At 61.2% G+C, this 55,766-nt stretch carries 53 protein-coding genes, 1 tRNA gene and 1 pseudogene (2 of these 55 only partly in view); 35 read left to right on the forward strand and 20 right to left on the reverse strand.

Annotation, left to right across the window (positions count from 1 at the left end; genetic code table 11):
- The 3 genes from CD58_RS00535 to prlC all read right to left on the reverse strand — a co-directional run.
- Nucleotides 1-1,516, reverse strand: partial view of a M3 family metallopeptidase gene (locus CD58_RS00535; RefSeq protein ID WP_025211154.1) — the 5' portion only. Its footprint begins 536 nt before the window's first position; the window shows 1,516 of its 2,052 coding nt (coding positions 1-1,516); the start codon lies at nt 1,514-1,516; its stop codon lies beyond the left edge, outside the window.
- Nucleotides 1,517-1,630: 114 nt separating this feature from the next.
- Complete coding sequence (locus CD58_RS00540; RefSeq protein WP_018600854.1) at nt 1,631-1,909, reverse strand: YheV family putative zinc ribbon protein; 279 nt, start codon at nt 1,907-1,909, stop codon at nt 1,631-1,633.
- Complete coding sequence (prlC, locus tag CD58_RS00545; protein ID WP_025211155.1) at nt 1,906-3,957, reverse strand: oligopeptidase A; 2,052 nt, start codon at nt 3,955-3,957, stop codon at nt 1,906-1,908. The genes CD58_RS00540 and prlC overlap by 4 nt, the downstream gene beginning before the upstream one ends.
- 99 nt (nt 3,958-4,056) lie before the next feature.
- Here prlC and CD58_RS00550 point away from each other — a divergent pair, with 99 nt between their 5' ends.
- Both CD58_RS00550 and CD58_RS00555 read left to right on the forward strand, forming a co-directional pair.
- On the forward strand, nt 4,057-4,602 hold the full coding sequence (locus CD58_RS00550; RefSeq protein ID WP_025211156.1) for a gamma carbonic anhydrase family protein: 546 nt from the start codon (nt 4,057-4,059) through the stop codon (nt 4,600-4,602).
- Nucleotides 4,603-4,766: 164 nt separating this feature from the next.
- A complete protein-coding gene (locus CD58_RS00555) occupies nt 4,767-5,417 on the forward strand; it encodes an HAD family hydrolase (RefSeq protein ID WP_025211157.1) in 651 nt (216 codons plus the stop codon).
- 235 nt (nt 5,418-5,652) lie between these two features.
- Here the strand turns inward: CD58_RS00555 and CD58_RS00560 are convergent, their stop codons facing one another.
- A complete protein-coding gene (locus CD58_RS00560) occupies nt 5,653-6,744 on the reverse strand; it encodes an aminopeptidase (protein ID WP_025211158.1) in 1,092 nt (363 codons plus the stop codon).
- A gap of 59 nt (nt 6,745-6,803) precedes the next feature.
- On the opposite strand from CD58_RS00560, the gene CD58_RS00565 reads away from it, so the two are divergent.
- Complete coding sequence (locus tag CD58_RS00565) at nt 6,804-7,217, forward strand: hypothetical protein (RefSeq protein WP_025211159.1); 414 nt, start codon at nt 6,804-6,806, stop codon at nt 7,215-7,217.
- 39 nt (nt 7,218-7,256) lie between these two features.
- Nucleotides 7,257-7,682, forward strand: a complete 426-nt coding sequence (locus CD58_RS00570; protein ID WP_025211160.1) for a hypothetical protein — start codon at nt 7,257-7,259, stop codon at nt 7,680-7,682.
- Between the two features lie 6 nt (nt 7,683-7,688).
- Here CD58_RS00570 and CD58_RS00575 read toward each other — a convergent pair whose 3' ends face one another.
- Both CD58_RS00575 and CD58_RS00580 read right to left on the reverse strand, forming a co-directional pair.
- A complete protein-coding gene (locus CD58_RS00575; protein WP_025211161.1) occupies nt 7,689-7,922 on the reverse strand; it encodes a DUF1161 domain-containing protein in 234 nt (77 codons plus the stop codon).
- A 152-nt stretch (nt 7,923-8,074) separates the two neighbouring features.
- Nucleotides 8,075-8,506, reverse strand: a complete 432-nt coding sequence (locus CD58_RS00580) for an OsmC family protein (protein ID WP_025211162.1) — start codon at nt 8,504-8,506, stop codon at nt 8,075-8,077.
- A gap of 237 nt (nt 8,507-8,743) precedes the next feature.
- Here CD58_RS00580 and CD58_RS00585 point away from each other — a divergent pair, with 237 nt between their 5' ends.
- Nucleotides 8,744-9,745, forward strand: coding sequence for an LLM class flavin-dependent oxidoreductase (locus CD58_RS00585; RefSeq protein WP_025211163.1), 1,002 nt, complete (start codon nt 8,744-8,746; stop codon nt 9,743-9,745).
- A 54-nt stretch (nt 9,746-9,799) separates the two neighbouring features.
- Here the strand turns inward: CD58_RS00585 and CD58_RS00590 are convergent, their stop codons facing one another.
- Both CD58_RS00590 and CD58_RS00595 read right to left on the reverse strand, forming a co-directional pair.
- Entirely contained in the window at nt 9,800-10,021 is a 222-nt protein-coding gene (locus CD58_RS00590) for a DUF1161 domain-containing protein (RefSeq protein WP_025211164.1), read from the reverse strand.
- A gap of 113 nt (nt 10,022-10,134) precedes the next feature.
- Nucleotides 10,135-10,350, reverse strand: coding sequence for a dodecin (locus tag CD58_RS00595; protein WP_003196424.1), 216 nt, complete (start codon nt 10,348-10,350; stop codon nt 10,135-10,137).
- A 155-nt stretch (nt 10,351-10,505) separates the two neighbouring features.
- Between CD58_RS00595 and CD58_RS00600 the strand changes: the two genes are divergently transcribed.
- Nucleotides 10,506-10,832 carry a DUF883 family protein gene (locus CD58_RS00600; RefSeq protein ID WP_025211165.1) on the forward strand — a complete coding sequence of 109 codons (327 nt, stop codon included), beginning with the start codon at nt 10,506-10,508 and terminating at the stop codon, nt 10,830-10,832.
- Here CD58_RS00600 and CD58_RS00605 read toward each other — a convergent pair.
- A complete protein-coding gene (locus tag CD58_RS00605; RefSeq protein WP_025211166.1) occupies nt 10,805-11,722 on the reverse strand; it encodes a LysR family transcriptional regulator in 918 nt (305 codons plus the stop codon). The genes CD58_RS00600 and CD58_RS00605 overlap by 28 nt on opposite strands.
- A 113-nt stretch (nt 11,723-11,835) precedes the next feature.
- Between CD58_RS00605 and trpB the strand changes: the two genes are divergently transcribed.
- The 6 genes from trpB to pgaD all read left to right on the forward strand — a co-directional run bounded on the left by trpB (nt 11,836) and on the right by pgaD (nt 20,480).
- Complete coding sequence (gene trpB, locus CD58_RS00610; RefSeq protein ID WP_025211167.1) at nt 11,836-13,068, forward strand: tryptophan synthase subunit beta; 1,233 nt, start codon at nt 11,836-11,838, stop codon at nt 13,066-13,068.
- Nucleotides 13,068-13,880 carry a tryptophan synthase subunit alpha gene (gene trpA / locus CD58_RS00615; protein WP_025211168.1) on the forward strand — a complete coding sequence of 271 codons (813 nt, stop codon included), beginning with the start codon at nt 13,068-13,070 and terminating at the stop codon, nt 13,878-13,880. The genes trpB and trpA overlap by 1 nt, the downstream gene beginning before the upstream one ends.
- A 249-nt stretch (nt 13,881-14,129) precedes the next feature.
- Nucleotides 14,130-16,610 (forward strand): poly-beta-1,6 N-acetyl-D-glucosamine export porin PgaA, encoded by a 2,481-nt coding sequence (gene pgaA, locus CD58_RS00620; protein ID WP_025211169.1) that lies wholly within the window; start codon nt 14,130-14,132, stop codon nt 16,608-16,610.
- A 12-nt stretch (nt 16,611-16,622) separates the two neighbouring features.
- Nucleotides 16,623-18,620 carry a poly-beta-1,6-N-acetyl-D-glucosamine N-deacetylase PgaB gene (gene pgaB / locus CD58_RS00625; RefSeq protein ID WP_025211170.1) on the forward strand — a complete coding sequence of 666 codons (1,998 nt, stop codon included), beginning with the start codon at nt 16,623-16,625 and terminating at the stop codon, nt 18,618-18,620.
- A gap of 1 nt (nt 18,621) precedes the next feature.
- Nucleotides 18,622-19,977, forward strand: coding sequence for a poly-beta-1,6-N-acetyl-D-glucosamine synthase (pgaC, locus tag CD58_RS00630; protein ID WP_025211171.1), 1,356 nt, complete (start codon nt 18,622-18,624; stop codon nt 19,975-19,977).
- Complete coding sequence (pgaD, locus tag CD58_RS00635; RefSeq protein WP_025211172.1) at nt 19,974-20,480, forward strand: poly-beta-1,6-N-acetyl-D-glucosamine biosynthesis protein PgaD; 507 nt, start codon at nt 19,974-19,976, stop codon at nt 20,478-20,480. Before pgaC ends, pgaD begins: the two co-directional genes overlap by 4 nt.
- Before the next feature lie 184 nt (nt 20,481-20,664).
- On the opposite strand, the gene CD58_RS00640 is transcribed toward pgaD, so the two are convergent.
- Nucleotides 20,665-22,197, reverse strand: a complete 1,533-nt coding sequence (locus CD58_RS00640; protein WP_025211173.1) for an FAD-dependent oxidoreductase — start codon at nt 22,195-22,197, stop codon at nt 20,665-20,667.
- Nucleotides 22,198-22,335: 138 nt separating this feature from the next.
- Between CD58_RS00640 and CD58_RS00645 the strand changes: the two genes are divergently transcribed.
- The 3 genes and pseudogenes from CD58_RS00645 (at nt 22,336) to CD58_RS00650 (ending at nt 24,535) form a co-directional block, all read left to right on the forward strand.
- Nucleotides 22,336-22,896, forward strand: coding sequence for a YbhB/YbcL family Raf kinase inhibitor-like protein (locus CD58_RS00645; RefSeq protein WP_025211174.1), 561 nt, complete (start codon nt 22,336-22,338; stop codon nt 22,894-22,896).
- 113 nt (nt 22,897-23,009) lie between these two features.
- Complete coding sequence (locus tag CD58_RS31175) at nt 23,010-23,183, forward strand: hypothetical protein (RefSeq protein WP_185045960.1); 174 nt, start codon at nt 23,010-23,012, stop codon at nt 23,181-23,183.
- A 39-nt stretch (nt 23,184-23,222) separates the two neighbouring features.
- Nucleotides 23,223-24,535 (forward strand): annotated as a pseudogene (locus CD58_RS00650) (MFS transporter).
- Nucleotides 24,536-24,544: 9 nt separating this feature from the next.
- Here CD58_RS00650 and CD58_RS00655 read toward each other — a convergent pair.
- Nucleotides 24,545-25,423: a LysR family transcriptional regulator gene (locus CD58_RS00655; protein ID WP_025211175.1), complete on the reverse strand. Its 879-nt coding sequence runs from the start codon at nt 25,421-25,423 to the stop codon at nt 24,545-24,547.
- 107 nt (nt 25,424-25,530) lie between these two features.
- On the opposite strand from CD58_RS00655, the gene CD58_RS00660 reads away from it, so the two are divergent.
- Complete coding sequence (locus tag CD58_RS00660) at nt 25,531-26,532, forward strand: zinc-dependent alcohol dehydrogenase family protein (protein WP_025211176.1); 1,002 nt, start codon at nt 25,531-25,533, stop codon at nt 26,530-26,532.
- A 94-nt stretch (nt 26,533-26,626) separates the two neighbouring features.
- On the opposite strand, the gene CD58_RS00665 is transcribed toward CD58_RS00660, so the two are convergent.
- Both CD58_RS00665 and CD58_RS00670 read right to left on the reverse strand, forming a co-directional pair.
- Complete coding sequence (locus CD58_RS00665) at nt 26,627-27,214, reverse strand: hypothetical protein (RefSeq protein WP_025211177.1); 588 nt, start codon at nt 27,212-27,214, stop codon at nt 26,627-26,629.
- Nucleotides 27,215-27,230: 16 nt separating this feature from the next.
- Entirely contained in the window at nt 27,231-27,842 is a 612-nt protein-coding gene (locus CD58_RS00670) for a hypothetical protein (RefSeq protein ID WP_025211178.1), read from the reverse strand.
- A gap of 220 nt (nt 27,843-28,062) precedes the next feature.
- Here CD58_RS00670 and CD58_RS00675 point away from each other — a divergent pair, with 220 nt between their 5' ends.
- The 4 genes from CD58_RS00675 (at nt 28,063) to CD58_RS00690 (ending at nt 31,569) form a co-directional block, all read left to right on the forward strand.
- Nucleotides 28,063-29,736 (forward strand): vWA domain-containing protein, encoded by a 1,674-nt coding sequence (locus tag CD58_RS00675; protein ID WP_025211179.1) that lies wholly within the window; start codon nt 28,063-28,065, stop codon nt 29,734-29,736.
- A 174-nt stretch (nt 29,737-29,910) separates the two neighbouring features.
- Nucleotides 29,911-30,483 carry an RNA polymerase sigma factor gene (locus tag CD58_RS00680; RefSeq protein WP_025211180.1) on the forward strand — a complete coding sequence of 191 codons (573 nt, stop codon included), beginning with the start codon at nt 29,911-29,913 and terminating at the stop codon, nt 30,481-30,483.
- Nucleotides 30,480-31,097 (forward strand): hypothetical protein, encoded by a 618-nt coding sequence (locus CD58_RS00685; RefSeq protein ID WP_025211181.1) that lies wholly within the window; start codon nt 30,480-30,482, stop codon nt 31,095-31,097. Before CD58_RS00680 ends, CD58_RS00685 begins: the two co-directional genes overlap by 4 nt.
- Nucleotides 31,098-31,209: 112 nt before the next feature.
- A complete protein-coding gene (locus tag CD58_RS00690) occupies nt 31,210-31,569 on the forward strand; it encodes a hypothetical protein (RefSeq protein ID WP_025211182.1) in 360 nt (119 codons plus the stop codon).
- Nucleotides 31,570-31,879: 310 nt separating this feature from the next.
- On the opposite strand, the gene CD58_RS00695 is transcribed toward CD58_RS00690, so the two are convergent.
- Together CD58_RS00695 and CD58_RS00700 are read right to left on the reverse strand one after the other, a co-directional pair.
- Nucleotides 31,880-32,494 carry an Abi family protein gene (locus CD58_RS00695; RefSeq protein ID WP_235195288.1) on the reverse strand — a complete coding sequence of 205 codons (615 nt, stop codon included), beginning with the start codon at nt 32,492-32,494 and terminating at the stop codon, nt 31,880-31,882.
- Between the two features lie 399 nt (nt 32,495-32,893).
- Nucleotides 32,894-32,970 (reverse strand) — tRNA-Arg (locus tag CD58_RS00700).
- A gap of 349 nt (nt 32,971-33,319) precedes the next feature.
- Here CD58_RS00700 and gabD point away from each other — a divergent pair.
- From gabD to CD58_RS00715, 3 genes are all read left to right on the forward strand, one after another.
- Complete coding sequence (gene gabD / locus CD58_RS00705) at nt 33,320-34,762, forward strand: NADP-dependent succinate-semialdehyde dehydrogenase (protein ID WP_025211183.1); 1,443 nt, start codon at nt 33,320-33,322, stop codon at nt 34,760-34,762.
- 172 nt (nt 34,763-34,934) lie between these two features.
- On the forward strand, nt 34,935-36,212 hold the full coding sequence (gabT, locus tag CD58_RS00710; protein WP_025211184.1) for a 4-aminobutyrate--2-oxoglutarate transaminase: 1,278 nt from the start codon (nt 34,935-34,937) through the stop codon (nt 36,210-36,212).
- Between the two features lie 138 nt (nt 36,213-36,350).
- Nucleotides 36,351-37,565 (forward strand): HDOD domain-containing protein, encoded by a 1,215-nt coding sequence (locus tag CD58_RS00715; RefSeq protein ID WP_025211185.1) that lies wholly within the window; start codon nt 36,351-36,353, stop codon nt 37,563-37,565.
- Between the two features lie 132 nt (nt 37,566-37,697).
- On the opposite strand, the gene CD58_RS00720 is transcribed toward CD58_RS00715, so the two are convergent.
- Together CD58_RS00720 and desA are read right to left on the reverse strand one after the other, a co-directional pair.
- Nucleotides 37,698-38,687, reverse strand: a complete 990-nt coding sequence (locus tag CD58_RS00720) for a GGDEF domain-containing protein (protein ID WP_025211186.1) — start codon at nt 38,685-38,687, stop codon at nt 37,698-37,700.
- Between the two features lie 291 nt (nt 38,688-38,978).
- Nucleotides 38,979-40,163 carry a delta-9 fatty acid desaturase DesA gene (desA, locus tag CD58_RS00725; protein WP_025211187.1) on the reverse strand — a complete coding sequence of 395 codons (1,185 nt, stop codon included), beginning with the start codon at nt 40,161-40,163 and terminating at the stop codon, nt 38,979-38,981.
- Between the two features lie 146 nt (nt 40,164-40,309).
- On the opposite strand from desA, the gene dibA reads away from it, so the two are divergent.
- Nucleotides 40,310-42,217 (forward strand): phosphodiesterase DibA, encoded by a 1,908-nt coding sequence (gene dibA / locus CD58_RS00730; RefSeq protein WP_025211188.1) that lies wholly within the window; start codon nt 40,310-40,312, stop codon nt 42,215-42,217.
- Between the two features lie 158 nt (nt 42,218-42,375).
- On the opposite strand, the gene CD58_RS00735 is transcribed toward dibA, so the two are convergent.
- Entirely contained in the window at nt 42,376-42,759 is a 384-nt protein-coding gene (locus CD58_RS00735; RefSeq protein ID WP_025211189.1) for a DUF6124 family protein, read from the reverse strand.
- A 479-nt stretch (nt 42,760-43,238) separates the two neighbouring features.
- Between CD58_RS00735 and oscA the strand changes: the two genes are divergently transcribed.
- From oscA to CD58_RS00775, 8 genes are all read left to right on the forward strand, one after another.
- On the forward strand, nt 43,239-43,421 hold the full coding sequence (gene oscA / locus CD58_RS00740) for a sulfur starvation response protein OscA (RefSeq protein ID WP_003186967.1): 183 nt from the start codon (nt 43,239-43,241) through the stop codon (nt 43,419-43,421).
- 137 nt (nt 43,422-43,558) lie between these two features.
- Complete coding sequence (locus tag CD58_RS00745) at nt 43,559-44,572, forward strand: sulfate ABC transporter substrate-binding protein (RefSeq protein WP_025211190.1); 1,014 nt, start codon at nt 43,559-43,561, stop codon at nt 44,570-44,572.
- 230 nt (nt 44,573-44,802) lie between these two features.
- A complete protein-coding gene (gene cysT / locus CD58_RS00750; protein ID WP_013692011.1) occupies nt 44,803-45,621 on the forward strand; it encodes a sulfate ABC transporter permease subunit CysT in 819 nt (272 codons plus the stop codon).
- A 12-nt stretch (nt 45,622-45,633) separates the two neighbouring features.
- Nucleotides 45,634-46,503 (forward strand): sulfate ABC transporter permease subunit CysW, encoded by an 870-nt coding sequence (gene cysW / locus CD58_RS00755; RefSeq protein WP_025211191.1) that lies wholly within the window; start codon nt 45,634-45,636, stop codon nt 46,501-46,503.
- A 3-nt stretch (nt 46,504-46,506) separates the two neighbouring features.
- The gene (locus tag CD58_RS00760) at nt 46,507-47,496 is read left to right on the forward strand and encodes a sulfate/molybdate ABC transporter ATP-binding protein (RefSeq protein WP_025211192.1); all 990 of its coding nucleotides are present in this window, start codon (nt 46,507-46,509) and stop codon (nt 47,494-47,496) included.
- A gap of 270 nt (nt 47,497-47,766) precedes the next feature.
- On the forward strand, nt 47,767-49,128 hold the full coding sequence (locus CD58_RS00765) for a hypothetical protein (protein WP_025211193.1): 1,362 nt from the start codon (nt 47,767-47,769) through the stop codon (nt 49,126-49,128).
- The gene (locus tag CD58_RS00770) at nt 49,125-49,634 is read left to right on the forward strand and encodes a sorbitol dehydrogenase (protein ID WP_025211194.1); all 510 of its coding nucleotides are present in this window, start codon (nt 49,125-49,127) and stop codon (nt 49,632-49,634) included. The genes CD58_RS00765 and CD58_RS00770 overlap by 4 nt, the downstream gene beginning before the upstream one ends.
- Nucleotides 49,631-51,853: a GMC oxidoreductase gene (locus CD58_RS00775; protein ID WP_025211195.1), complete on the forward strand. Its 2,223-nt coding sequence runs from the start codon at nt 49,631-49,633 to the stop codon at nt 51,851-51,853. The genes CD58_RS00770 and CD58_RS00775 overlap by 4 nt, the downstream gene beginning before the upstream one ends.
- A 129-nt stretch (nt 51,854-51,982) precedes the next feature.
- Here CD58_RS00775 and CD58_RS00780 read toward each other — a convergent pair whose 3' ends face one another.
- Nucleotides 51,983-52,507, reverse strand: coding sequence for a DUF962 domain-containing protein (locus CD58_RS00780; RefSeq protein WP_025211196.1), 525 nt, complete (start codon nt 52,505-52,507; stop codon nt 51,983-51,985).
- Nucleotides 52,508-52,594: 87 nt separating this feature from the next.
- Here CD58_RS00780 and CD58_RS00785 point away from each other — a divergent pair, with 87 nt between their 5' ends.
- The 3 genes from CD58_RS00785 to CD58_RS00795 all read left to right on the forward strand — a co-directional run bounded on the left by CD58_RS00785 (nt 52,595) and on the right by CD58_RS00795 (nt 54,871).
- A complete protein-coding gene (locus tag CD58_RS00785) occupies nt 52,595-53,281 on the forward strand; it encodes a Crp/Fnr family transcriptional regulator (protein ID WP_025211197.1) in 687 nt (228 codons plus the stop codon).
- A gap of 110 nt (nt 53,282-53,391) precedes the next feature.
- A complete protein-coding gene (locus tag CD58_RS00790) occupies nt 53,392-53,640 on the forward strand; it encodes a helix-turn-helix domain-containing protein (RefSeq protein WP_025211198.1) in 249 nt (82 codons plus the stop codon).
- A complete protein-coding gene (locus CD58_RS00795) occupies nt 53,633-54,871 on the forward strand; it encodes a type II toxin-antitoxin system HipA family toxin (protein ID WP_025211199.1) in 1,239 nt (412 codons plus the stop codon). The genes CD58_RS00790 and CD58_RS00795 overlap by 8 nt, the downstream gene beginning before the upstream one ends.
- 69 nt (nt 54,872-54,940) lie before the next feature.
- On the opposite strand, the gene CD58_RS00800 is transcribed toward CD58_RS00795, so the two are convergent.
- On the reverse strand, nt 54,941-55,766 hold the 3' portion of the coding sequence (locus tag CD58_RS00800) for an AraC family transcriptional regulator (protein WP_025211200.1). It continues 179 nt past the right edge of the window; 826 of the gene's 1,005 nt are visible here — the last part of the coding sequence; the start codon falls outside the window, past its right edge; it ends in the stop codon at nt 54,941-54,943.

Below are 55,766 nucleotides of genomic sequence, written 5' to 3' on the forward strand. Positions count from 1 at the left end.
CGAACAACATGCCGGCAAACTCGGACGTATCGCGGGAGAGATCGCTGATGCCGGACACCTCGCGGTACTCGGCCCGGGTCAACAGATGGTGCAGGCAATGGCCGAACTCATGAAACAGAATGCGCAATTGCAAGTGGTCGAGCACGGCCGGCTGGGCGCCCGAGCCGCGTGGCAGCCAGCCATGCAGGATCGCGATAGGGTGCCGGGGGCGACCTTCGGCGGTGACGGCGCGGTTTCGCAGGGTGGTGGTATTGGGGTAGCCGTTGCGGCTCGCATCATCGAACGGATCGAAATACAGGTAGCCAATGAGCTGCCCCCACTCATGGACTTCGAAGAGACGCACCTCGGGATGCCAGGTAGCAATGTCCTGACGCTCGATGAAATCCACCCCGAACAGCTCTTTGGCGATCAAGAGCAATTGTGAAAACGTGGATTCCAGGGGAAACCAGGCGCTGAGCGCCGGTCGGGAGATTCCCGCCGCCTGCTGACGAAGCTTTTCCGTCAGGTACGGATAATCCCAAGGTTGGAGCTCGCTGTACCCATGCTGGCTGGCAAAGGCCTGGAGCTGTTCTGCGTCTTTGGCAAAAGCGCTTTGGTGAAGGGTGAGTTGTCTGTGCAAGAACGCCGTGACCTGGTCAGCCGACTCGGCCTGCTCGGGTTCGACAGCCATCTGAGCGAAATTTGCGTAGCCGAGTAATGTTGCGTACTGGTGTCGATCATCCAGCAATTGCCAGAGAACCTCGCCGTTGTCGAACTGACCGGCCTGGGGCCCCTGGTCCGATGCGCGGGTGCTGTAGGCCACGTACAGCGCTTGGCGCAAAAGGCGATTGTCGGCGTAGCCCGTGACGATGCCAAACGACTCGTCGTTGAGGGTCAGCCGCCATCCCGTGTGCCCGGCCTCACGCGCCTGGCGGGCCATCTGCTGTTTGAACGCCGATGGCAGGCCGCTCAACTCGCGCTCATCGTCGAAGGTTTTGCTCCAGGCGTTATTGGCCTTGTGCAGGTTCTCCAAAAACAGTTGTTGAGCCCCTTTGATGCGGCGTTTCAAGGCGTCCAGGTCGGCCCGCGAGGCGTGTGCCAGACCGTTCTGGCGAAATTGTCGGAGGACTTTTTCCAGGACGCGTTTGCGCGCCGGTTCGAAATGCTGGGCGATCTGGCTGTCCGCCAGGCGCTGATACAGCTCGAACAGTTGCGGATGCTGCCTCAGCGAGCGCTGGAAATCATGCAGCCGCTGCGTGCAGTCCAGTGAAGCCTGCGCCCACGCGTCCCCGGTCCTGGCCGAGGCCAGAAGGTCCAGCAGGGCGTCGAAACCTTCCAGGCGTGTGTGGATTTCATCCATGGCCAGCACCAGATCGTCCCAGGTGGGAAACGGCGCCTGGGTCTTGATGATCTGGGCGACCTGGGCACGGCTCTCGGCCAGGATCCGGTCGAGGGCCGGTGAGAAATGCCTGGCTTTGATCCGGGCGAAAGGGGGCAGGTCGTAGGCCTGCAACAGCGGGTTGTCAGCGTGGGGCATGAAGCCTTCCTGTGAGTGGACTTGATGGACAAGTCTGGGCAGGAAGGCCGTAAGCCCTGCGGTATATATGTATCGCTTCCGAGCCGGGCGGCCCGGAAGGTGATGCCGCAGATGTCAGTCGGTTTTTTTCTTCAACTTGGGGTTGGGGAAAAACTGCACCGCCTGGACCTTGGCGTCCGGCGCTTTAAGCGCCGACGTGTTCACGCGGGTGCCCAACTCCTTGGGCACCGACAGGCCTTGCTCGTTGAGGGTGTCGCTATAACCGCAGGCCACGCATTCGCGGTGAGGCACGCCGTCTTCGTTCCACATCATCAACTTGTCCGGCTCACTGCACGCCGGGCAGACCGCCCCGGCGATGAAGCGTCGTTTGGTAATCACAGGCCCCTCACTCATGCTGCCGCGTCCTCGGTCAGGCCGCTGTGGCGCAAGAGTGCGTCAATCGACGGCTCACGGCCACGGAAGTCGACGAACAGCACCATCGGCTCCTGGGAGCCGCCACGGGCCAGGATCGCCTCGCGGAAGGCGCGACCGGTGTCGGCGTTGAGCACGCCGTCCTCTTCGAATTTGGAGAACGCATCGGCCGACAGCACTTCAGCCCACTTGTAGCTGTAGTAGCCCGCCGCATAACCGCCGGCGAAGATGTGGGCGAAGCTGTTGGGGAAACGGTTGTAGGCCGGCGGACGCATGACCGACACCTCGTCGCGCACGCCTTCGAGCACTTGCAGCACGCTGCGGCCGTCGCCGTGGGTGGCGTGCAGCTCGAAGTCGAACAGCGAGAACTCCAGTTGGCGAACCATCATCAGGCCGGACTGGAAGTTTTTCGCCGCGAGCATTTTTTCCAGCAGGTCCTGAGGCAACGGTTCGCCGGTTTCGTAGTGGCCGGAAATCAGCGCCAGGCCTTCGGGCTCCCAGCACCAGTTCTCCATGAACTGGCTTGGCAGTTCCACGGCATCCCAGGCCACGCCGTTGATGCCGGACACACCAGCGTGTTCGACGCGGGTCAGCAAGTGGTGCAGGCCATGGCCGAACTCGTGGAACAGGGTGGTGACTTCGTCGTGGGTCAGCAGCGCCGGCTTGCCGCTGTCGGCCGGGGTGAAGTTGCACACCAGGTTCGCGACGGGGCTTTGCAGAACACCCTCGAAGGTGCGCCGACGGTCGCGGGCGCCGTCCATCCAGGCACCGCCACGCTTGTTGGCGCGGGCATAGAGGTCGAAGAAGAAACGGCCGACGTGCTGGCCGTTCTCCTTGATTTCGAACAGGCGCACGTCTGGATGCCAGGTGTCGAAGCCTTTCAGTTCGGCAATCTCGATGCCGTAGAGGCGTTGCACGATGGCGAACAGGCCGCCCAGCACTTTGTCGATCGGGAAATACGCGCGCAGGGCTTCCTGGGCGACGCTGTAACGCTGCTGGCGCAGTTTTTCACCGTAGAACCCGCTGTCCCAGCTTTGCAGGTCGGGGCAGCCCTGTTCGGCGGCGAAGGCCTTCAGCTGTTCCAGGTCCAGGGCCGCGAACGGCTTGCTGCGCTTGGCCAGGTCTCGCAGGAAACTGAGGACCTGATCGCTGGACTCGGCCATCTTGGTCGCCAGGCTCAACTCGGCGAAGTTGGCGAAACCCAGCAATTGAGCCAGTTCCTGACGCAGGTCGAGGATCTGCTCCATCACCGGGCTGTTATCGTTCTGACCGGCATTCGGGCCCTGGTCCGAGGCGCGGGTGCAGTACGCGGCGTAGACTTCTTCACGCAGGGCGCGGTCTTCGGCGTAGGTCATCACCGCGTAGTAGCTGGGGAATTCCAGGTTGATCAGCCAGCCGTCCAGCTCCTTGGCCTGGGCGGCCGCGGCCATTTGCGCCTTGGCCGAGTCGGTCAGGCCGGCAAGGGTGGCCTCGTCGGTGACGTGCTTGGTCCAGGCCTGGGTCGCGTCGAGCAATTGATTGGAGAAGCGGCTGCCCAACTCGGACAGTTTGCTCTGCACTTCGGCGTAGCGCTTCTGCTGCTCCGGCGGCAGGTCGATACCCGACAGGCGGAAGTCACGCAGGGAGTGTTCCAGGATGGTTTTCTGCGCCACGTCGAAACCGGCGGCTTCAGGGCTGTTCGCCAGGGCTTCGAAGGCCTGGAACAACTCGCGGTTCTGCCCCAGTTCGGTGGAGTAGGCACTCAACGCCGGCAGGCAGGCCTCATAGGCCTCGCGCAGTTCCGGGCTGTTGCGCACGGCGTTGAGGTGGCTCACCGGACTCCAGGCAGCGCCCAGGCGATCATTGAGTTCGTCCATCGCCAACACCAGGCCGGCCCAGGTAGGCTGGCTGCCCTGGGTCTTGAGAATTTCAGCGATGGCGGCACGGTTGTCAGCCAGGATCTGCTCGATGGCCGGTTGCACGTGCTCGGCACGGATCGCCGAGAACGGCGGCAGGTCATAAGATTGCAAAAGAGGGTTGTTCACGCTCACGGTTGACACCTTGGCTGGAAGAAACATGGACCCATCTTAATTACAATCGACGTTCACCGCAGCTAGCAGCACCTATCAGTAACAAAGAGAGAGCCTATCGTGACCCTTCGCACGTACCAGAATCACAGCCCGCGGCTCGCCCGGGGCGCTTTTGTCGACAGCACCGCGGTGGTGATCGGCGACGTCGAAATCGGCGAAGACAGCTCCGTCTGGCCGCTGACGGTCATTCGCGGCGACATGCACCGCATCCGCATCGGCGCCCGTACCAGCGTGCAGGATGGCTGCGTGCTGCACATCACCCACGCCGGCCCCTTCAATCCCGATGGCTTCCCGCTGTTGATCGGCGACGACGTGACCATCGCCCACAAGGTCATGCTCCATGGTTGCACCGTAGGCAGCCGGATCCTGATTGGCATGGGCAGCATTGTCATGGACGGTGCGATAGTTGAAGACGAGGTGATCATCGGCGCCGGCAGCCTCGTACCGCCGGGCAAACGATTGGAAAGCGGCTTTTTATACGTGGGCAGCCCGGTGAAACAGGCCCGGCCACTGACCGACAAGGAACGCGCGTTTTTCACCTACAGCGCGGCGAACTACGTGAAGCTCAAGGACTTGCATCTGGCCGAAGGCTACGACCAGGCCTGACGAGTTCGCCTGCTACCTCATCTTGGAGAGGGAGCTTGCTCCCGCTTGGGCGAAGCTCTCACAAAAATGGGTCTGCTGCGCAGCCCAGCGGGAGCAAGCTCCCTCGCCACGGGTTTACCGAACTCCTTAAGCGAGCTGTATTACGCCACTGCCCAGGAATTGCCATGCATTACCAAACCGTACTCTTCGACCTCGACGGCACCCTCACCGACCCGCGCGAGGGCATCACCCGTTCGATCCAGTTCGCCCTGAGCAAACTGGGCATCGACGAGCCCGACCTCACTCGCCTCGAACACTTCATCGGCCCACCGCTGTTGCAGGCCTTCATGCAGTTCTACGCCTTCGACGAAGCCAAGGCCTGGGAAGCGGTGAATTTCTACCGCGAACGCTTCAAGGTCACCGGGCTGTACGAAAACCGAGTCTTCGACGGCGTGATGCCGCTGCTGGAAACCCTCGGCGGCCAAGGCCGGCAGCTGTACATCGCCACCTCCAAACCCTGGGTCTTCGCCCGGGAAATCGCCCGCCACTTCGACTTCGCCAAACATTTCAAAGTGATCTACGGCAGTGAGCTGGACGGCACACGCACCAACAAGGTCGAGTTGATTGCCTATTTGATGGCTGAAGAAGGGCTCGACCCGGCCAGTACCCTGATGATCGGGGATCGGAAGCACGATTTGATTGGCGCTCGTAGCAATGGCTTGGATGCGGCGGCGGTGGGGTATGGGTTTGGGAGTCATGAGGAGTTGAGTGCGGAGGAGCCGGCGTATCACTTTCAGACGTTGGATGAGTTGCATCAGGCCTTTATGCGGCGGTGATCGAGCCAAGCACCGGCCTGCTGTTCGTGGCGAGGGAGCTTGCTCCCGCTCGGCGGCGCAGCCGTCGTAGACCGGTTGATGCGGTGTGTCTGGAAGCATGTGGCAGGCCTTTTTGGGGCGGCTTCGCCACCCAGCGGGAGCAAGCTCCCTCGCCACAGGGGGTGGTGGTGTACGCGCAAGTGGTGACCACCAAAAAATCCAATGTGGGAGCGAGCTTGCTCGCGATGAGGCCCTTTCAGGTACCGGAAGCCTTCGATTCTGCCAAGGACTTCAAGGCCACTTTGCGCTCATCGATCGGCAGTTTGCCGAGCTTTTCCACCGCCGCATAAAACGCCACCCAATCTCCATTCACCTGCTGGAACAACGCCGCAAACGCCGGCACCCACTGGTCATACAAACCAAACGGCAATAACCGCGCATTGTTCAGCGGCGCATAGACCCAGGCGTCGAAGTATTTGTCGCCCGCCCATTGGGTGTCGCGCAGGTGTTCATAGTCGGTGCGTAGGCGCTGGAATTCCTGGGCCTTGCGCTGGCGCATCTGTTCGGCCGGCAGGGGTTGGGTGTAGAGCTGTTCCAGCCGCTGACGCGTGTCGAGGACCCGTTGGATAAATTGATCGCGCTGGCGCATCCGTTTGCCGGTATCCGGCGCCAGCCCGCGGCTGGCGCGCCATTGGCGGGTGCCTTCCTGTTCGACGAAGGTGGCGAAGGACTCGTTGAATTCCGTGTCGTCCTTTACGTAGAACCGTTGGTGCGCCAGTTCGTGAAAAATCAGCGTCGCCAGGCGCTCATCGCCCCAATGCATCATCGAACTCAGGATCGGGTCGTTGAACCAGCCCAGTGTCGAATAGGCCTCTACGCCGCCAATCGCCACGTCCATGCCCTGCAAGCGCTGCAGCGCGGCTTCGCCACGGGCGGCGCCCTGGGTGTAGTAGCCGCGATACGCCACGCAACCGGCAATCGGGAAGCAGTGGTTTTGCGGCGCCAGGGAAAACTCCGGCGTGGCGAAGACATTCCAGACCACGAACGGCCGGCCAATGTCCGCGTACAGGCGATAGCTTTTGTTATCTGGCAGGTGCAGGCGCGAGCTGGCGAACCCCCGTGCCTCGCGCGCCTGGGCCAGATGCTTGCGCAGTTGGGGATCTCGGGCGGGGTCGGCAATGACCTGGTCGATAGGCTCGCGAGCCTGCAACAGCCGCAGCTGTCCGCCGACGAGCTGGCTGTAGTAACCGAGGCTGGAGCAACCGTTGAGTAACAAAAGCAGGAGGCCTGGAAACAAAATCCGGAAAACACGGTCGAGTAACCGATGGCTTGAACGCAGCCTGATCAATTGGAATCACCCTGGGAAAGTCTGACCCCAAGACTATCTCGCCTGCCTGGAGCTTCGCTATGCGCGTGTTGATGCTGACGAGTGGCCTGTTGCTGCTGACCGGGTGCGCCGGTCTGCCTGACCCTGATCCATCCCAAGCGTGGATCGACCTGGGGAACCATCAGGACACCGCGCTGCAAGCGCTGGAAGTCGATGACAAGACGTCCATCGACCGCCGTTATTTTGAAGTACAACCGGGTAGCCATGAGCTGACGGTGCGTTATCAATTTGCCGTCGAGCCCGGCAACATCGGCCCGGATGCCGAGCCGCTGTGGCGCGATTGCCGGTTGAATGTGAAATTCAAGGACTTCAACGCCGGCCAGCGTTACCAGTTGCAGGCGGGCAGCATCGGTTTCCGGCCATGGGCCAAGCTCTACGATCAACAGCGAAAAGTAGTGGGGCAAGGTATACCGGCAGGCTGCCAACAAAGCTGATCGGCGCTATGCTCAGAACTTGATCCCAGGAAACTCACCATGCGCCTCTACCTGCTGTTATTGGCTTTCATCTCCCTGAGCGGTTGTGCAACGAGCCCACCGCCCAAGGTCGATCCGAACATGGCGTGGGTCGATTTCGCAACGCCTACGCCGGGCGGCAGGATGCTGATGGCTGAAAGCCTGGATGGCCAACGGCTGCGGGACGGGCGGTTCTTCCAGGTCTCGCCGGGCAGCCATGAACTGAAAGTGCGCTTCGACTTCGAGGTTTTTACCGGCGGGGGATTGGGCATGCAAACCAACCCGCAGGAGCGACTGTGCTACATGCTCGTGCGTTACGATCATTTCGAGGCCGGCCAGCGCTATCGGTTGGAAGCCCGCAACCTGGCGTTCACCCCAAGCGCCCGGCTCTATAACGCCAAGCGCGAAATCGTGGCCGAAGATCGGCAAATCAACTGCATTCCGTAACGCTGCCTAGCGGTCGTTCTTCTGGTAGATGATTTTTTTGGTGCCGTTGTCGCACGTGCCCACCACCATGTTCTGGTCGTGGACTTCTTCGTTGACGACAATTTCCAGGGTGTAGGACGACACGTTATTCGCCTGGATCTTCGCTTCGATTTCCGCTTTCAATTCTTCACAGGATTTGGGCGCAGCGAGGGCCGACGAGGCCAATGCGCAACCGATGATCACCAGGGCAAATCGTTTCATGCTCGAACTCCTCATTGCAGCGCGCACTGCCTGGGCGCTGAAACTGCAGGCATGCATTCGACCACAATTGCGTCGGGGTAAACAGATCACCCGCGAGCAGAAAGATCGCAGCCTTCGACAGTGTCTACAAAGGCTGCGACCCTTTCACTGCCTCAGTTCACCAGCGTCGCATCCAACGTGATCTTGGCATTCAGGACCTTGGAAACCGGGCAACCCTCCTTGGCCTTGGTGCTCAGCTCTTCGAATTGCTGCTGGCTGGCGCCGGGGATCTTCGCCTTCAGAATCAGCTTCACGGCGGTAATCGCAAAGCCGCCCTCCACCTGATCCAGGGTCACTTCGGCGTTGGTGTCGATACTGTCGGCCTTGAGTCCGGCGTCGCCGAGGATCATCGAAAACGCCATGGAAAAGCAGCCCGCATGGGCGGCGCCGATCAGCTCTTCAGGGTTGGTGCCCTTGCCGCCTTCGAAGCGCGCCTTGAAACCGTAGGGTGCTTCACGCAACACGCCGGTTTCCGTGGAGATGGAGCCGATGCCGGTTTTCAGGTCACCTTCCCAATGAGCCGATGCTTTCTTGATGATAGCCATGTCTGCCTCCTCAATATCCGGCGCGGGAGTCGCGCCTGGGTGTTTTTCGTTGTCAGGGTTGTGAGGATAGACCGCCCGATAAAGTTCATCCTGTCGATTGTCCGACGAATTTAGTAGGAAATTTCGTCGTAGCTATTGAAACTCGGGTATATGCCCACATTGCATGGAACACACCTATAGAAACGGCTGGCTTTTGCCCGTAGGAAAAGCCCGGAACGCCGTTGGAGATCCCGGCCCATGAAACAGCTGTCCGAAGTGAAGTTCTCAACCCTCGACCTGGTGCCAGTCCGCGCCGACGGCAACGCCGCCCAGTCCTTGCGCAATTCGCTGGACCTGGCGCAACACGTGGAACAGTACGGCTACACCCGCTTCTGGGTGGCCGAGCACCACAACATGGATGGCATCGCCAGCTCCGCGACCGCCGTGCTGTTGGGCTATTTGGCGGGGGGGACTTCGACGATTCGCGTCGGCTCTGGCGGGGTGATGCTGCCCAATCATGCGCCGTTGATCATCGCCGAACAGTTCGGCACCTTGGAAAGCCTTTACCCTGGCCGAATCGATCTGGGGCTGGGGCGCGCACCCGGTTCCGACCAGATGACCGCTCGGGCGCTGCGTCGCGAGCGCTCCGGCAGTGCGGACGATTTCCCTGAAGACGTGGCCGAGCTGATGCGCTATCTCGGCCCGCGCACCCCGGATCAACGGATCATTGCCATGCCCGGCACCGGGACCAACGTGCCGGTCTGGCTGCTGGGATCGAGCCTGTTCAGTGCGCAACTGGCCGGCGAACGCGGTTTGCCCTACGCCTTCGCCTCGCATTTCGCACCGCGCTATATGCATGAGGCGATCCGGATTTACCGCAATCACTTCAAACCGTCGGCGGTGCTCGACAAGCCTTATGTGATGCTCGGCGTGCCGCTGGTGGCGGCGGACACGGATGAACAGGCCGACTATCTGGCGACGTCGGTGTATCAGCGGATCCTGGCGCTGATGCGCGGCCAGAGCCTGGTGCAGCGCCCACCGGTCGAGTCCATGAATGGTCTCTGGTTACCCCATGAGAAAGAAGCGGTGGGCGACTTCCTGGGCCTGGCCATGGTCGGCGGCCCGCAGAAAATCAGGGCCAAGCTCGAAGTGCTGATCGAGCAAACCCAAGCCGATGAATTGATCTTCACCAGCGATCTGTATGAGCACGCTGATCGCTTGCACTCTTATGAGTTGCTGGCGCAGGTCATGAAAGGCTGAATCACGCGCATAAAAAAGCCGACGCGTTGCGTCGGCTTTCACGTGCGAAAAAAATCATTTTTTGTAGACGATTTCCTTCGTACCGCCCTCGCAGGTACCGACGACTTTTCCGTCAGCCGCTGCGCCTTTATCGACAATCTCCAGGGAATAACCTGACACACCCTTGGCGTCGATTTTCGCTGCGATTTCGCTTTTCAGCTCTTCACAGGACTTGCCGGCCGCAAACGCACCGCCCGCAAAGCTCAACAAACACAGGGCTACCATCAACTTTTTCATCGCTCGCACTCCTTGGTCGGATTAATAGGGCAGGTATCGGAAAAACCGGATGCGCAGACAATAGCGCATCGCCATTCCCTATGGCACTCCGCCAGCGTGCAAGTTCACTGTGCTCAGCTATTCACAATCCGGAACCCGACCTTGAGGGTCACCTGGAAGTGCGCGGCCCGGCCGTTTTCAATGTGTCCACGGGTCTCTGTGACTTCGAACCATTCCAGGTGCTTGAGGCTTTTGCTGGCTTCGGCCAGGGCGTTGTTGATGGCGTCTTCAATGCTGGTGGGAGACGAGCCGACCAGCTCGACTTTTTTGTAGGTGTGATGATCACTCATGACGTTCTCCTTGGTTGTCTTTAACAGCCTAGCAGCGATTTTTCGCCTTACGTGTGGCGCCGTTTGCGCAGTGAAGTTCAGATTTACTGCACTTTCAGAAACGCCCGCAGTCCCAATTCACACACGCCAATCAACCACTGCAGGAGAGAGCCACCATGGCCAGCAATTCGTTACGTAAAGCCTCGTTGCAAAGCATGGAAGCGGAAATCGAGAGTCTGCTCAAGTCGTTGGAAAGCCTGAAGGACGATGCTTCGGACGAGTCGCGTAAGACCCTCAAGTCGCTCAAGGCCAATGCTGAGAGCGCACTGAAACACTCTCGGCATCTGCTGAGCGATGCGTATGAAGAGGTCAAGGTAAAAACCCGTGAAACCGGGATTGCCACACGCGATTACGCTCAGGAACACCCATGGACCACGGCCGGCGTTGCCGTCGGGGCGCTGGGTTTATTGGCCGCTTATTTGTTGTGCAAACGCGGTGACTGAGTCGATGGGTTCAGCTCATGCCTGAGCCATTGCGCCAATTGCCGGGCGCGGCCGTCTGCGGCGCGCTTGGGTAGCCACAATGCCAGTCGCGCCGGGGTTTCATCGAAGCCCCACGGCGCGACGAGGCGACCGGCACGCAAGTCCTCGGCCACCAGCGGCTCGGGTGCGATAGCCACGCCCAGCCCCGCTACAGCCGCCTCCAGCAAGTAATACAAATGCTCAAACCCTTGCCCGAACTTCAATGCCTGGGGTTCAAGGGCGTTTTGTCGTGCCCAGGTCGGCCAGGCTTGGGGTCGAGAGGTGGTATGCAGCAGGGGCTCGTCCAGGATTGCCCTGGCCGGGGCGCTTTGCAGGCGCTCGAAACCGGCGTAGCGCGGGCTCATGACCGGGCCGATCCGCTCGCTGACCAGCTCATACACCTGCATGTCTGCCGGCCAGGGCGGCTCGGCGAACACCAGCAAGGCGTCCAGCCCAGGTCGCCGCGGGTCAAGGTCGCCTTCCCCGGCGGACAGGTGCAAGCGCAGGTCTGGCAGGTCGGCATTGAGCCGGCCCAGGCGGGGAATGAACCACCGCGCCAGCAGACTTCCCGAACAGCCCAATACGAACGGGGCATCTGCCGTGCTTTGCGTCAGCTCTGCGCAAACTGTACGCAGGCGCTCGAACGCGTCGGCGCTGACGTCGCGCAGGCGCATGCCCGCATCTGTGAGTTTCAGGCCGCGACCATCCTTGCTGAACAGGCTGACGCCCAAATGTTCTTCCAACACCTTCAGCTGTCGGCTGACCGCACCGTGGGTGACGTGCAGCTGTTCGGCCGCCTGGCTTACGCTGTTCAGGCGGGCAGTGGCTTCGAAGGCGCGCAGGGCGTTGAGCGGGGGAAGATCGTGGCTCATGGTATCTGTGAGTTTTCCTGACAGGTTGCGGCGATCTTATCGGTTTTCAGCACGGGATGTCAGGGGTAGAGTGGCCTTCATTGTCTTTCTATGCATTTGCCTGGAGCGCCCCGATGACCCAGTCTACGACCCCTTTCAACCTGCGCAGTGGCCCCGACGCCAATGGCCTGTTCGGTGCCTTCGGTGGCCGCTATGTGGCCGAAACCCTGATGCCGCTGATCCTCGACCTGGCCCGCGAATACGAAGTGGCGAAGGAAGATCCGGCGTTCCTTAAAGAATTGGCCTACTTCCAGCGTGACTACGTCGGTCGTCCGAGCCCACTCTATTTCGCCGAACGCCTGACCGAATACTGCGGCGGCGCCAAGATTTACCTCAAGCGTGAAGAGCTGAACCACACTGGCGCGCACAAGATCAACAACTGCATCGGCCAGATCCTGCTGGCGCGGCGGATGGGCAAAAAACGCATCATCGCCGAGACCGGCGCCGGCATGCACGGCGTGGCGACCGCCACAGTGGCCGCGCGTTTCGGCCTGGATTGCGTGATCTACATGGGCACCACCGACATCGAGCGCCAGCAGGCCAACGTGTTTCGCATGAAGCTGCTGGGCGCCGAAGTGATCCCGGTGGTCGCCGGCACCGGCACCCTCAAAGATGCCATGAACGAGGCCCTGCGCGACTGGGTGACCAACGTCGACAGCACGTTCTACCTGATCGGCACCGTGGCGGGGCCGCACCCTTATCCAGCCATGGTGCGCGACTTCCAGGCCGTGATCGGCAAGGAAACCCGCGAGCAACTGCAAGCCCAGGAAGGCCGCCTGCCGGATAGCCTGGTGGCGTGCATCGGCGGTGGTTCCAACGCCATGGGCCTGTTCCACCCGTTCCTGGACGACAAGAGCGTCGAAATCATCGGCGTCGAAGCCGCAGGCTATGGCATCGAGACTGGCAAACACGCGGCGAGCCTGAACGGTGGCGTCCCGGGTGTACTGCACGGCAACCGCACCTTCCTGCTGCAGGACGACGACGGGCAGATCATTGATGCCCATTCGATTTCCGCCGGCCTCGACTACCCGGGGATCGGTCCGGAACACGCCTGGTTGCATGACATTGGCCGGGTCCAATACACCTCGGTCACCGACGCCGAAGCCTTGGAAGCGTTCCACAAATGCTGCCGCCTGGAAGGGATTATTCCCGCGCTGGAAAGCGCCCATGCCTTGGCTGAAGTGTTCAAACGCGCCCCGAACCTGCCGAAAGATCACCTGATGGTGGTCAACCTGTCCGGTCGTGGCGACAAAGACATGCAAACCGTGATGCACCACATGGAACAGTCCCAGCAGGAGAAACACTGATGAGCCGCCTGCAAACCCGTTTTGCCGAACTCAAGGAACAGAACCGCGCGGCCCTGGTGACCTTCGTCACGGCTGGCGACCCGGACTACGACACCTCGCTGGCGATTCTCAAGGGGCTGCCGGCGGCCGGTGCCGACGTGATCGAGTTGGGCATGCCCTTCACCGATCCGATGGCCGATGGCCCGGCGATCCAGTTGGCGAACATTCGCGCCTTGGGCGCCCAGCAGAACCTGGCGAAAACCCTGCAAATGGTGCGTGAGTTCCGCAAAGACAACACCGAGACGCCGCTGGTGCTGATGGGGTATTTCAACCCGATCCATCGCTACGGCGTGCAGCGTTTCATTGGCGAGGCGCTGGACTGCGGCGTTGATGGCCTGATCGTCGTGGACATGCCGCCCGAGCACAACAGCGAGCTGTGCGAACCGGCCCAGGCCGCTGGCCTGGACTTCATCCGCCTGACCACGCCCACCACGGACGACGTGCGTCTGCCCACCGTGCTCAATGGCAGTTCCGGCTTTGTGTATTACGTGTCGGTGGCGGGGGTGACCGGCGCTGGCGCCGCGACGCTGGAGCATGTGGAAGAAGCCGTGGCGCGTCTGCGTCGTCACACCGATTTGCCGATCAGCATTGGTTTCGGCATCCGTACGCCGGAGCAGGCCGCCGCCATTGCCCGGTTGGCCGACGGTGTGGTGGTCGGTTCGGCGCTGATCGACCATATCGCCAAAGCCGATACGTCGGAGCAGGCGATCGATGGGGTATTGAGCTTGTGCGCTGCCCTGGCCGAGGGTGTACGAAACGCGCGCGTGAGCTGATTTCCAGTTCAAGCGGCGGGTCACAAAAAGGGGTTCAGAACCTGGTTCTGAACCCCTTTTTTTGCCTGTCGATCACCCCACCGCTGAAATCTGCATCGATTCTGAAGAATTGTGGCGTTCTGAAAGATGACCTGTCCGATAGTGCAACACTTGGCCCATTAGAGCTTGGCTGGATTCCTTTGATCCGGCTTCCTGTTTGATGGGCAAGGGGGCACTGCGACCCGGCTGGCCATGTAAGGATGCTGACGAATGCCGCGTACCGTGGGTCCTTTTATTCAATGTGGTTTGCGCCCGTTGTTTCGCTTCGTGTTGTGCAGCCAATTGTGCTGGCCGACGCTGGCGTTTGCCGATGCCGCTTATGACCAGATGGTGCTCGACGCCCGCGCAGGCCATTACACGCCAGCGTTGAACGCGTTGCGCCAGGTACCGCCGGCCCAGGCCAGTACCGCGCAGATCAGCGACCATCTGCAGATCGCCAGTTGGGCTGGCCTCGATGGGGAGGTCGTGAAGGTCTATGAAGCCCAGGGCCGCTATCGCGACTTGCCGGTCCAGGCGCTGAGCGCAACGGCCCGCGCCTATCGCAACCTCAAGCGTTGGGACGCGGCTGCCGAGCTGTATCGCCAGGCGCTGGTGATTGCTCCTCAGAACCCCGACCTGCAACTTGGTCTGGCCTTGACCCAGGCCGATGCCGGCAAGCCCGACGAAGCCGTCAGCCGCGTCAAGGCCCTGGTCGCCGCCAAGCCTGAAGATCCCATGCGCCGACTGGCTTTGGGCTACGCGCTGACCCGTGCCGACAATCCCCATGAGGCGCTGTTCGAGTATGACCAGGCCTTCACCCGCGCCGGCAACAAGCCTGAGATTGCGCGCGAATATATCTTTGCCCTGCAACGTGCTCGCCTGCCCGAGCCGGCTCTGCGCCTGGCGCGGCTACAGCCGGGGCTGATCGACCGTGGCATGCAGCGGCGGCTGGAGGGCGATGTGGCGGCCGAACGGGTGCGCCTGACGGACATGGCGAGCCGCAGCGAAACAGAGCGCTTCATCATTGCTGACCGTGCCCTGGCCGATTACGACAAGTTGCTCGCCACCTGGACCCCCGTGGCCGAGGCCCATGACGACGTGCTCCGCTGGCGCATCGACCGTATGGGAGCCCTCAACGCCCGCGCTCGTCGGGCTGAAGTGATTGCCGAATACCAGAAGCTGGTCGCCGAGGGCGTGAGCATTCCGACTTACGCCCTGCGCTGGGTGGCTTCTTCCTACCTGGAGCAGCGGGAGCCGGAGATCGCCGTCGATCTGTACCGCCGCGCACTGACGGCGCCGGATGCCGACCCTGCGGACCGCTTCGAAGACAGCACCGCGCTCTACTACGCGCTGTTGGAAAGTGAGAAGTCTGAAGAGGCCCGTGCGCTGGCCGAAGACATGGCGAAATCCCAGCCGCCTCGCATCGAACTCAAGGGCCTGCCGATCGGCGACCCCAACGATGAATGGATGGACGCCCAGCAACTCGCCGCCCAGGCCGGTACTTATGGCGCCGACTTGCCCACCGCCGAAGCGCGCTTGGAAAGCCTGGTCAATCAAGGCCCCGGTAACGTCGGCATGCGCCTGGCCCAGGTCGATCTGTACCAGGCCCGGGACTGGCCGCGACGCTCGGAAAGCCTGCTCAAGGAAATCGAGACCACGACACCGCGCAGCCGTGACCTGGAAATTGGCCAAGCCCGTGCGGCCATGGATTTGCAGGAATGGCGGCAGATGGATGCACTGACCGATGACCTGGTCGCCCGCTTCCCGGAAAACGCCCATGTCAAACGCCTGCAACGCCTGCGCGAAGTGCACGACATGGCCGAACTGCGCATCGAAGCCTACACCGGCAAAAGTTTCGGCGGCGGCAACGGTGAGGCCGGTGCGGTCACCGGCAGTCGCGACTTTGGTATCGAAACGCTGCTTTACAGCCCACCCATCGACGAAGACTGGCGGCTGTTCGGCGGCACCGGCTACGCCACTGGGGATTTCGAGGAAGGCACCGGTCATCACCGTTGGCAGCGCTTGGGCGTCGAGCGCCGCACCCGCGACATGACCCTGGAAGCCGAGGTCTCCAATCACTCGTATGGTTCCGGTGATAAACAGGGCGCCCGCGTGGCAGTGGCTCGGGACATCAATGACCACTGGCAGTACGGCGGCAGCCTGGATTACCTCTCGGCCGAAACCCCGCTGCGGGCGCTCAACAGCGGCATCCGCGCCAACGGCGGTAGTGGTTTCGTCCGCTGGCGTGCCAATGAAAGTCGCGAGTGGCGACTGGCTGTCAGCCCGTCGCATTTCAGCGATGGTAATAACCGCCTCGAGGCTGTGCTGACCGGGCGTGAAGGCATCTACAGCGCACCGCGGTTGCAAGTGGAACTGGGCTTGGAAGTGGCGGCCAGTCGCAACAGCGGCTCCAACGAAGTGCCCTACTTCAATCCCAAGTCGGACTTCACCGTCATGCCGACCGTGACTGCCAACCACGTGTTGTACCGCCGCTATGAAACCACTTGGAGCCAGCAGTTCCAGGCCGGTGCCGGGACCTACAGCCAGCGCGACCACAGCACCGGCGCCATGGGTTTGCTCGGCTACGGCCAGCGTTTCATCTGGAACGACGTGCTGGAGGCCGGCGCAGCGTTGAGCTGGCTCAACCGCCCTTACGACGGCGACCGCGAAAGCGATCTGCGCCTGCTTGTCGACCTCACCTACCGCTTCTAGAAGAGTTTGAAGATGCCTGTCATTTCGCGATTCATCCTTCTGCTGGGGGTCTTGCTGATCAGCGCTTGTGCCCAGCAAGCCCCGGCGTTCACGCCGCCCTCGCAACGCCCGGTGGCGGCCAATGATGCCCCGTGGCCGAAGAACCATGTGCTCGGCATTGCCTACCATGACGTCGAGGACCGTGACCCGGACCAGGCGCTGGTGGCGGTGCGCACCGAGCGGTTGATCGAACAGCTGGCATGGTTGCGGGAAAATAACTACCAGCCGGTCACCGTGGACCAGATCATCGCCGCCCGCAACGGCGGTCCAGAACTGCCGCCGCGTGCGGTGCTGCTGAGTTTTGACGATGGTTACTCCAGCTTCTACACCCGGGTCATGCCGATTCTGCGCGCCTATAACTGGCCGGCGATATTGGCTCCGGTGGGCAGTTGGGTCGATACGCCGCTGAACCAAACGGTGGATTTCGCCGGGGTGCCGCGCAAGCGTTCCGAATTCTTAACCTGGGAGCAGATTCGCGAGGTTTCCAAATCAGGCCTGGTGGAAATCGCCGCCCACACCGACGCCAATCACAAAGGCATCCTCGCCAACCCGCAAGGCAACCAGCAACCGGCGGCGACCACCCGGCGCTACGATGCCGCCACCGGCCGCTATGAAGCCGAGGCCGATTTCCAGGCGCGTCAGCGCAAGGACGTTGTGGCCATTTCCGAGAAAATCCGCAAGGTCACCGGTTACAGCCCACGCGTCTGGGTGTGGCCTTACGGGGAAGCCGACGGCACCGCGTTGCAGGTGATCGGCAAGGAAGGCTATCAAATGGCGCTGACCCTGGAGGACGGCCTCGACAGCCTCGATAACTTGATGAGCGGCCCGCGTTTTCTGGTGGCGTCCGATCCGGACGGCGCGCACTTTGCCGAAAGCATCGTGTCGGTACAGACAATGGACCCGATGCGGGTGGTCCATGTCGACCTGGATTACGTCTACGACCCGGACCCGGTGCAGCAAGAGGAAAATGTCGGCAAGTTGATCCAGCGTATCGTCGACCTGGGCGCCAACACCGTGTTCCTGCAAGCGTTCGCCGATCCGAAAGGCGACGGCCTGGTGCATTCGCTGTACTTCCCCAACCGTCACCTACCGGTACGGGCCGATTTGTTCGACCGGGTCGCCTGGCAATTGCAGACCCGCGCCAACGCAAAGGTGTTCGCCTGGATGCCGGTGCTCAGCTTTGCCTTGGATGCGAAGCTGCCGCGCGTGCAGCGCTGGGACCCGAAAACCGGCAAGACCAGTGTCGACCCGGATCAATATGTGCGCTTGTCGCCGTTCGATCCGAACGTCCGGCAGGTCATCGGCGAGATCTATGAAGACCTGGCGCGGATGAGTTCGCTGGAAGGGGTCCTCTACCATGACGACGCGGTGTTTTCCGACTTCGAAGACGCCGGCCCCGCCGCACTGAAAGTCTATGCCGCCAACGGCTTGCCGACATCCATCGCCACCCTGCGGGACGACCCGGCGGCGATGCAGCGCTGGACCCGCTTCAAGAGCCGTTACCTGATCGACTTCACCCATGAGCTCACCGCCAAGGTCCGGGCGATTCGCGGTCCGCAGGTCAAAACGGCGCGCAATATCTTTGCCGAGCCGATGCTCAATCCTGAAAGCGAAGCCTGGTTCGCCCAGAACCTCGACGACTTCCTCGGCGCCTACGACTGGACGGCACCGATGGCCATGCCGCTGATGGAAAACCAGACCCTCCAACAGTCCGGTCCCTGGCTTGAGCGTCTGGTGGAGACCGTCAAGGCCCGCCCCGGCGCCCTCAAGCGCACGGTATTCGAATTGCAGGCCCGTGACTGGCGCAGCGAACCGGACAGCGACATCGACGGCAAACAATTGGCCGAATGGATGGGACGCCTCAAGCGTTCGGGCGTGACCAGCTTCGGCTACTACCCGGACAACTTCATCGAAGACCAGCCCGCCGTTAAAACCGTGCGGCCGGCGCTCTCCAACAAGTGGAATCCTTGACATGTTCGACAGACTGCTCGCCTTGCTGGTGCTGGCGATTGTCCTTGGGGTGCCCCTGGGCCTGATCTTCCTGGTCACCGGGCAATTCCTGATGGACTTCGTGTTCTTTTACCCGCTGTTCATGTCCGGGTTGTGGATTGCCGGCGGCCTGTATTTCTGGCTGCACTGGGAACGCCACTGGCCGTGGAAGGACGATACCCTGCCGCCGCCCCTGGCCGGCGAGCCGCTGATCAGCATCCTGATTCCGTGCTTCAACGAGGGCGACAACGTCGCCGACACCATTCACGCGGCGCTGGGCCAGCATTACCCGAACATCGAAGTCATCGCCATCAACGACGGCTCGAAGGACAACACCGCCCAGATGCTCGACCAACTGGCGGCTGAAGACCCGCGCCTGCGCGTGCTGCACCTGGCGGAAAACCAGGGCAAGGCCGTGGCCCTGCGCATGGGCGCCATCGCGGCGCGCAGCGAATACCTGGTGTGCATCGACGGTGACGCGCTGCTGGCGCCCAACACCTGCGCTTATCTGGTGGCGCCGATGCTGGACAACGCCCGCCTCGGCGCGGTGACCGGCAACCCACGCATCCGCACCCGCTCCACGTTGATCGGCCGGGTGCAGGTCGGTGAGTTCTCTTCAATCATTGGACTGATCAAGCGTACCCAGCGGGTTTTCGGGCGGATCTTTACCGTCTCCGGCGTGATCGTCGCGTTCCGTCGCACGGCCCTGCACCGGGTCGGCTACTGGAGCCCGGACATGATCACCGAGGACATCGACATCAGCTGGAAGCTGCAACTGGATCACTGGAGCATCTTCTACGAACCCCGTGCCTTGTGCTGGATCCTCATGCCCGAAACCCTGCGCGGCCTGTGGCGGCAACGGCTGCGTTGGGCCCAGGGCGGTGCCGAAGTCCTGTTCAAGAACATCCGGGGCATCTGGCAGTACCGCCACCGCTATCTGTGGCCGCTGTTGTTCGAATATTGCCTGTCCACCGGTTGGGCATTCACCTTCCTGCTGTCGGTGATTTTCTGGGGCGCCGGTAAGTTCGTCGAAATGCCAGCGGCCATCGCGGTGGATCACCTGATGCCGCCGGCCTTCACCGGGTTGCTGCTGGCGGTGGTGTGCCTGATGCAGTTCGGGGTGAGCATCCTGATCGATCGCCGCTACGAGAAAGGCCTGTGGCACATCATGTTCTGGGTGGTCTGGTACCCGTTGGTGTTCTGGTTGATCAGCCTGTTCACCACGCTGGTGAGTTTTCCCAAAGTGTTGTTCGGACAGCATCAGAAGCGTGCGCGCTGGGTCAGCCCGGATCGCGGTATCAAACCGTTCGATGATCAGGAAGAGGAAGTGATCCGATGAAAATTATCAGGACCCGGCAGCGACCGTTGCTGGTGGTCATTGACGTTCTCTTCACGGTGCTGGCGTGGGTCGGGCTGGTGTATCTGCTGATCAATGGGCTCTGGCCATTGTTCGACAGCCATGCAGGTCCACGACTCGGCGGCTCGTGGTTGGACACCCTCGGGACGTTGCAGATCTACGGCTGGATCGCCTTGGTCAACGCGGTGATCCTGATCCTGTGGGCGCGTTATCAACAGCGCAAAAGCCGCAGCTTCGCCCAACGACGGCTGCCAGCGCCGGTGGTGGACGATCAAGGCTTGAGCGACAGCTTCAAATTGACCGACGAGCGCTTGGAAACACTGCGCCAGCCTGGCTCGAAGATCATCCACAACAACCAGGACGGCGACATCAGCCACGTCGTGCCGCATTTCCACTTGCTCAGCCCCTCCCTGCAGCCCCCGCCCCTGGCCCCCCTGGAACGTCCGCGGGTTATCCACCTGCCGGCCGATCAGTCTGTGCATTGATGCAAGCTGACCCACCGCCACGCGAGCAAGAGGGATTGGGGGCGTGGTGGATATTTCGGTCAACGCAAGACAAAACTGTGGGAGCTTGCTTGCGATAGCGTCGTGTCAGCCACATTGAAAGTGACTGGCCCACCGTCATCGCGAGCAAGCTCGCTCCCACAGGGATTTGGGGGGTGGGATAGATCTACGATGAGAAATCCCGCACCAGCCGCCAGGCTTCGTCCACCGGTAGCGGTTGCTTCATGCGCTGGGCCAGCGCCGCCATGGCCCGGCCTTCATCGCAGGCCACTGCGGCGGCGACGAGGCCGTCTTTTCCCAACAGGGCAATAAAGGGCGGATGTTCGGGCGTGCCCTTGAACTCTATCTCGTCCCATTGCTCGGCGTGGCCAAGGTAGTCGTAGCGTTTGCCGAAGTGATAGGTCCAGAAAAACGGCACATCCAGATAATGCTCATCGCCGCCGAGCATGTTCGCGGCGGCGATGCGTGCCTGTTGCTGGGCAAGGCGCCAATGTTCGATGCGCACAGGCTTGCCGTTCAGGGGGAACGTCGCGATATCACCCACGGCCCATAAGCCATCAGCCACACGCATGCCCGCGTCAACGGACAGTGACTGGTCCTGTTCCCGGGGTAAATCGGCAAATGGCTCGGTGGCCGGACGCACGCCGATGCCGACGATCACCAGGTCCGCAGCCAAACGCTGGCCGTTATCCAGCACCACGGCTTCGACCTCGTGCGCTCCCTCGATCCGTGCCGCTTCGCCGTCGGTGTGGTACACCACGCCGTTGGCCTGATGCCGGGCGAGGATGGCCTTGCCGACGCTGTCGCCCAATTGCGCGGCGAACGGCACTGGATGCCGGGCCAGGACGGTCACGTTTAGCTCGCGCTTGCGCAGGGACGAGGCGACCTCCAGGGCAATGAAACTGTCGCCGATGATCACCGCCCGTTGCCCTGGCCGGACAGTGTCGAGAATCTGCCGGGCGTGGGCGATCGAACGCAGCACGAAAACTTGCGGCAAATCGATGCCGGGCAGCGCTGGCGTCTTCGGCTCCCCGCCTGTGGCAATAAGCGCGGCGTCGTAGTCCAGGCGCCGGCCATCGGCGAGCTGGATTTGCCGGGCACTGGGGTCCAAATGGGTGACCTCGCCGTGGAGCCTTTCGATGCGCTGCTGGGTGAAATAAGTTTCATCGCGCAGCGGCGCCGTCTCGTTGACCGGCATGTCGCCGGCCAATACATACTTGCTCAGCACTGTACGGTCGTAGCCGGCTTCGGCTTCACGGTCGATCAACAGGATTCGGCCGCCAAACCCCTTCTCACGCAACGCCGCCGCGCAGGCGGTGCCCGCTGCACCGGCGCCGATAATGACGAATGTGCGTGGATCATCGGCCGGCGGGATTTTATGGGTTGGCAGTGGCTGGTCATCGACCCAGACGTTACCGTCTCGCACCTCGACGTGATAGCGCTCCAGGCTGTCCAGGGCCGGCGGCTCGCATAGGGCGCCGTCTTCAGCCCGGAACGCGGCCTTGTGCCAAGGGCAGATCAGCCGCCCGTGGCACACCGCACCCTTGGCCAGCGGCGCGCCAGCGTGGGGGCACTTGCCCTGGAATGCCCGTACCTGGCCGCCTGAACGCAGCAGCAGGATGGGCGTGTCGTTGAGGTTGACTTCGAGGCCGCGGTCTTCGCGCACATCGGCGAAGCGGGCGACTTGATGCAGGGGCATGGTCGGTCTCCGGCAGGCGTTTCCTGTTGGAGTCGGCTGATAGGAATGAGGTTCAGCATAATTGTCACTGCAACCGGGACGAAGCTGCGGCTATAGTTCGCAAGCCGTCCATGGCCTGATTCGTACAAGGTGCCCGGTATGACCCGATTGAATTCCCTAACCCCCTGGCTGGCGGCCATCGCCCTGGTGCTGTGCGCACAAGGGGCTGCCCAGGCCGAGGAGCGTTTCACCCTCAACATCCCCGGCGTGTCGGACGACCGTCTCTTCACCGCTGCGGCGGCCAGTGACGCCAACAATTGTGGTGGCAAGAACGTTTCCCCGGCCTTGAGCTGGAATGCCGGCCCACCGGGCACCCTCAGCTATGCCATCGTCATGTTGGACCCGGACGGTCAGCGGGGGCAGGGCGTCGACCACTGGATCCATTACGGCATCAAGGCCACCACGCGGCAGATTCCGGCGGGTGCCGGCACCAAGCCGACGCTGGAAGGCATGAGCGGTATCAACAGCAAGAACACCCACGGTTACATCGGCCCTTGCCCGCCCATCGGCGACAGCGCCCATCACTACCTGATCCAGCTCTTCGCCCTGGACCTGCCGCCGGACGCCTTGCCCGCCGGGCTTACACGCGCCCAATTGATGGAAAAGATCAACGGCCATGTCCTGCGCAACAGCAGCGTCGTGCGACGCTACCACCGCTAGGCCAGGCAACATAAGCTTCTGCTGGGCTGCAAAGCAGCCCAACCACAAAATTGGCATCAAGCGCCAAAAGCGAGCACTATCGAGCCCCTGTTCACTCATGCCGGAGGATGGCGATGACGCAGAAACCCGACGGCATCGCCCGCCTCCTGAACTGCCCCACCAAGGGCGATGAGATACGCAGGGCTATCGCCCAGAGCCGCAAGGATTTCCTGCCTGCCGACGAGGCCGAAGACGCCGAGCCAGGCCAGCCACCGGCTCCGCCCGTGGACCACGGTCGCGACGACTGAACCGTCGCCCTTTCTCAACCTTTTGTTCAAAAACTGCCTATGACTGCCACCTCTCATCTGCCAGGCGAACGCTTCAGCCGATCCGATTACAAAACCCTGGGCCTCGCGGCCCTGGGCGGCGCGCTGGAGATCTACGACTTCATCATCTTCGTCTTCTTCGCCCTGACCCTCAGCCAACTGTTCTTCCCGCCGGAAATGCCCGATTGGCTGCGTTTGCTGCAAAGCTTCGGAATTTTCGCCACGGGTTACCTGGCGCGACCCTTGGGCGGCATCCTCATGGCGCACTTCGCCGATCGCCTGGGACGCAAACGCGTGTTCAGCCTGAGCATCCTGATGATGGCCTTGCCGTGCCTGCTCATCGGTGTGATGCCGACCTACGCGCAAATCGGTTATTTCGCCCCGTTGCTGTTGCTGGCGTTGCGTATCTTGCAAGGCGCTGCAGTGGGCGGAGAAGTGCCCAGCGCCTGGGTGTTCGTGGCCGAGCATGCACCGCTGCATCATCGTGGCTACGCCCTGGGTTTCCTCCAGGCCGGCCTGACCTTCGGCTACTTGCTCGGCGCCCTGACCGCCACGGCGTTGGCGCGGATCTACACGCCGGCGGAGATCCTCGATTACGCCTGGCGCCTGCCCTTCCTGCTAGGCGGGGTCTTCGGCGTGATCGGCGTCTGGCTACGCCGCTGGCTGAGCGAAACGCCGATCTTCATGGCCCTGCAAGCCAATCGCGAAGGCGCGGCGGAATTGCCGTTGCGCACGGTCCTGCGGGACCATCGAAATGCCTTGTTGCCCGCCGTCATCCTCACCTGCGTGCTGACCTCCGCCGTGGTGGTGTTCGTGGTCATCACCCCGACCGTGATGCAGAAAAGCTTCGGCATGAGCCCCAGCCACACCTTCGCCCTCAGTAGCCTGGGCATCGTCTTCCTGAACATCGGCTGCGTCCTGGCCGGCCTGATCGTCGACCGCATCGGCGCCTGGCGCACCGTCATGCTCTACAGCCTGTTGCTGCCGGTGGGCATCGCGGTGCTCTATGCCAGCCTGATCAGCGGCGGCGCCTGGCTGGGCCTGGCCTATGCCATCGCCGGCCTGGGTTGCGGCGTGGTCGGCGCGGTGCCTTCGGTGATGGTCAGCCTGTTTCCGCCGAAGATTCGAGTGTCCGGTATTTCGTTCACCTACAACATCGCCTATGCGCTATGGGCGAGCATGACGCCGTTGCTGTTGATCGCGCTGGTGCCGTGGAGCCCGTGGGTGTGCGAGGGTATTGCGTGGTGATGGGGGCGGTGGGGGTGGCTGCGGCGGCGTATTTTCCGGGGCGGGATACGAAGGCTGTGCAGCCGTCGTTGGCTTGTGGATCCTGATCCAGCCGCTCAAAGACGCTCACGCAGAAAATCCACAAAGGCACGGGTCCGTGCCGACCGGCGGCGGTCATGGCTGAAGACGGCGCTGATGGGCTGCGCCACCGGTTGGTAATCGGCAAGCAGCGTGGACACGCTTCCCTGGCGCACATCGGCAGCGAACAACCATTGCGGTGACAGCGCAATACCCAACCCGGTCAGCACCATTTCCCGGATCGCTTCGCTGCTGTTGCTGGTGACGTTGCCCTTGATGGTCACGTTGTGTCGCTTGCCCTCCTGATCGAATCGCCAGACGTCGTAATGCTCCAGCAGCGTGAAGCCCAAGCAGTTATGGCGGGCCAAATCAGCCGGCTCCAGCGGCGTGCCGTGTTGTTGCAGATACGCCGGGGAAGCGTAGACCCGGCGCGGACTGTCGCCGAGGGAAACGGCCACCAGCCCTTCGTTTTTCACCGCGCCGATCCGAATGGCAACGTCGATGTTTTCCTTCAGCACATCCTCGTTTTGATCGCTCAGCCGCAGGTCGATCCGCACCTTTGGATGACGCGCCAGGAACGCGCCCACCAACGGCGCAATGCATAACCGCCCGAAACTCACTGGCGCCGCCACACGCAGGGGGCCAGCGATCTGTTCCTGCCCGCTGGCGAAACTGAGCTTGGCCGTGTTCAGGCTGGCGAGTATTTCCTTGCTCTCGGCGTAGAAACGCTGGCCCTGGTCGGTCAGTGCGAGCTGGCGGGTGCTGCGGGCAAACAACGCTCCACCGAGATGTTGTTCCAACGCGCGGATCTGTTTGCTCACCGCGGGTTGGCCCAGGTTCAATTCCCGGGCGACGGCCGAGAACGAGCCACGTTCCACCACCCGTACGAACACCTGCATTGCGTCGAACAGATCCATCAGGATTTGGCCTCTATTTGGAATAAATCCTATCCATTGTTGCTTACTTATCGGAATGCATCGGCGGCTGCAACATGAACTCACCCACTCATTGGAGGTTTACCGTCATGAACAACACCATGTTCGCCGCCATTGCCGAAACCGCCCAGGCCCCTCTGGTCGTCCGTCATATCCCGCGGCCTGTACCCGGCAAAGGCCAGGTATTGATCAAGGTCCATGCGATCGGAGTCAATCCGCTGGATACCAAGATTGCGGCGGGAGGCGGTGCCCATGCCCGCCAGCCGCTGCCCGCCGTATTGGGTATCGACCTGGCCGGGACGGTGGTCGAACTGGGTGACGGCGTGAACGACTTCGCGCCGGGCGATGAGGTGTTCGGCATGGCCGGCGGGATCGGCGGCGCCCAAGGTGCGTTGGCCGAATACATCGCCGTCGATGCCCGCCTGATTGCGCTCAAGCCCCATGCACTGAGCATGCGTGAAGCCGCCGCCTTGCCGCTGGTGTTCATCACGGCTTGGGAAGGGCTGGTAGACCGCGCCAACGTCCGGCGCGGCCAACTAGTGCTGATCCATGGCGGCGCGGGCGGTGTCGGGCAAATGGCCGTGCAGATTGCCAAGGCTCGTGGCGCCGAGGTCTACGCCACCGGCTCGGCCTCCAGCCTGGACTTCATTCATGAACTGGGCGCCACCGCCATCGACTACCGGACCCAGGACACCGAGAGTTACGTACGCCTGCACACCGATGGCGAGGGCTTCGACATCGTCTACGACACCGTCGGTGGCCCGACCCTGGATGCGTCGTTCAATGCGGTGAAAACCTACACCGGTCATGTCCTCAGCTGTCTCGGTTGGGGACAACATAGCCTCGCACCGTTGTCGTTCCGTGGAGCGAGTTATTCCGGCGTGTTCACCCTCATGCCGCTGCTGACGGGCAGGGGCCGCGAGCACCACGGGCAAATTTTGCGGGAGGCGTCGGTGCTGGTCGAGGCCGGAGTGTTGCGGATCAAGGTCGATCAAACCCGGTTTGGCCTGGGAGACGTCAATGAGGCCTTTGCGCAGGTAGCCGAGGGGCGGGGGAAGGGAAAAACGGTGGTGGAAATCGGGGCTGCGTGACCGGGCCGCGATACTGTCAAGCTTGGAGTGATCTGTGGTGAGGGAGCAACCTCCCTCGCCACAATAAATCTCACACCGTTGCGGGAGCCGTCAGTTACAACAACTGCCGCCGCACCGCCTCGTCCAGCGTGCTGCGCGTCAGCGCCTGAACCACGTCGCGGGTGTCCTGCTGGAACGGAATGCCTACGATCAGCACAAGGTGCATCCAGGTCCGCACCGATTCACTCTTTTTCACACGACCAAACTCCTTGCCGTCCTTGTCCTTGAACACGGTTTCGAGGGTGAAGGTGTTTTGCGCCGTGGACGGAATGATGAAGAAGGTGGCGCCGGTGATGATGGCGGAGGCCATGCTGAACTGTTCGTTGTTGCTCAAGGTCGCTTCGGCGTAAATGTCTGAGGTGACCTTGTCGGTGCTGACCCGCGTGAACCGTCCGGAGTCACGGAAGGTCTCGGCCACGGAGGTTTCCCACGCGGTGGCCTGGGCGCCCGAAGCTGCAACGGCCGGGCCACTGTTGACCTGGTTCAGCGCAGTGGTGCGCACGAAAGCAGTGGGCTTTTGCGGTGCCGTGGCGGCAGCGGGAGGCCAGGTCTGTACGGCGGGCAGTTCGTGTTGCGAGTAGGACACGCAACCGGTCAGCAGGACGGCGGCGAGCACCAGGCTGTGTTTGATGAAACCCATCATGTGTTGCTCCTTGGAATTACTGTTTGGCCAGGCGCGCGGTGGCGGTATCCAACAGCTGTGCGACCAGCTGATTCATTTGTTGGGCACCCATGGTCGGCGCCCAGTATTCACGGCCATACAGACCGACGTTGCGCTCAAGCTTGACCTCTTCCTTGGCCGCTGCCAGTTCCTTGCCGTCACGGTCGACGATCACCAGGTTACCGGCGACATCGAAACTGTCGACGTAGATCGGGCCGTTCACCCAGATCCAGACGGTCAGCGTCAGCAAAGCCCCCGGGACGTAACCCGGATGCACGCCGCGATGGCCCTTGAGGGAGGTCATGTTGAACTTCAGCAACACGTCGTTCTCGCCGAGGCGCGTCGGGTATTCAGTCACTTGCTTGAAGTAGCCGCCGGTCTGCACGTACTGGTTCAGCTGGGCCGTCAGTGAGCGGCTGATGGCGGTGCGGGTGGCGTCGTTGACATCGGGTGCGGTCACGGCGACATCGGCGATCTGTGCGATACGCGGGCTGTTCACGGGGGCAGGGTGTTGCGGGGCGCCCACCGGGCCGGTGACGGTGTAGGACACGCAGCCGGTCATCGACAGCGTGGCGACGACGGCGGCGATCTTGAGGAGAGTTTTCAGCACGGAATGTCCTTATAGGGTTGATGGCACTTTAGTGTCTCGACTTGGGGGGCGGTAACTTGAGGGAAATTGGCTGGTTTATCAAGGGACTGAAGAACAGAAACGCTGCGCCAGGGAGGCTGCGTGACGAGCGGTCAAAAAAATTTTTCAGGCCGTTAACCCGAACCACCCATGCCTTGCGTCTGAGCTTGTGTACGGATCATTCATTCACGAGGTTCAGCCCATGTCCCGTCCATTTCCATTTCTGCGCCCCGCTGCCCAGGGCTTTGCCGTGACCTTGCTGGTGGCATTGGCCGGCTGTGGGATGTCTTCGTCCCGGGAGACTGCCAAGCCGGTCGAACCGGTGGCGGTGGCGCCCAGCGTTGTTCCGCAAGGCGAGGTCACCTATATTCGCGAGTCCATGGCCAAGCGCATGGCCGTCCCGGCAGCGATGCCCGCCCCACGGGTAGCGAACGACGCCGTCGCTGGGGATTACCGCTCTGAACCACGCGAACAGTACGAAAAACTGCCTGACAACCCCATCCATAGCGTGGCCGAAACGCCAGTCTCGACCTTCAGCGTGGATGTTGATACCGGCAGCTATGCCAATGTGCGACGTTTCCTCAATCAAGGCAGCCTGCCGCCCGAAGGGGCTGTGCGACTGGAGGAAATGGTCAACTACTTCCCTTACCACTATGCCTTGCCCACCGACGGGTCACCCTTCGGCGTGACCACCGAAGTGGCCCCGTCGCCCTGGAATCCACACACTCGCCTGCTGCGCATTGGCGTCAAGGCGAGCGACCGCGCCGTGGCGGATCTGGCCCCGGCCAACCTGGTCTTCCTGGTGGACGTTTCCGGCTCCATGGACCGCCGTGAAGGCCTGCCGCTGGTCAAAAGCACACTGAAGCTGCTGGTGGATCAACTGCGTGACCAGGACCGCGTGTCCCTGGTGGTCTATGCCGGCGAATCCCGGGTGGTGCTCAAGCCCACTTCGGGCCGCGACAAGGTGAAGATCCGCAATGCGATCGATCAGTTGGACGCCGGTGGTTCCACGGCCGGTGCCTCGGGGATCGAACTGGCCTATCAGATGGCTCGGGAGAGCTTCATCGACAAAGGCATCAACCGCATCCTGCTGGCCACTGACGGTGACTTCAACGTCGGTATCAGTGATTTCGACAGCCTCAAGCAGATGGCGGTAGACCAGCGTAAAAGCGGTGTGTCCCTCACGACGCTGGGCTTCGGTGTGGATAACTACAATGAACACCTGATGGAGCAACTGGCCGACGCCGGTAACGGTAACTACGCCTACATCGACAACCTGCTCGAAGCGCGCAAGGTGCTGGTGGACCAACTCAGCTCAACCCTGGCGACAGTCGCGCAGGATGTGAAGGTGCAGGTGGAGTTCAACCCCGCCCAGGTCAGCGAATATCGCCTGCTGGGGTATGAGAACCGCGCGCTGAAGCGTGAGGATTTCAACAACGACAAGGTCGACGCGGGCGAGATCGGTGCCGGACACACGGTGACGGCGTTGTATGAAATTGTCCCGAAGGGCCAGCCGGGTTGGTTGGAGCCGCTGCGTTATGCCAACACACCCAAGCAGGACGGCCAGTCAGGGGAATTGGCCATGTTGCGCGTACGCTACAAGCCCGCTGAAGGTGGCAGCAGCCGCTTGATCGAGCACCCTATCGCCAGCACGCCGGGCGAAGGCAAGGCCAGCGATGACTTACGCTTCTCGGCTGCCGTGGCGGCCTTCGCCCAACAGCTCAAGGGTGATGGGCGTTACACTGGGACGATGAGCTTGAAGGACACGGCGCAATTGGCCCGCTCCGCCCGCGGTGATGATCCGTTTGGGCTGCGTGCCGAGTTTGTGCAGTTGGTGGAGCTTGCCCAAAGCCTCAAGCCTGCGGCCAAGCGCTGATCCCGAGCACAGCAAGGATCACATGTGGGAGCGAGCTTGCTCGCGATAGCGGTGGACCGATCATGCTCATCATTGACTGATCCGACGCCATCGCGAGCAAGCTCGCTCCCACAGGGAACCCTTGTTGTCTGCCAGGACTGTGTTGCAATGACCGGAAAGGAGTTCGCCCCCCACATGCCCGCTGCGCTTGATTCTCCCAGCGATGAATTGCTGCTGGCCCGCTACCGCAACGGCGACGGGGCTTGCTTTGAAGTCCTGTACGCCCGCCACCGGCAGGGGCTTTACCGTTTCCTCGTGTCCTTGAGTAACAAGGCAGAACTGGCCGAGGAAATCTTCCAGGACACCTGGCTCAGCCTGATCCGCAGCGCGACCCAGCCACAAGGGCGGGCGAGTTTTCGTACCTGGTTGTTCCAGATTGCCCGTAACCGCTTGATCGATCACTGGCGCAGACACGGTGTCCACACGCCGTTGCACGACAGTTACGACGAGCAGCTTCACGTCCAGTCCGACGACACCGGCAGCCCCGAACAACAGCTGAGCCTGAGCCGCGATCAGGCTCGCCTGGACGCCGCGTTGCAGGCCTTGCCTGAAGACCAGCGGGAAGTCTTCCTGTTGCGCCTGCACGGCGACCTGGAGTTGCCGCAGATTGCCGCCCTGACCGGCGCCCCGCTGGAAACGGTCAAAAGCCGCTTGCGTTACGCCCAGCAGAAGTTGCATCGGCTGCTGGCCGAGGAGGTACCCGCATGATCGACTCTAAACACACCCCGGATCCCAACGACGAAGTGCTGATCGAGCATTTCCGCCAGCACGCCAGCGGCGAGCCGCCGGCTTCCCTGGACGCCTTCATCCTGGCCACCGCCCGCCGCGAAGCCCCAACGCCTGCACCGAGCCTGTGGACACGCTGGTTGCAGGCCTGCCAACGGCCCCGCTGGCAAATGGCATTCGCCACGGTCGCCGGTGTGGCGCTGATGATCGGCCTGGTATTGCGCTCGCCGATGCCCCAAGACGACCTGGCCGCGCCAGCATCGATGGAGTTTTCCGCCAATCGACAGGAACCCGCCGCTGCCGCCGCGCCCCCGCCCGCCATGCCCGCTCCCGCGCCGATTATCCGCATGGCGCCCCAGGGCGAACTGGCCCGGGTCCCAGCCAGCGCTGACCAGGCCCTGATGGAAAAGCCTGCGGCAAAAATGAGCAAAGCCGCGCCAGCTGCACTGCCACCCCTAGAGCAAGGCCTGATGGAAATCCTGCGCCTGCGCGAGGCGGGGGATATCAAGGCTGCTGATGAGAAGCTGCTGGCGCTGCACAAGCGTTTTCCCAAGGAAGACTTGCCGGCGCGGTTGGAGGCGTTGCGCAAGCCTTAAAGTCTGCGAGCACCAACGTCCGTAGCGAGGGACTTGCTCTCGCTGGGCTGCGCTGTAGGAGCTGCCGAAGGCTGCGATGCTACTCAACCCCTAAACGTAAAGGCCCTCTCTCATGGTTATCATCAAGCAAGGTAGCGTCCAGGGGCGTCTGTATTCTATTGGTGGGGAGGGCGAGACGGTTCCTGTTCTGCTTGAGGGCACCGGTGGTGAAAATTTTCTTTGTGAAGCCGATGCGGCATTGGCAGAACATCTGGGCAAGCTGTTGTTCATCTCCATTCGTGTCCATGGTGCAGGGGAGTGGGAAAGTCGGCCACAGGGTGGCTGGCGCCTGCGAAGAATGTTCATTCAGTCCTACGAGAGGCTTGAGAGAGTCTCTTTGCGCTGTGCGGTTACTCAACTCAAAGAACTCGATGGTACTGCCTGGAGCGAGATGGACGATCCTCATGGAGTGATTCAGGGCCTAAGGAAATGAGGGGCATATGGGTCATCTGATTGGCGACCATTTTCGTGATGTCACGAAAATGGTCAGCCTCGGTTCTGGCTCGCAGCGGTAGGCTGTCGACGATACGGCCCTGACCCGCTACGCCTGTTTCCTGACAGCGCGAAACGGCGACCTGAAATATCCAGTCTTAGGACGGCGATTGCTGGTGAGGCCGTCATGGCTGGTGGGTGATTGACGGGAGACTTCTGATCTCTATAATTGCTCGCAACACGGCCCCTGTCGGTTGATGCGCTTCGGCGCTGATACTGCTCAGGGGTTTTTTATTGCTTGAATTTTTTCCTCACCAGTCACGCTTCTGCCAATCATTATCGACGCCCATGCCCTCCAGATTAAGACCGAGGCGGGACAAATCTGGAAAATCATCCTCCAGCAGAGCCTTCAACCGCTGCCCCCAACTTGATGAGGGATTGATGGTTTTCATCAGATGCTGGGTGATGCACAAAAGCAGGAACGGGCGTGCACGTCCGTGCGTGTCGTCATGGAACGCGCTTAATGAAGGCGCCTGCTCTACAGGGGGCAGCTTCGGTTGATCGGCTATGTTCCGGTTCCACAGGCGACTATGATGGGCGCATACGTTCCGCAGGTAATTCAGGCTGCGGAGCCAAGTGGCGAAGATCCGGCCATTGCTGATGCCGTACTCTCGAGATATGGCATCTTGATCGATTTCGGTCATGCCCGCATAAAGGGTCGATAACGCGCCGAAGTCCCAAACTTCGCACGCCACCCAGACGGCGAGGGGAAGGCCGTATTTTTCTTTATTGTGCCGAATAAAATCTTCCTTCGAGCGATTGATTAACGCGGCGTGTTTACCTATCCACGCATGATGTTTGGTTAGTCCAGTCTGACCGTCCAACTGCGTAGCCGAACCAGTAGCCGCTGAGGCGGTAATAACCAATGCGCTCCAAATATTCCAGTGCTTTAGGTTGATCAGTAACGACCATTCCCCGAGCCATCAACAATTCAAGCTGCGCTTGGTAGCTCTGCCAAGTTTTGGGATACCCCTGCTTCATTTAAACATCGCCTAATCCGCCCTTTGTCTGTCTTTTGCTTTCCACATACCCCTTCACGTGGCGGCTCCTTGTGAGCAAGTATTTTTGTAGGGCCAAGTTTCAGAAGGGCATCTTGGGAGCTCTGGGAGATGACTTTGCCATTCTCTCCACACTCAGATGAGGAGCGTTATGTAACAAGACTCGTAGTGGGTCGTGATCGATATCAACGACGTTCGATACGGAAAATTTCGCGTCCATAAAAAAGCCCCAATCCGTGAGGACTGAGGCTTTTGATTTTGCATGTATGGTGCACCAGGCGGGATTCGAACCCACGACCCCTGCCTTCGGAGGGCAGTACTCTATCCAGCTGAGCTACTGGTGCGACGCGGGCGCCATGATACTCATATGCATGGCGGGCGTCCATGCTGCTGATTTGCCGGTGTTTTCATGAGCATGGGCGGGCATCGGCTACGCTGATCAGAAAAAGCGGGCAAATTCGGTTTTTTCGTTCTTTTTTTCGAACAGCCTATTGTCCTTCACCCCCATCGGCCCTAGGATTCGTTTGAGATTTCAAACGCTCTTGTCTGGGTGCTGAACCGCACGTCTGTGCTTATGTGCGTTATTTCTGTGCTTCAGCCCGGTGGATGATTTCCCTGACGGCAGCCCCTGAGGCGCCTTTCTACAAATCTAATTCGCTCCGCGCGTGCGCGGTGCTGTTAAGGAAAGCCGACATGCAGCTTAAAGACACCCAGTTGTTCCGCCAACAAGCCTTTATCGATGGCGCTTGGGTCGATGCGGACAATGGTCAGACGATCAAGGTTACCAACCCGGCAACGGGCGAAGTGCTGGGCACCGTGCCGAAGATGGGCGCCGCCGAAACCCGCCGGGCGATTGAAGCCGCCGACAAGGCACTGCCGGCCTGGCGTGCGTTGACCGCCAAAGAGCGCGCCAACAAGCTGCGCCGCTGGTACGAATTGCTGATCGAAAACCAGGACGACCTCGGTCGCCTGATGACCCTGGAACAAGGCAAGCCACTGGCCGAGGCCAAGGGCGAAATCGTCTACGCCGCTTCCTTCATCGAGTGGTTCGCCGAAGAAGCCAAGCGCATCTACGGTGACGTGATTCCCGGCCACCAGCCCGACAAGCGCCTGATCGTGATCAAGCAGCCAATCGGCGTGACCGCGGCCATTACCCCGTGGAACTTCCCGGCCGCGATGATCACCCGCAAGGCCGGCCCGGCCCTGGCCGCTGGTTGCACCATGGTCATCAAGCCTGCTTCGCAAACCCCGTTCTCGGCCCTGGCCCTGGTGGAACTGGCGCACCGTGCCGGCATTCCGCAAGGCGTGCTGAGCGTGGTCACCGGCAGCGCCGGTGACATCGGTGGCGAGCTGACCAGCAACCCGATCGTGCGCAAGCTGTCGTTCACCGGCTCGACCGAGATCGGTCGCCAGCTGATGGCCGAATGCGCCAAGGACATCAAGAAAGTCTCCCTGGAACTGGGTGGCAACGCGCCGTTCATCGTGTTCGACGATGCGGACCTGGATAAGGCCGTCGAAGGCGCGATCATTTCCAAGTACCGCAACAACGGCCAGACCTGCGTCTGTGCCAACCGTCTGTACATCCAGGATTCGGTGTACGACGCCTTCGCTGAGAAACTGAAAGTGGCGGTGGCCAAGCTCAAGATTGGCAACGGTCTGGAAGACGGCACCACCACTGGCCCATTGATCGACGGCAAAGCGGTCGCCAAGGTGCAAGAGCACATTGCCGATGCGGTCAGCAAAGGCGCGACCGTGCTGTCGGGCGGCAAGGCGATGGAAGGCAACTTCTTCGAACCGACCATCCTGACCAATGTGCCGAACAATGCCGCCGTGGCGAAGGAAGAAACCTTCGGCCCGCTGGCGCCGCTGTTCCGCTTCAAAGACGAAGCCGAAGTGATCGCGATGTCCAACGACACCGAGTTCGGCCTGGCTTCCTACTTCTATGCCCGCGACCTGGGCCGTGTGTTCCGTGTGGCCGAGGCCCTGGAATACGGCATGGTCGGCGTCAACACTGGTTTGATCTCCAACGAAGTCGCGCCGTTCGGCGGCATCAAGGCGTCGGGCCTGGGCCGTGAAGGTTCCAAGTACGGCATCGAGGACTACCTGGAAATCAAATACCTCTGCCTGGGTATCTGATCCGCTTCAAGCGCAAAGGGCACGAGAGCGCTGCCCCTTTGCGTGTTTCACCCGTTCTGTTTCTTGTGGCCGGGAACGCTGTGGCAGTCGATCATCGCATGCTGTCGCAGTTGCCTTCCCGCCATGTATTCCTTGAGCCACGCCGACCGATGAGCGGCGAATGAGGACTGTAATGAGCAAGACTAATGCTGAGTTGATGGCCCGCCGTACCGCCGCTGTTCCACGTGGCGTCGGCCAGATTCACCCGATTTTCGCTGAATCGGCGAAGAACGCTACGGTCACCGACGTTGAAGGTCGTGAATTCATCGACTTCGCCGGCGGTATCGCTGTACTGAACACCGGCCACGTGCACCCGAAAATCATCGCCGCCGTGACCGCGCAGTTGAACAAGCTGACGCACACCTGCTTCCAGGTCCTGGCCTACGAGCCGTACGTGGAACTGTGCGAAAAAATCAACGCCAAGGTGCCCGGTGATTTCGCCAAGAAAACCCTGCTGGTGACCACCGGTTCGGAAGCGGTGGAAAACGCCGTGAAAATCGCCCGCGCCGCCACAGGCCGTGCCGGTGTGATCGCCTTCACCGGCGCTTACCACGGTCGCACCATGATGACCCTGGGCCTGACCGGTAAAGTCGTGCCGTACTCGGCTGGCATGGGCCTGATGCCCGGCGGCATCTTCCGCGCGCTGTACCCGAACGAACTGCACGGTGTGAGCATCGACGATTCCATCGCCAGCATCGAACGCATCTTCAAGAACGACGCCGAGCCCCGTGACATCGCTGCAATCATCATCGAGCCGGTGCAGGGCGAGGGTGGTTTCTACGTGGCGCCCAAGGAATTCATGAAGCGCCTGCGCGCCCTGTGCGACCAGCACGGCATTCTGTTGATCGCTGACGAAGTCCAGACCGGCGCTGGTCGTACCGGCACCTTCTTCGCCATGGAGCAGATGGGCGTTGCCGCTGACCTGACCACCTTCGCCAAATCCATCGCCGGCGGCTTCCCGTTGGCCGGTGTCTGCGGCAAGGCCGAGTACATGGATGCCATCGCCCCGGGTGGCCTGGGCGGCACCTACGCCGGCAGCCCGATTGCTTGCGCGGCTGCGCTGGCGGTGATGGAAGTCTTCGAAGAGGAACACCTGCTGGACCGTTGCAAGGCCGTGGGCGAGCGCCTGGTCACGGGCCTCAAGGCTATCCAGAAGAAGTACCCGGTGATCGGCGAAGTCCGCGCCCTGGGTGCGATGATTGCGGTGGAGCTGTTTGAAAACGGCGACTCCCACAAGCCGAACGCCGCCGCCGTGGCCCAGGTCGTGGCCAAGGCGCGTGACAAGGGCTTGATCCTGTTGTCCTGTGGCACCTATGGCAACGTTCTGCGGGTGCTGGTGCCGCTGACCTCGCCGGACGAGCAACTGGACAAAGGCCTGGCAATCATCGAAGAGTGCTTCTCCGAGCTCTGAGTCCCGGGTTGTGCACTGATCCACAAAAAACCCGCTTCGGCGGGTTTTTTCATGTCCGGGATCATATCCCGTGGGTTTTGAGCTGTCTGGAACGGTCGCCAAGGTCTAAGGTGCAAGTATGGCAAGGGAGTGTGCTGCATGACCGCTGTGGAGTTACCGGCTGTACCGCGTGTATTGATCGCCGAGGCTGATCCGGCGTCCCGTGAGCTGCTTGAACAGGTGTTGTCGGGTGTGCGCTGCGATGCCCGGGTGGATACGTGTGGCGAGGGGAAACAGGCGTTGGAGCTGCTGGCGAACAATCCCTATGACCTGGTGATCGCCGATTGGGAGCTGCCGGGTGTCGATGGCCTGACTATCCTGCGCGGCCTTCGCCAGCAACATCGCACCCCGCCGTTGCCGTTCATCCTGATGAGTCGGCGCAACGACAGCGCCAGTGTGCGTGAGGTCTTGCCGCTGGCGCCTACGGCCTATTTGACCAAGCCCTTGAACCGAGAAGACTTGACCCAGCGTTTGCAGGGGTTGTTGTTGGGTGGCGAAGAAACCTCCAATGAAATGCCGGTTCCGGGGTCGGGATTGACCCTGGCAGCCTTTCTGGAGCGGCGGCGTGATATGTCTGAAGGTGCGCCGCTGATGACCGACGTGCAGGTGGCGGTCAAGCGCAGCCTCAACCCCGCTGGCCTGGACTTGAAGCTATTTGAAGAGCAGCTGCGCACCGACCCGCAGATCACCGCGGTGCTGATCGCAGCGGCCAACAGTGCCGCCCAGCAGCAAGGGGGTGTTCCGGTGCAGACCGTGGCCCGAGCGTTGCACCAGCTCGGTACCGGGCAGAGCATGAACCTGGTCCTCGGCCTGACCCTCAAGCGCTGCGCCCGGCTCAGTGTCCCGTGTCTGGCGGACTATGCCCAGCGCTACTGGGAATTGTCGCTGCACACCGCCGAGTACGCGCGAATATTGGCGCGGTTGCTGGATCTGGAACCGGAGCGCTGTTATTGCGCCGGGTTGTTGCATCGACTCGGCGACCTGGCGCTGTTGCGTTGCCTGGAAGAATGGACACAGGCGGGTGGCGAGCTGGATGAACTGGAGGAAGTCGGGAATTCACTGGACAAGTACGGCGCCGGTTTCGGTTCGGCGCTGCGCACGCGCTGGCGCCTGCCGCTGGAGCTGCGGGAGTTGATCGCGGCCGCCTATAGCCTGGGTGGTGGGGTGTATTCCCGCGAGGCATTGGTGATGAACATGGCCGCGCAGTTGGCTCATCTGACCGAGCATGAAGGGCTTGAAGAACTGGCCCGTGGCCGCACGGCGCGCTTGCTGAAGATTGGGTTGCCGGAGTTGATGCGCATGCGCCGCAAGTAGGACTATCACCTAACCCAATGTGGGAGCGGGCTTGCTCGCGAATGCGGTGTATCAGTCGATATTTTCTTTACTGAAACACCGCATTCGCGAGCAAGCCCGCTCCCACAGTTGATCAATGGCGGGACAACTCACTCAAGCCGCAATAATGCGATTCTTGCCCTGGCGCTTGGCTTCGTACATGGCTGCGTCGGCGCGGGCGAACAGGCTGTCGAGGCTCTGGTCTTCGGCAGTGATGCTGGTCAGGCCCTGGCTGACGGTAATACCGAAGCCCTGATCCCCGCTGCGGAAGGCCAGGCGTTGAATCTCTCGTTGCAAGCGTTCGGCCACTTGCAATGCCATGTCCGGGGCGCAACCGGGGAACACCGCGGCGAACTCTTCGCCGCCGATACGCCCGAACAGGTCTCCACGCCTGAGCACGGACCGGCCGCTTTCGGCGATTTTCTGCAACACGGTATCGCCTTCCTGATGGCCATAGGTGTCGTTGATCACCTTGAAGTCATCGATGTCCAGCAACAGGAACGCCATGGGCATTCCTTGTAGCCGTGCCTGCGCGAATTCGCGGTGGGCGCACTCGAAAAAATGCCGACGATTGCTGCTCTGGGTCAGGACATCGGTGGTCGCCAGTCGCTGCAGTTCGCTTTCCAGCAGCTTCTTTTCGGTGATGTCTTCGGCGATGCCCACCACAATCACCGGCTGCCCTGGTTCGGCCTTGCGATTGATGAAGCATTTGTCGCTGAGCCAGCGGATCTGGCCATCGGCGGCGATGATGCGGTATTCGCGATCCTCGACGGCGCCTTTGACCAGCACTTCGGCCAGGCTGCGTTCGGCGTAGTCCTGGTCGTCGGGGTAGATTGCGTCGCGCCACTCGTTGAAATCGGCCATTACCAGGCCGGCAGGGCGGCCGAAGATCCGTTCGTAGGCGGGGCTGACGTACAGCACTTGTCGCGTTTCCCAGTTGAATGCCCACAGCACGGCATTGACACTGACCAGCAACGAACTGAACAGCTGCTCACGCTCGCTCAGGCGCGCCACTTCGCCCTGGGCGTGCATCAGTGCCATGAGTGTCTGGGCCGCTTCGGGCCAATGAGGCTGGGATGAATCCTGTAGGTTCTTGTCGACCATCGGTAAAAATCTCAAAGAACGTGCACTGCTGTGGATTTGCACGCGCTCACTCCAAAGCCCGCCAGGATGGCGAAGTGCTCTTTGAGATAAGGGATTTGAGGCGAAGTTCCTTTTCAGGCGACGAAGGGCGGGGGATCTAGCCAACCAAATGCTGAGTGTTGAACCTGTGGCCAGGGAGCTTGCTCCCGCTTGAGCGCGAAGCGCTCACAAGAAAAGAAGGGCTGCTATGCAGCCCAGCGGGAGCAAGCTCCCTCGCCACAAAAAAGCCCTTCCCCACATGGCGTTGCCTGGTCAGGCCGTGGCAGGCCGCAGCGAGTAGGTCTTGAGTTGGTCGGCGAAGTCTCGCAGGGACTGGATGCCGCTGGCCTCGGCTTCGTGGACCCATTCCTTGATGGCCGCGAGCATGTCATGGCCGTTGCTGCTGGTCTTGACCCATATCTGCTGCAAGGCGAGGCGTTTTTCGTAGATCACTTTCAGCGCCTGGCTGTGTTCCAGCATGTTCTGGATACGCAAGTGATGCCGGTCGTCCAACAGGCTGGTTTCCCGCGACAGCAGGCGTTTGGCCCGGTAGAACTGGTGACGCACCGAGTGATCGACCTTCTCCAGTTCCTGCTTGACCAGCGGCGCGATGACCAGCCGACGGTACTGCGCCATGATCTGGAAGCGGTTATTGAGGATCGCCATGGCGGTGTCCATGTCCAGGTGGCCCTTGCCTTCGACCCGGTGGGCGATCGGTGCGACCCGCTGGACCTTGGCCAAACGCAGGAAACTGAACACCTGGATCCAGGCCCAGCCCAGGTCGAATTCCCATTTGCGGACTGACAGCTTGGCTGAGTTGGGGTAGGTGTGATGGTTGTTGTGCAGTTCTTCGCCACCGATCAGGATGCCCCAAGGCACCAGGTTGGTCGCCGCATCGCGGCATTCGAAGTTGCGGTAGCCCACGGCATGGCCCAAGCCATTGACCACGCCAGCGGCCCAGACCGGAATCCACATCATCTGGACGGCCCAGATGGTGATGCCGATGGTGCCGAACAGCAGCAGGTCGATGACGCCCATGATCGCCACGCCCAGCAGCGGGAAGCGGCTATAGAGATTGCGCTCGATCCAGTCGTCGGGGCAGTTCTTGCCGTAGATGCGCAGGGTTTCCGGATTTTCCGCCTCGGCGCGATACAGCTCGGCACCTTTGCGCAGTACGGTGGACAAACCTTTGATGACCGGGCTGTGGGGGTCGTCGACGGTTTCGCATTTGGCGTGGTGCTTGCGGTGGATGGCGGTCCATTCGCGGGTGTTCTGTGCTGTGGTCAGCCACAGCCAGAAGCGGAAAAAATGCTTGAGGCCGGCATTGAGCTCAAGGGAGCGATGAGCCGAATAACGGTGCAGGTAGACCGTGACGCCAATGATCGTGACGTGGGTCATCAGCAGGGTGACTGCCACCAGTGACCAGGGCGACAAGCCAAGAAAACCTTCGTACCACATAGGCTGTAGGGCCCTCGATAAAGATAGAAACTGCCGTTGCATTATCACCGGCCCAACAGATAAAACCAGTCGCCCTTTCAGATAAGAGTGGCAGGATGTTTCTTCCTCTATAATTCCCGCCTCTTCATAGGGACATGGATGGCCGAATGACTGTCTACCACCGCACTGCTTTGCGCGCAGCGCTGCTTTATCTCCTGTTGTCAGTCACCTGGCTGCAGTTGGTTGGTTATTTATTGAGCAGTTTCTTCGATCAATCCGCTGACCGGCTTCACTGGCAACTGATTAACGGTTATGCCTGGGTCCTGGTCAGTGCTGGGCTGATTTTCCTGGCTCGGGTGCGTGTGTCCCGGTTTTTTGGCAAGGGCGAGCACAAGACCGATCGCGAACGCCTGCGCCAGGCGGCCGCCGTCTTCGATTGCACCCGCGAAGGTGTACTGGTAACGGACCGCAACGGTTTGATCGTGCACGTCAATCGGGCCTTCATGACCATCACCGGTTACGTTCGGAACGAAGTGTTGGGCCAGCGACCCAATCTATTCAAGTCGGGTCGCCATGGGCCGGATTTCTATCGTGACATGTTTGCATCCCTGGCCAGCGCTGGCGAGTGGAGCGGTGAGATCTGGAACCGGCGTAAAAGCGGCGAAATCTACCCTCAATGGCAGACAATCCGGGTCATTTACGACGACAGCGGCCAGATCAGCCATTACGTCGCGGTGTTTTCCGACATCAGTGCGATCAAGGATTCTGAGCATGAACTTGCTCACCTCGCTCATCATGATCCGTTGACCGGACTGCCTAACCGGCTGCTGTTTTCCGATCGCACCGAACAGGCCCTGGCGTCGGCGCAGTTGCACAAGCGTGGCTGCGCTCTGTTGCTGGTGGACCTGGATCATTTCAAAAATATCAACGACAGCCTGGGGCACAACGTCGGCGACGAGTTGCTCAAGGGTGTGTCGAAGCGGTTTCGCGGGCTCTTTGCGCCGGGCGTGACCCTGGCTCGGCTGGGCGGCGATGAATTTGCCGTGCTGGTGGAAAACTGTTCGCAGCCCGGGCAGGCGGCGGTCCTGGCCCGGCGGATTCTCGATGCACTGAAGGAGCCGTTGCGGATCGATCAGCAGTCCCTGTTCATCAATGCCAGCATCGGCATCAGCCTGTTCCCCGGCGATGCCCTCAACGCCGGGCAGTTGCTGCGCAACGCCGATTCGGCGTTGTTCAAGGCCAAGAGCGCCGGGCGTGATGGTTACGCGCTGTACACCGAGGAGCTTACCGCCCACGCTCAGCAACGGGTCGAGATTGCCTCCGAACTGCGCCGCGCCCTTGAGCAGCAAGAACTGCGGGTGCATTACCAGCCGGTGCACGACCTGACGACCAGTCGCGTGATCGGGGTCGAGGCGCTGGTACGCTGGGAGCATCCCACGCGGGGGTTGGTTTCGCCGGCCGAGTTCATTCCTATTGCCGAACGCACCGGGCTGATCGCCCAGATCGATGCCTGGGTCATGGAGCATGCTTGTCGGCAGATGTGCCAATGGCAGCAGGCCGGCGTGGCGTTGTCGTTCGTCGCGGTCAACGTTTCCAGCCGTCTGTTCGCCCATCGCGAGTTGTATGAGCAGGTCGCCCGGGTATTGCACGACACGGGCCTGGATCCGGCCTGCCTGGAGCTGGAAGTGACCGAAAGCGCGGTCATGGAAGATCCGGAAGTGGCGCTGGAGCAGATGCATCGCCTGCGGGAACTGGGTGTGCGGCTGGCGATCGACGATTTTGGTACCGGCTATTCGTCGCTGCTGCGGCTCAAGCGCCTGCCGGTGCAGAAGCTCAAGATCGATCAGGGCTTTGTCGCCGGGTTGCCGTGGGATGAAGACGATGCCGCGATTGTCCGGGTGATCATCGCCCTGGCTCGTAGCATGGGCATGCAGGTGCATGCCGAGGGCATCGAGCAGCGCGAGCAAGCGGCATTCCTGCTGGAACAGGCTTGTGAGCTCGGGCAGGGCTACTGGTTTGGCCGGCCGGTGCCGGCGCAGCAGTTGGATTGGGATCGGGCACCGGTGATTGCTTGATCGTCAGCTGCGTTGATGTTGACTGACACTCCGCCATCGCGAGCAAGCTCGCTCCCACAGTGGTTTTGTGTGGCCTGTGATATCCGCGCCAACCCGCTTCCCCTGTGGGAGCGAGCTTGCTCGCGATGGCGTCGGCTCAGCCTGCATCGATGCCAGCGCTACCCCTTGGCCCCAGGCGCCGCCATTCCCTTGGTTTCCAGATCATCCAACGCCCGCTCGACCAATAACTGAACCCCATCGGCCATGCGACTGATCGCCAGGGCTACGCAGCGGCGTGAGTCGTCGACGTCGTCGGCCAGGTCGGCGGCGATGGTGCTGATGGAGAGCAGGTCTTCGGAAGCGTTGGCCAGCAGGGTTTCGGTGTCGATGTGGGGGGAGACGATGAAGAGCTGGTTATTGTCGGGTTCGGGCGGAGAGGCTGGCTGGGGGTTGAGGTAGTAGTCGAGGGCGCGGGTGGCGGCGTCTTCGAGCTTTTTTTCTTCGAGGGCTTCGACGCGGGATTTGTGGCCGCTTTGTGGCGGATTCGGTGACGGCTTAACCATATTTATGTACCAGAGTTGGGGTTGCCATCCTTTCGCTTGCATTCGAAGAGGTGGCAACTGTGCGTAGGTGTGCAAGACCGGTCCGGTACCGCCGGCAGACCCGAAGGTCTCCCACGCACAATCGCCATAACGGATGCGAGCATAAAAAAATGCTCGGTCAATAGCCATGACCAATTGCGTACCAGTCCGGACTTGCACGTCCGTGTCACCGTTTTTTGCGATGACGAACAAAGGTTAGCGGTGCCCCAGAGCGCTGCCTAGTTCATGAACAGCCCGGCGTTTCGAAGGAAATATCCGAGAGCTTGGCAGGGAAAAGACTCGCAAACACACCCGCCGTAGGACGCCGAGTGCTCGATGTTATTTTGGTTATATAAAAATTCTTAAATAGTCTTTTTAAGAATATCCGCGCTTATCTAGTATTGCTCCCACGCCGCAAGCAGTGCAGCCCACTGCCAGGCATTCATTCAAGGAGCAGCAGCATGAGCGCATCCCTACGTAGCGTTGACGGCCAGGACGAAGCAACCATCTTGCGCGAGATCCAGAGCGCGTTGCGCGATCTTCGCTTTGGGGCAGTGGAAATTACCGTGCACAACGCCCAGGTGGTCCAGATCGAACGCAAGGAAAAATTCCGCTTGCAGCAACCGAGTCATAAGCCGTCTTGAAAACCAAAAGATCGCAGCCTTCGGCAGCTCCTACGGGGGGCTAGGTCTAGGCGCTGCCGAAGGCTGCGATCTGTTTTCTACAAGCCAAACGAATTTCCAGAAGCCATAAGAACATCAGAATTCCAGGAGCTTTCATCATGTCGTCCATTCGTCGTTATGCCCTGGCCGTCCTGGCCAGCGCTGTTTTTGCAGGTTCCGCGGTCGCCAAGGATTACGAGCTGCTCAACGTGTCCTACGACCCGACCCGCGAGCTTTACCAGGATTACAACGCCGAGTTCGCCAGTTTCTGGAAGAAAGCGCACCCGGACGACAACGTGAAGATCCAGCAATCCCACGGTGGTTCGGGCAAGCAAGGCCGGGCGGTGATCGATGGTCTGCGGGCCGACGTGGTGACCCTGGCCCTGGCCGGCGACATCGATGAAATCGCCAAGCTGGGCAAGTCCCTGCCGCTGGATTGGCAAACACGCCTGCCGGACGCCAGCACGCCTTACACCTCGACCATCGTGTTCCTGGTGCGCAAGGGCAATCCCAAGGGCATCAAGGATTGGGGCGACCTGATCAAGAATGACGTGTCGGTCATCACGCCGAACCCGAAGACCTCCGGCGGCGCTCGCTGGAACTTCCTCGCGGCTTGGGCTTATGGCCTGAAGGCCAACGGTGGTGACGAAGCCAAGGCCAAGGAATACGTACAAGCGCTGTTCAAGCACGTGCCGATCCTCGACACCGGCGCCCGAGGCTCGACCATTACCTTCGTCAACAACGGTCAGGGCGACGTGTTGCTGGCCTGGGAAAACGAAGCCTTCCTGGCGCTGAAGGAAGACGGCGGCGCCGATAAGTTCGACATCGTCGTGCCGTCGCTGTCGATCCTCGCCGAACCGCCGGTGGCGGTGGTGAACAAGAACGCCGAGAAAAAAGGCAACGCTGAAATCGCCGAAGCCTATCTCAAGCACTTGTACAGCCCGGCGGGCCAGGAAATCGCCGCGAAGAACTTCTATCGTCCACGTGACAAGGACGTTGCCGCCAAGTACTCGCGCCAGTTTCCGAAACTGGACCTGGTGACCATCGACAAGGATTTCGGCGGCTGGAAAACCGCGCAACCGAAATTCTTCAATGATGGCGGCGTGTTCGACCAGATCTATCAGGCGCAGTAAGCTGGACAGGCCATAAAATGGGCTCTGACTGCTGTTGCAATGTTGTTTACTCAAGGCTTGAAGGATTCTTTGTGGCGAGGGAGCTTGCTCCCGCTTGAGTGCGAAGCGCTCACAAAAACGGGGCTGCTGCGCAGCCCAGCGGGAGCAAGCTCCCTCGCCACGGATTCACTCGCCAGCGAACCGCATTGCAATGGCCGTCGGGGCTTTGCTGTTCTCAACCAAGGACTTCTATGTCGCGTCGCATATCCCCCGTCATACCCGGCTTCGGGCTGACGCTGGGCTACACCCTGGTGTACCTCAGTCTGATTGTGCTCATACCCCTGGCGGCGATGTTCGTGCATGCCGCTCAACTCACCTGGGAACAGTTCTGGGCGATCATCTCGGCGCCACGGGTGCTGGCTGCCTTGAAGCTCAGCTTCGGCACCGCGCTGTACGCCGCGATCATCAACGGTGTGATCGGTACGTTGCTGGCCTGGGTGTTGGTGCGCTACACCTTCCCCGGCCGCAAGATCATCGACGCGATGATCGACCTGCCGTTCGCCCTGCCCACCGCCGTGGCCGGCATCGCCCTGACAGCGTTGTACGCGCCGACCGGCCTGGTGGGCCAGTTCGCCACTGACCTGGGGTTCAAGATCGCCTATACGCCGCTGGGCATCACCTTGGCACTGACGTTCGTGACGCTGCCGTTCGTGGTGCGCACGGTGCAGCCGGTGCTGGCTGATATTCCCCGTGAAGTCGAAGAAGCTGCCGCCTGCCTCGGTGCCAAGCCGTGGCAGGTGTTCCGCCATATCCTGGTTCCGGCGTTGCTGCCGGCCTGGTTGACCGGCTTCGCCCTGGCGTTTGCCCGTGGCGTGGGCGAGTACGGTTCGGTGATTTTCATCGCCGGCAACATGCCGATGAAAACCGAGATCCTGCCGCTGTTGATCATGGTCAAGCTCGACCAATACGACTACACCGGCGCCACCTCCATCGGCGTGCTGATGCTGGTGGTTTCCTTCGTCCTGTTGCTGCTGATCAACCTGCTGCAGCGGCGCATCGAAACCCCATAAGGAGGCGCGAACATGTCCCAATCGTCTATTTCCGCAGCCTCCACCAACGCTGCCCGTCGTGGCAGTGCGACGTCGCGGCGAATCCTGATCGGCCTTGGCTGGCTGATTTTTGCGCTGTTTTTATTGCTGCCGCTGTTCATCGTGGTGTCCCAGGGGCTGAAGTCAGGCCTGGGGGCATTCTTTACCGCGATCTTCGAACCCGACGCATTGTCGGCGCTGAAGCTCACGGTGATCGCCGTGCTGATCTCGGTGCCGCTGAACCTGGTGTTCGGCGTCAGTGCCGCGTGGTGCGTGAGCAAGTATTCATTCCGTGGCAAGAGCATGCTGGTGACGCTGATCGACTTGCCGTTTTCGGTGTCGCCGGTGATCGCGGGCCTGGTGTATGTGCTGATGTTTGGCGCCCAGGGCCTGTTCGGGCCGTGGCTGTCGGATCACGACATCCAGATTGTGTTTGCGCTGCCGGGGATCGTGCTGGCGACGATTTTTGTCACCGTGCCGTTCGTGGCCCGGGAGCTGATCCCGCTGATGCAGGAGCAGGGCACCCAGGAAGAGGAAGCCGCGCGCCTGCTGGGCGCCAATGGCTGGCAGATGTTCTGGCACATCACCGTGCCGAACATCAAGTGGGGCCTGATCTATGGCGTGGTGCTGTGTACCGCCCGGGCCATGGGCGAGTTCGGCGCGGTGTCGGTGGTGTCCGGGCACATTCGCGGGGTGACCAACACCCTGCCGCTGCACGTCGAGATCCTCTACAACGAATACAACCACGTGGCCGCGTTCGCTGTGGCGAGCCTGTTGCTGATCCTGGCGCTCTTGATCCTGCTGCTCAAGCAGTGGAGCGAAAACCGAATCAACCGCCTGCGCGCCAGCGCCGCGGAGGAATAAGTCATGTCGATCGAAGTTCGTAACGTCAGCAAGAATTTCAACGCCTTCAGGGCCCTGGACGACATCAGCCTGGACATCCAGAGCGGTGAATTGGTCGCGTTGCTGGGCCCGTCGGGTTGCGGCAAGACCACGCTGTTGCGGATCATCGCCGGCCTCGAAACGCCGGACCATGGCAACATCGTGTTCCACGGCGAGGACGTGTCCGGCCACGATGTGCGTGATCGCAACGTCGGTTTCGTGTTCCAGCACTACGCCTTGTTCCGCCACATGACGGTGTTCGATAACGTCGCTTTCGGCCTGCGCATGAAGCCCAAGAATCAACGCCCGAACGAAAGCCAGATCGCGACCAAGGTCCACGAACTGCTGAACATGGTGCAGCTGGATTGGCTCGCCGACCGCTACCCTGAGCAGCTGTCCGGCGGCCAGCGCCAGCGCATCGCCCTGGCTCGCGCATTGGCGGTGGAGCCCAAGGTGTTGCTGCTGGACGAGCCCTTCGGTGCCCTTGACGCCAAGGTCCGCAAGGAACTGCGCCGCTGGCTGGCGCGCCTGCACGAGGACATCAACCTGACCTCGGTGTTCGTGACCCACGACCAGGAAGAAGCCATGGAAGTCGCCGACCGGATCGTGGTGATGAACAAGGGCGTGATCGAGCAGATTGGCTCACCGGGCGACGTTTACGAGAACCCGGCCAGCGACTTTGTCTATCACTTCCTCGGCGACTCGAACCGCCTGCACTTGGGTGAGGATCGGCACGTGCTGTTCCGTCCCCATGAAGTCTCGCTGTCGCGTTCGGAACTGGAAGACCACCATGCCGCCGAAGTGCGCGACATCCGGCCGCTGGGCGCCACCACCCGGGTGACCCTGAAGGTGGAAGGCCAGAGTGAGCTGATCGAAGCTGAAGTGGTGAAGGATCACGACAGCCTGGTGGGCCTGGCGAAGGGCGAGACGCTGTTCTTCAAGCCCAAGGTCTGGCAGAAGGTCGCCAACCTTTAGGATCAAAAGCATCGCGAGCAAGCTCGCTCCCACAGTGGTTCGGCGGTCATCCTCCTGACCTTGTGGGAGCGAGCTTGCTCGCGATGGCGACGGCACAGCCAACTTCCTCCGAATCTGAATAACACCGCTCGTCCTTGCTTCAATCGGTTCTACTTTTGCACCTGTTCTTGAATCAAACCCTACCTAGACTCTGACTTGCCAGGAGGCGAGTGAGAGTCCAACGACGGACCGGTGTTATCTCCTGGCGCCCTGATGCCAAGGAGATGAAGTATGAGAATGGAAGTCAGTCGGCACGGCCCGTTTGGCTGTGCATTGCTAAGTGTCTTGCTGGGCTCGTCCGCCAGCGCCGCCCCATCGTTATCGCCGCAGATTCCCTTCGATGTCACGGTGACCAAACCGGTTTCGCTGCCCAGCCTGCAAGCCAATTTCGATGACCTGTCATGGCAGACCTTCATCGCCCTGAACTGGCCGGCGCTGGACAACGGTCACCCAGATACCGGCACCTCCATCGGCAAGCAAGATGGCGCCACGGTGTGGGAAAGCTGGAAGGAGAGTTACCAGATCTTCCGGGCCAAGGGCCAGGCGCCGCTGCCCTGGGATGCGCCAGCAACCCTTCCTGACGCGTGCAAGTCGCTCAAGCCGGGTCGCTTGCTGCAGCAGATGGGCAAGGTTCCCGATGTGCTGGATGAGTTTATCCAACCCTTCGAGAGCGGCCCGTTGGTGGATCAGAACGGCACCTACACGCGCAACGAAATCGTGGTCAATCAATCGATGTTCGACGGGATCGTCGACAACGGTTTGTACAGCATTGAAGGCCAGCAGCAGTTTTTTGCCGCCAAGCCGACCAACGCCGTGGCGTTCAGCTGCGGCTCGTCCAGTACCAAGCAGGTCGGTGCGCTGATGGTGAAGGCTTCGTGGAAAGTGCTGGGAGGCAATGATCGGAAGCAGGATTTTCATACGGTCGATGCGCTGGTCTATACGCCGGGAAACAGCGATCCGACCAAAGGGCCGATTGTCGCAGAGTCATGTAAGTCAGAGCCGGTCGGGCTCGTGGGGTTGCACATCGTTCATAAGACCAACAGTGCCGCGCAATGGGTCTGGTCGACTTTTGAACATGTGAACAACGTACCGGAAAAATCCACGCCTCCCGCCCAACGGGTGGGGCCGTATCTGTTCTACAACGCCGCCAGCAAAAGCGAGATCAACCAACCTCCGCCTCGGCCGTGGAACCCGGCAGTGAAGGCGACACCTTCGCAGATCGTGCGTGAAGTGCCGCTGACCGAGGCCACCCAACAACTGAACGCCAGCTATCAAGCTCAGTTGCGCACGGTCAATCCGCAAAGCGTCTGGGCCAACTATCAATTGATCAGTACCCAATGGCCGTCGGCCCCATCATCGAACTGCCAGATATCGGCCGCCAACCCGCTGGGCAGCCCTGCGCCCTTGTTCCTGGCCAACGCCACGCTGGAGACCTACATCCAGGGCACCGTGCCCCAGGCGTCTTCCAGTTGCATGGCTTGCCACGGCAATGCCGCCACCCATGTCACCGAATCCCCGCGTACCAGTTTCGCGGACTTCACCTATTTGCTCGAACGCGCACAGTCCACCGGTGCGACAAGGAGTCAGCCATGAGCAGTGATCTGGAGAACTTCATTGGCCTTTCATCGGCCCTGACCGGCATTCCCACTGATCGGCTTGCGCCAGAGATCGACCAGGTGGGACTGCCGCCGATCTTTCTCGCGTTCATCACGCCGCGAATCACGCCGCAGGTGCTCAATACGTTGCTGACTCAGTACGCCACGTTGGCGGCCGACCATGTGTCCCCCGATCAGATCGCCAAGGCGGTGCTGATGGACGGATCGCGACCGGCCGTCACGCAGACCGCCCAAGCCGCGCGTTCGATCATGAAGCTGTGGTTGCTTGGGGTCTGGTATCAGCCCTATGCCACCGGGGACTACAAATCGACTGATTCTACAGTGGTGTCCGACCAGGCCTACATCCAGAGCTGGGCCTGGAAAATTGCCCAGGCCCACCCCATGGGCTACAGCGAGATGGTGTTCGGCTATTGGAACACGACGCCGCCGAGCCTTGAGGACTACACCGGGGTACCCGCCAACTCGCAAGGAGCCTCGTCATGAGTACCGAACAAGCAGATGTGGTCATCGTCGGCGCAGGACTGGCCGGCAGCATCATCGCCTATCAGTTGGGCATGGCCGGCGTGGATGTGCTGGTGCTCGAATCGGGTCCGGAGATCCCGGCCAACCGCGCCCAATACCTGGAACGCTTCTATACCGCCACGCTGAAAACCCCGGAATCACCCTATCCTCCGGTGTCGACCTTGGACCCATGGCGAGATCCGACCAAAGAAAATGCGCCTCGGGCTACCATTGCCGACCTGATCAAGGGCTGGAACGATCACGCCGTCAGCTATCTGGTACAGAAAGGTCCGCTGCCGTTCAACAGCACTTATGAACGGGTGGGCGGCGGCACGACCTGGCACTGGGTCGGGACGTGCCTGCGCATGGTGCCGAACGATTTTCGCCTGAGGAGCAAGTATGGCGTCGGGGTGGATTGGCCAATCGGCTACGACGACCTGCAAAGCGCCTATTGCCGGGCGGAGGCGGAAATCGGGGTGTCGGCGAATGTCGCCGACCAGGCCTACCTGGGCATGACGTTTCCCGAGGGCTATTCATTCCCGATGCACAGCATTCCGTTGTCGTTGGTCGATGGCAGTTTTGTCACGGCCGTGACCGGCCAGACCTTCGACGGCTTGCCGCTGGTGGTCAGCCCGACGCCGGCCGGACGCAACTCCCAGCCCTATGCCGGGCGCCGGGTGTGTGCCGGCAATACCAACTGCACGCCGATCTGCCCGATCCAGGCCAAGTACGACGCGACGGTGACCATGAACAAGGCCCTGGCCACCGGCAAGGTCCGGGTCATGTACCGGACCGTGGCCAGCAACGTGACCGTGGGCCCGGACAAGAACATCAATGGCATCAAATTCAAACAATATCAGCTTGGCGAGGGGCCGAAGACGGGAGACGGCGTGGCCATCGGGCAGCGTTATGTGATCGCGGCCCATGCCATCGAAACCCCTAAATTGTTGCTCAACTCCAAGACCCCGGACTGGCCCAAAGGTGTAGCCAACAGCAGCGGGCAGGTGGGACGCAGCCTGTCCGACCATCCGATTTACCTGGCGTGGGGGCTGATGCCGGAAGGCAAGACGGTCTTTCCGTATCGTGGCCCGGTGTCCACGGCGGGCATCGAGAGCCTGCGCGACGGTGCTTTTCGGAGCCAGCGGGCAGCCTGGCGCATCGAAATCGGCAACGAGGGCTGGAACTGGCCGGTTGGCGACCCTTACGTCACCGTGGCCGACTTTATCGACGGAGCGAACGTAAGCTGCACCAACCCGTTGCCGTCGAAAGAAACACCGCCGCCGCCCACTGAAGCGCTTTACGGCACGGCACTGATTCAAAAACTCAATGACCTGTTCATCCGCCAGTTTCGGATCGGATTCCTGGTGGAGCAGGTGGAGGAGCATCCCGACCAGTCCAACAGCTACATCGTGCCCTCGACGGACAAACTCACGGACGGGCTCGGCATTCTTCGGCCGGAAATCCACTACGACCTGTCCGATTACACCAAGGAAGGTTTCAGGCAGGCGAAGATATTGGCGAGCCACATCATCCAGAACCTGCTCGGTGCGGTGGAGCTGACGGCACCCATTGGCAAAGGGACCTTCAGATACAAAGATGAAGACTACAGCTTCCAGGGCGCCGGGCACCTGATGGGGACCTACCGCATGGGCGCTGACCCAGCCACGTCGGTGGTGGACAAATACCAGCGCAGTTGGGACCACAAGAACCTGTTCCTGGTGGGCGATGGTGTCTTCCCCAGCACGGGCACCTCGAACCCGAGCCTGACGATTGCGGCGCTGTCGTTCCAGGCTGGGGATACCGTGGCCAATGACTTGAAGGCGGTGACGATGCAAGTCCAATCCAACATCGCCTGGCAGGGCACTGGCGTGCAGGTCAACGCGTTGGTTCCGCGCTTGGTTCGCTACGTCAGTGGGCTATGGTGTGCCAGCCCGCAAGGCGGCAATGTGGATGGGAACGGTGGCTCGCGGCACATCGACTACGCCAGCTATGCGTTACCCGGTGCAGCCGAAGGCGCCTTGATTGGGCGTGTGGGCAACGGTGGAACGCCGTTCCTGGTGGGTGATCTGGCGCAGGTTCCTGCCAGCGAGCAAGGCGAGCTGCAACTGTGCATCAACGATGACCTGACCGGGCAATACGGAGCAGGCTTGAGCGATAACACCGGTGCGCTGACGGTGCGGATCGAGTTCGGCACCCTGTGATGCCTGAGCGGTAAGGCTAACTCCAGTGGGAGCGAGCTTGCTCGCGATAGCGGTGGGTCAGTCGACACGGGTGTGTCTGGCCGAGCGCAATCGCGAGCAAGCTCGCTCCCACAGAGGGGTATTGTTTTTTCACGCCGCCGAATGCTGGTTGCGCACCGCCACCGGCCCGACGCGCTCTTCGATGGCCCGCTTCAGTTCGCCGCGAAGCCCCAGCAGGAAACCCGCTTCCACCACCACGAACAACGGCCCGACAATCAGCCCAGTGAGGTCGTCGACGAATGCCGGTTTGCGGCCTTCGTAATAGTGACCGACAAACTGGATCACCCAACCCACCACAAACATCCCCAGGCCACTGCCCAGCCACACCGCCGTGCTTTGCGCGGCCAATGTCTGGCCCAACCATACCGCCAGGCCCAGCAGTACCGTCATCAGCACACCCAGGCGCACTTCCAGGCGCAGATAGAACCAGGCACTGGCCACGGCCACCAGCAACGCTGGCGACATCAGGATCGCCCCCAGCGGCCAACCAGGTCGTGACAGCAGCACGGCGACGGCGAAGAAAATCAGCGGAATACCGATGAAATGGCTGGCGATGTTGCGCGGGTCACGGTGGTACGCGGCATATTGACTGAGATGATCGACGAGGCTTTTCATTGTTGTTCCTCCTGAGGTGATGCCTGCATGATGCCCAGGTTCCACACGATGTTCTGTCAGCTAGCCGACACTTGTCCTGGAGTCTCCATGAACGCGCATCCCTGGCACTCGCACTTGATGGCTGGTCACTGGTACAGCCATTTACCTGCTGAGTTACAGAATAGTCTGCTGGCGATGTCGCGGGTGCGCCGCCTGCCGCCGGGTCATGGGCTGTTCAAGCGCGGCGATCCGCCTTGCGGCCTGTATGCTGTGCTGGAAGGCGCGGTACGGGTAGGCGCGGTGAACGAGCAGGGCAAAGAGGCACTGCTGAGTATGATCGAAGCGCCCCACTGGTTCGGTGAAATCTGCCTGTTCGATGGCCAGCCACGGACCCATGATGCGATCGTGGTGGGTCAATGTGCGTTGCTGCGCGTGCCGCAGGCGCCGTTGCTGGCCTTCCTGGAAGCGCAGCCGATCTACTGGCGGCATCTGGCATTGTTGATGAGCCACAAATTGCGCCTGACCTTCATCAACCTCGAACAGTTGAGCCTCATGCCCGCCCCGGCACGCGTGGCCCACCGCTTGTTGCAGATTGCCCAAGGCTACGGCGAAATCGAACCGGCGCGCCGGCTCTTGCAACTGCCCCAGGAGCAATTGGCCCTGATGCTCTCGCTGTCCCGCCAGACCACCAACCAGATCCTCAAGGACTTGCAGGCCCAGGGCATTCTCCACCTGGGTTATGGCGAGATCGAAATCCTCGACATTGAGCGGTTGCGCGGGTTGACCATGATCTGAATCTGACCTGGGCCTTGTGGATACGCTACACTCGCGTTAAATTTGAATTAAATACAGTGCATTTTATGATTGTAAGCAATTTTGCACTGTATACGATGCGGAATATAAGCATGAAGACCCTCGGTGAATTGATCAGACGTCTGCGCAAAGAACACAACCTCTCTCAGCAGGTCCTGGCCGCGCAATATTGCATGAGCCGTGCCACGATTTCTGGCATCGAAAACAACACCATTCCTGAGGTCGGGATTCGTAAGGTCGAAGCGATCCTCAATGGTTTTGGCTACGAGCTGGCGGCAGTTGCCCGACCCACGAAGCGCCCTACACTCGACTCACTGAAAAAGGACTCTTTCCATGGCTGATGAGCAAGGCCTGGACAGGCTGCAAGTCTCGGTCAGCGAAACGGCCGTTGGTGTTCTGGGACGAGGGCAACAGCGCACTGACTCCGTGTTCACTTACGCCACCAGCACGTGTGAAGAGCAGTCCGTTTCGCTGACGATGCCGGTGCGCCTTGAAAGTTACACCTGGGAGTCAGGTGTACCGCCAATCTTTGAAATGAATTTGCCGGAAGGCGCCTTGCGTGATGAGCTGGTCCGTCGCTTCAGCAAAGCGGTGCGTGGCTTTGACGACTTCGCCATGCTTGCTATCGTCGGTCCCCATCAGTTGGGCCGGGTTGGCATCGGTCATTGGCGGACCGACGATGGGCCGCCCGAAACCAGCCTGGCGGACTTGCTGGTGCACGATGGTGCTGAAGGTTTGTTCGACGATTTGCTGCACACCTATGGACAATATTCAGGGGTTTCGGGCGTACAACCCAAGGTACTGGTACGCGACAGCGCATCGACCGTCGATCCCCTGACCCACCGGGGCGCCACTCACTTAATCAAGGCTTTTCGCGCCGACGAGTTTCCGGAATTGGCGGCGAATGAGTTCTTTTGCATGCGAGCCGCGCAGCACGCGGGGCTTGAAGTGCCGGAGTTCGAATTGAGCGAGCGCGGCAAGTTTTTAATCGTTAAGCGCTTTGATGTGCTGGGCACCGGCAACTATCTGGGTTTTGAGGATTTTTGTGTTCTTAACGGCTCGCCGTCCAGGACCAAATACGACGGTTCGTATGAAGGCGCGGCCCGGCAGATCAAGGCCTTCGTTTCACCTCATTTGCTCAATCAGGCGCTGGAGTCCTTGTTCAAAATTGTTGCGCTCTCGGCCGGCTTGAAAAATGGTGATGCGCACCTGAAAAATTTCGGAGTGCTTTATGAGCATTGCGGCGTTGATGCGTCAGTCAGGCTCGCGCCAGCCTATGACATCGTCAGCACGGCGGTGTATATCCGCAATGACAATATGGCGCTGTTGCTGGGCGGTTCCAAAGCCTGGCCCAAATACAAAATGTTGGTGGGGTTTGGCCGCTCGGCGTGCAACCTGACCGAAGGGCGTTGCAAGGAGTTGCTGGAGCAGGTCATTCATGGGATGGAATTGGCCATGGTTGAAATGCGCCATTACATGGGCGGCAATGAGCGGTTCAGGCCGACTGGAGAAGCGATGATCGAGGCTTGGACGGCTGGGCTTGCGCGCAGCCTTAAGCCCTCTGTCACCTGACCCTGCACTACCAGTCAAATGTGGGAGCGAGCTTGCTCGCGATAGGGCCAGCCCAGCCAACGCAAATCCCTAGTGCAACCCATCCCGGAACTGCCCCGGCGTCATCCCGGTCCAGCGTTTGAACGCGCGGCTGAAGCTGCTGGTGTCGGCAAATCCCAACAGATAGCTGACCTCGCTCAACGAGCAATGCGGATCTTGCAGGTGCAGCAGCGCCAGGTTTTCCCGGCATTCATTGAGCAGCGCGTCGAAGCGGCAGCCTTCGTCGGCCAGGTGCCGTTGCAGGCTGCGCAGGCTCAGGTGCATGGCCTGGGCGATGCGTTCGGCGCTGGGTTCGCCTTCGGGCAGTTGGGCCTCGATGGCTGCTCGCACCTTGCGCTCCCAGGTCAGCGGCTTGAGCTGCGCGAGGGTGCGTTCGAGCACTGTTTCGTTGTGTTCGGCCAGCTCCGGGTTGGCGTCGTCCAGGTGGCTGTCGAAATCCGTGAGGTCGAACTCCAGGCAATCCTGCGCGGCACCGAAATGTACCGGCGAACGGAACACTTTGTGCCAGGGGCCGGGATCCGTCGGTTCCGGGCGCCGCAGGTACACCGCCAGCGGCGCGTAATCGCGGCCCAGGCGGTTGCGGCAGGTGCGCACATAAATCGCCGCGAACGCATCGATGGCCTCAAAGGCCGGCGCCGGTCGGCCCGGTGGCACCTCGAGGCTAAAGCGATAACGGTCCTCTGCGCGACTCAGTTGCAGGGTCAAGGCATCGCTGACCACCGGGTGATAGCGCACGATTCGTTCGAACACTTCCCGCAGACTGCCGCTGGCCACCAGGGCGTAACCCAGTGCATGAAAGGTGGTGGGGCTGACGAAACGCGAGACCCGCAGGCCGATGGCCGGGTCGTCGCTGGCT

Source organism: Pseudomonas brassicacearum (assembly GCF_000585995.1).
Classification (GTDB): Bacteria; Pseudomonadota; Gammaproteobacteria; order Pseudomonadales; family Pseudomonadaceae; genus Aquipseudomonas; species Aquipseudomonas brassicacearum_A.

Coding starts and splice junctions, on each gene's coding strand:
- CD58_RS00600 (WP_025211165.1), top strand. CDS start 10,506: ATGGCCAGCAATTCGTTACGTAAAGCCTCGTTGCAAAGCATGGAAGCG.
- CD58_RS00605 (WP_025211166.1), bottom strand. CDS start 11,722: ATGAGCCACGATCTTCCCCCGCTCAACGCCCTGCGCGCCTTCGAAGCC.
- gabD (WP_025211183.1), top strand. CDS start 33,320: ATGCAGCTTAAAGACACCCAGTTGTTCCGCCAACAAGCCTTTATCGAT.
- CD58_RS00715 (WP_025211185.1), top strand. CDS start 36,351: ATGACCGCTGTGGAGTTACCGGCTGTACCGCGTGTATTGATCGCCGAG.
- cysW (WP_025211191.1), top strand. CDS start 45,634: ATGTCCCAATCGTCTATTTCCGCAGCCTCCACCAACGCTGCCCGTCGT.
- CD58_RS00595 (WP_003196424.1), bottom strand. CDS start 10,350: ATGAGTGATCATCACACCTACAAAAAAGTCGAGCTGGTCGGCTCGTCT.
- cysT (WP_013692011.1), top strand. CDS start 44,803: ATGTCGCGTCGCATATCCCCCGTCATACCCGGCTTCGGGCTGACGCTG.
- CD58_RS00660 (WP_025211176.1), top strand. CDS start 25,531: ATGAACAACACCATGTTCGCCGCCATTGCCGAAACCGCCCAGGCCCCT.
- CD58_RS00675 (WP_025211179.1), top strand. CDS start 28,063: ATGTCCCGTCCATTTCCATTTCTGCGCCCCGCTGCCCAGGGCTTTGCC.
- CD58_RS00685 (WP_025211181.1), top strand. CDS start 30,480: ATGATCGACTCTAAACACACCCCGGATCCCAACGACGAAGTGCTGATC.
- CD58_RS00720 (WP_025211186.1), bottom strand. CDS start 38,687: ATGGTCGACAAGAACCTACAGGATTCATCCCAGCCTCATTGGCCCGAA.
- pgaB (WP_025211170.1), top strand. CDS start 16,623: ATGCCTGTCATTTCGCGATTCATCCTTCTGCTGGGGGTCTTGCTGATC.
- CD58_RS00565 (WP_025211159.1), top strand. CDS start 6,804: ATGCGCGTGTTGATGCTGACGAGTGGCCTGTTGCTGCTGACCGGGTGC.
- CD58_RS00765 (WP_025211193.1), top strand. CDS start 47,767: ATGAGAATGGAAGTCAGTCGGCACGGCCCGTTTGGCTGTGCATTGCTA.
- CD58_RS00790 (WP_025211198.1), top strand. CDS start 53,392: ATGAAGACCCTCGGTGAATTGATCAGACGTCTGCGCAAAGAACACAAC.
- CD58_RS00785 (WP_025211197.1), top strand. CDS start 52,595: ATGAACGCGCATCCCTGGCACTCGCACTTGATGGCTGGTCACTGGTAC.
- CD58_RS31175 (WP_185045960.1), top strand. CDS start 23,010: ATGACGCAGAAACCCGACGGCATCGCCCGCCTCCTGAACTGCCCCACC.
- CD58_RS00585 (WP_025211163.1), top strand. CDS start 8,744: ATGAAACAGCTGTCCGAAGTGAAGTTCTCAACCCTCGACCTGGTGCCA.
- CD58_RS00745 (WP_025211190.1), top strand. CDS start 43,559: ATGTCGTCCATTCGTCGTTATGCCCTGGCCGTCCTGGCCAGCGCTGTT.
- pgaD (WP_025211172.1), top strand. CDS start 19,974: ATGAAAATTATCAGGACCCGGCAGCGACCGTTGCTGGTGGTCATTGAC.
- CD58_RS00640 (WP_025211173.1), bottom strand. CDS start 22,197: ATGCCCCTGCATCAAGTCGCCCGCTTCGCCGATGTGCGCGAAGACCGC.
- CD58_RS00540 (WP_018600854.1), bottom strand. CDS start 1,909: ATGAGTGAGGGGCCTGTGATTACCAAACGACGCTTCATCGCCGGGGCG.
- trpA (WP_025211168.1), top strand. CDS start 13,068: ATGAGCCGCCTGCAAACCCGTTTTGCCGAACTCAAGGAACAGAACCGC.
- CD58_RS00690 (WP_025211182.1), top strand. CDS start 31,210: ATGGTTATCATCAAGCAAGGTAGCGTCCAGGGGCGTCTGTATTCTATT.
- trpB (WP_025211167.1), top strand. CDS start 11,836: ATGACCCAGTCTACGACCCCTTTCAACCTGCGCAGTGGCCCCGACGCC.
- oscA (WP_003186967.1), top strand. CDS start 43,239: ATGAGCGCATCCCTACGTAGCGTTGACGGCCAGGACGAAGCAACCATC.
- CD58_RS00575 (WP_025211161.1), bottom strand. CDS start 7,922: ATGAAACGATTTGCCCTGGTGATCATCGGTTGCGCATTGGCCTCGTCG.
- CD58_RS00795 (WP_025211199.1), top strand. CDS start 53,633: ATGGCTGATGAGCAAGGCCTGGACAGGCTGCAAGTCTCGGTCAGCGAA.
- CD58_RS00570 (WP_025211160.1), top strand. CDS start 7,257: ATGCGCCTCTACCTGCTGTTATTGGCTTTCATCTCCCTGAGCGGTTGT.
- CD58_RS00770 (WP_025211194.1), top strand. CDS start 49,125: ATGAGCAGTGATCTGGAGAACTTCATTGGCCTTTCATCGGCCCTGACC.
- CD58_RS00760 (WP_025211192.1), top strand. CDS start 46,507: ATGTCGATCGAAGTTCGTAACGTCAGCAAGAATTTCAACGCCTTCAGG.
- CD58_RS00780 (WP_025211196.1), bottom strand. CDS start 52,507: ATGAAAAGCCTCGTCGATCATCTCAGTCAATATGCCGCGTACCACCGT.
- CD58_RS00590 (WP_025211164.1), bottom strand. CDS start 10,021: ATGAAAAAGTTGATGGTAGCCCTGTGTTTGTTGAGCTTTGCGGGCGGT.
- CD58_RS00580 (WP_025211162.1), bottom strand. CDS start 8,506: ATGGCTATCATCAAGAAAGCATCGGCTCATTGGGAAGGTGACCTGAAA.
- desA (WP_025211187.1), bottom strand. CDS start 40,163: ATGTGGTACGAAGGTTTTCTTGGCTTGTCGCCCTGGTCACTGGTGGCA.
- CD58_RS00665 (WP_025211177.1), bottom strand. CDS start 27,214: ATGATGGGTTTCATCAAACACAGCCTGGTGCTCGCCGCCGTCCTGCTG.
- CD58_RS00680 (WP_025211180.1), top strand. CDS start 29,911: ATGCCCGCTGCGCTTGATTCTCCCAGCGATGAATTGCTGCTGGCCCGC.
- CD58_RS00735 (WP_025211189.1), bottom strand. CDS start 42,759: ATGGTTAAGCCGTCACCGAATCCGCCACAAAGCGGCCACAAATCCCGC.
- gabT (WP_025211184.1), top strand. CDS start 34,935: ATGAGCAAGACTAATGCTGAGTTGATGGCCCGCCGTACCGCCGCTGTT.
- CD58_RS00645 (WP_025211174.1), top strand. CDS start 22,336: ATGACCCGATTGAATTCCCTAACCCCCTGGCTGGCGGCCATCGCCCTG.
- pgaC (WP_025211171.1), top strand. CDS start 18,622: ATGTTCGACAGACTGCTCGCCTTGCTGGTGCTGGCGATTGTCCTTGGG.
- CD58_RS00655 (WP_025211175.1), bottom strand. CDS start 25,423: ATGGATCTGTTCGACGCAATGCAGGTGTTCGTACGGGTGGTGGAACGT.
- pgaA (WP_025211169.1), top strand. CDS start 14,130: ATGCCGCGTACCGTGGGTCCTTTTATTCAATGTGGTTTGCGCCCGTTG.
- CD58_RS00555 (WP_025211157.1), top strand. CDS start 4,767: ATGCATTACCAAACCGTACTCTTCGACCTCGACGGCACCCTCACCGAC.
- CD58_RS00775 (WP_025211195.1), top strand. CDS start 49,631: ATGAGTACCGAACAAGCAGATGTGGTCATCGTCGGCGCAGGACTGGCC.
- dibA (WP_025211188.1), top strand. CDS start 40,310: ATGACTGTCTACCACCGCACTGCTTTGCGCGCAGCGCTGCTTTATCTC.